The following is a 50,578-nucleotide window of genomic DNA, read 5'->3' as shown; positions in this document are numbered from 1 at the left end:
TACGGAAAAGGTCAAGGAAAGCAAGGTTGGTCATATTTTGAAAGTAGGCAGCTTCACAAGTATTTAAAGTATTTACGGCAAGTAGGCTGGCAGCCGTAAAAGGTTGGTAACGATAATTGTAGATTCTGGCGGAAACACACTACATTAGGTAGGCATTTGGAAACACCAATGAAAGGGGTTTCTTTGTATATGCTAAACACCACCTCATGCCCGACCCTTTACTTTCACCTTCTATAGATTTCGTCTATACCCCTGTTATCAATTTCGCAATGCAGCAAAACCACGTACCGGTGGTTCGCCAGTTGTTACTTAAAAACACCGCTGGCCAAGATCTTGAAAATGTAACGGTAGAAATAACTTCAGAACCCGATTTTGCTGTCGCATGGAACCATAAGATCGGGCTCCTGGTAAAAGATGAAAGCATAGAGGTCACTCCGGTTAATTTGAGGATATCATCAAAATATTTAGCCGGACTTACGGAAAGAGTTGCAGGTACATTTACGTTAAAAATTTCTTCAAATGAACGGGTGATTGCAGAGCAGGTATACGATGTAAGTATTCTTGCTTTTGATCAATGGAATGGAATAACAATACTGCCGGAAATGGTAGCGGCCTTCGTTACTCCAAACCATCCCCAAATAGTCAACGTTATTAAACGTGCTTCAATAATACTTGAAAAATGGACAGGCAGTCCATCCTTTGATTCTTATCAAACACAAAATCCAGATAGAGTAAGAAAACAAATGGCTGCGATATATGAAGCCATTGCTGAACTTGAAATAACTTATGTTACTGTTCCTGCAAGCTTTGAAGCCGCAGGCCAAAGAGTACGTCTTTGTGATGCCATCTTTTCGCATAAAATTGGTAATTGCCTTGATCTCTCATTATTGTATGCTGCTTGCCTTGAAGCAGTGGGAATAAATGCTTTGATTGTTATTATTAAAGGTCATGCTTTTGCCGGTGCCTGGCTTATTGACGATTCATTTGCAGATAGTGCTAATGATGATGTTTCATTAATTACCAAAAGAACGGCAGAAGGTATTTATGAGATTGCAGTTGTAGAAACAACTTGCATGAATGCAGGGCAAAAAGCATCATTCGACGATGCTGTAAGAGCCGCAAATCAACACCTGGTTAAGGTAGAAAATTTTTTACTTTTTGTAGATGTAAAGCGGGCAAGGTTTAGTGGTGTCCGGCCATTGCCACTAAGAATGCCAACGTTACATGGGTGGGAAATAGTTGAACCTGCTTCTGTTACAAGAGATACAGATGCTCCCGAAGAACTGGTGAGTGGGCCTAAATTAGTTGATGTAGATAAGTTGAAAGTTTCGAAGCAATCTATTTGGGAAAGAAAACTCTTAGACCTAAGCCTGAGAAATAACCTGCTTAACCTTCGCATCACTAAGACTACCATTCAACTTATTTCGGTTAATCTAAACAAGCTGGAAGATGCCCTTGCAAGTGGTATTGAGTTCCAGGTACTATCTAAGCCGGCTGATTGGGATAATCCGCTTCGCAGTTCAGGCCTTTATCAATCTTTAAATCAATCTGATCCTATATCAGATCTCATGAAGAACGAGTTTTTGCAAAAGCGACTAAGGGCTTATTTACCCGAAAACGAGCTTACAACAAGTATAACTAATCTCTATCGTTCTGCTCGTTTGTCGCTGGAAGAAAATGGTGCGAATACACTTTATATTGCTTTGGGTTTATTAAAGTGGTATGAAACAAACATTAGCGAACGTCCCCGGTATGCTCCCATCTTATTAATGCCTGTTGATATCATCAAAAAATCCGCTCAAAAGGGTTTTGTTATTCGAAGCAGAGAAGAAGACACCATGATGAATATTACGATGTTGGAGATGATGCGTCAGGATTTTGGTATCAACTTGGGCGGGTTTGAAACTTTGCCAAAAGACGAAAATGGGGTAGACGTAAGGGCAGTGTTTAGCATTATCAGGCAAGGTATTATGTCGCAAAGTCGATGGGATGTTGAAGAACAAGCCTTTCTGGGAACCTTTTCTTTCAGCAAGTTTATTATGTGGAACGACATACATAACAATGCAGATAAATTAAGTAAAAATAAAGTGGTGGCCAGTTTAATGTCGGGCAAAATGGAATGGGATGCCGGAGTTGAAGAACCGATTACACATTTAGACAAACAGTATCATCCTTCTGATATAGCCTTACCTATAAGTACAGATTCATCTCAATTGGAAGCAATAGCTGCATCCGTTAATAACAAAAGTTTTATCCTTCACGGACCGCCTGGAACTGGCAAGTCACAAACTATTACCAATATTATTGCGAATGCTTTGTATAACGGTAAAAAAGTTTTGTTTGTTGCCGAAAAAATGGCTGCATTAAATGTGGTGGAAAAAAGATTAAAAGCAATCGGGCTTGCACCCTTTTGCCTTGAATTGCATTCCAATAAAACAAAGAAATCGTCGGTACTTGAACAGTTAAAGAAGACTTCTGAAGTAACAAAGACAACGCCACCTGAAACATTTGCATTTGAAGCTGAACGATTACAAGCACTACGCAGCGAACTGAACGGTTATGTTGACGCTTTACATCATGTTTATGGTTTTGGCTTTTCTCTATATGATGCATTTACGGGCCATGCACAATTTGCAAATGCGAAAGGAAATATCTCTTTTCAACATGACATTATAGATACGCTTACAAAGCAACAGTTGACACAATGGAATGATCTTGCTGAAGAACTGCAAACAGCAGCGGCTATCATAGGACAACCGCATAATCATGCACTAAAGGAAATGTATATTAGTGATTATACCCCTTCCATAAAAAGTGAAGCACGTGAGGTAATACCAAAATACATCAAAGCTTTAGTCGAATTAAAATCTGCAAGCGTAGAGGTAATCCGCCTTTTGAAAGTAAATGAGCCCCCCACTTCAACGGACAAGCTGAATGTTCTGAAATTAATTGCAACCTTACTATTGCAGTTACCTGACACGTCATCTTCCATGATAGCCGCTGAGAATATGGAGCAAACGTTATCGCAGGTTATTGATGTAACTGTTCACGGTAAAAGAAGGGATACACTAAGAGATGGATTGACGAAAGGTTATCATAAGGCAATTCTTTCATTGGAGGCACAAAGATATTTAGCTGAATGGAATGCAGCGTCAACAAAGTGGTTTTTACCGAAGTGGTTAAAACAAAATTCAATAAAAAAAGCTGTCAATAAATTATCATTATCAGGAAGGGTTGACAACGATCACGTTATTCCGCTATTTGAGAATATAATAAACTACCAGGAAGAACAATCCCATCTGGATTTACAGGAAACATTCCTGGCGCCTCTACTTGGCTTTCTGTGGAAAGCAGGCAATTGTGATTGGACTAATCTTGTTACCATTTCGACTACTTTGTTGCAGATTAATCGACAGGCTATAATGCTATTGGGCAACGCTGTAGAATCCCGGAGATGGAGAATAGAATTTTCACACGAATGTGCAGAAGGAACAAAGTCGCTGTTGGAATACAATTCCCTTGTTTTAAATAAGTATATCGATGCGCATGGTTTTGTGTTGAAAATAGAAAACGACCTAAGTAAACTATTGGGAGTTGATTTGGCAAGCATTAAAGGAAGCGATACAAATAAAGTAGAAACAGCTAAGGTCACTGCCGAAAGATGGCTTGCAAATATCGAAGGCATTAAAGATTGGAGCAACTGGAATACGATTAAACAAAAGGCTATTGATACAGGGTTGTCTCCCATGGTTTCAGCCTTAGAAGAAGGGTATATACAAAGCAATGACGTAGTAAATAATTATAAGAAAGGTTTATATCGTTCTTGCGCTGAATATATTTTTACTAAAAATCAGCAACTTGCTTCCTTTAATGGAAAACAGTTTCAGGAAAAGATCAGGCGTTTTCGTGAAATAAGTGCGGCATTTGAAAAGCTTACTAAAGAAGAGCTGTATGCTAAGCTCGCCTCCAAAATTCCAAACTTCACACAAGAAGCATCTCAAAGTTCTGAAGTAGGAATTTTACAGCGGGCAATAAGAACAAATGGAAGAGGTAATTCAATCAGAAAGCTTTTTGATTCAATTCCCAACCTTTTACCGCGGATGAATCCTTGCATGTTGATGAGCCCTATATCTGTAGCACAATACTTTGATGCAGGCACGGCCAAATTTGATTTGGTTGTATTTGATGAGGCCTCTCAAATGCCCACATGTGATGCTGTAGGAGCCATAGCAAGAGCAAGTAATGTAGTGATCGTAGGTGATCCTAAACAAATGCCTCCCACTAACTTTTTCTCTTCTAATTATATAGATGAAGAGAACTTCGATAAAGAAGACCTCGAAAGTATTTTGGACGATTGCCTTGCGTTATCTATGCCTTCAAAACATTTGCTGTGGCATTATAGAAGCAAGCATGAAAGCCTGATTGCATTCAGCAATAGTAAATATTATGAAAACAAACTCCTCACATTTCCTTCTCCTGATGACATTTCTTCAAAAGTAAAATTTATACCTGTTGAGGGATATTATGATCGCGGCAAGTCAAAGCATAATAAGGCGGAGGCAAAAGCAATAGTGGATGAAATCGTGTTTCGTTTAACCGATCCTGTTTTATCTACACGAAGTATTGGCGTAGTAACATTCAGTTCAATTCAACAAATTTTGATTGATGATATGCTGAACGAAGTGCTGAAAACACGACCAGATCTGGAAGCATTGGTAATGCAAGCTGCCGAACCAATCTTTATTAAAAATTTAGAAAATGTGCAAGGCGATGAAAGAGATGTTATTTTATTCTCGGTAGGATATGGGCCCGATAAAGAAGGAAAAGTTAGCCTAAACTTTGGACCTATTAACAGAAATGGTGGATGGCGCAGATTGAACGTTGCAGTGTCAAGAGCCCGGTATGAAATGAAAGTGTTCTCTACACTCAAAGCTGATCAAATAGATGTTACAAGAACAGCATCAGAAGGTGTGGCAGGCTTAAAGTCTTTCCTTGAGTACGCCGAAAAAGGCAAAGAAGTTTTACATTATAGAAATGTAAACAAGCATCTAAATACTCCTGCTCTTGTTGAAACTATTGCCGAAGAAATAAGAAAGGGTGGTTACGAAGTGCATACTAACATCGGATGCTCAGGTTACCGAATGGACTTAGCTATAGTTGATACAGAAAACACCAAAGAATATATATTGGGAATATTGTGTGACGGACATAACTATAGTGCAGCTAAAACCGCAAGGGACCGGGAAATTGTACAGGTAGATGTATTAAAGTTACTCGGCTGGAACATTCATAAGATCTGGTCAACCGAATGGTGGGAAAATGCAGACAGGCAAATGCAAGGCGTTATTGCAGCTATTAAAGAAGCAGAAGAAAGAAAAAAAATGGTTCCCGTTCAATTAAAAGAACCAGAACCTTTTAAGCCTGTTGTGTCGCTTAAAGAAGAAGACCTTGTATTTAACAAGGCTGTTGTTCTAACGACTAATGAATTTGTAAAACAACCACATAATGACAAATTAAAAAGTTACACCGTAACTCGTTTAGCTTATGTCTCTTCAGCTTCATCCGATGAATTTTTACTTCCGATAAACCAACAAAAGATTTGCGATCAAATAGTAGAAGTTATAGAAACGGAAGCACCTATCAGCCGAAATCTTTTATGTAAACGTGTATTAGCTGCATGGGGAATATCAAGACTTGGAACAAGGTTGTCAACACATTTCAATATCTTATTACCCACACTTAATTTCCAAACCACCGGCGATAGAAGCAACTTATTCTTTTGGAGGCCGGGGCAAATACCTGGAGAATATACGGACTACAGAGTGCCAAAAACAGATGCTGAAAAAAGAGACGCAGAAGATATATGTCCTGAAGAAGTTGCTAATGCAATTAAGCAGGTAACAAAAGAGCAGATTAGTATTTCTAAAGATGAACTAATAAGAGAAACCGCAAAGATTTTTGGATTTGCAAGGATTGGAACTAACGTGGAGCAGGCGATGGTAAGAGGGATAGCTCATGCAATTAGTAGAAGCTATGTGAGTGAGGGGAATGGAAGAATTGTATTTAATGATTAGATTTTTAAAGTAATAATAAGCACTTGTTAATGACTAACAGATTGAACTAGATATGATAAAAATAATACACGCCGGGGGATAACAAAAAGCCGGAAACATTTTATGCTTCCGGCTTTTTCCAGCTTGTGGTAGCAGTTCTGCGATGTTGCTGGTTGTATAAAGATGCATTCGTTCTAATACATCTTTTAGCGGGTTGTATAAATTTATGTTGTGGTACTCCCATGTGGCAAAAAGGGAGTATATCATTGCTGCATCCTGACTCCTGCGAATAAATAGCTTTTTCGGCCAATTGCAACAAGACGAATGGGGTATCCCATTGTCCCTTCACACGTCTCTCATACACGAGTTCATGGTTGGATCTAAGTGAAGGACTTCACCTAGCCTTTTTCTGTTTTGTCTCCAGAGTGAAGTTGCACATTACTCACCTGATTTAATATTACTATCCGTTTTGCAAGCACGTTATATGTTTCAATAACCTTTAATAGTTTATTACATATTTTACGCACTAATCTTTTTTTACGTACACCTTGTTAAAGTAGTTTTCGCTGTCTCAAGCATTAAAGGGCTTGAAAAAAGAGGAAAGAATAACTAAGTTAGGAGTTGTTAAGGTAGAAATATTTCAATGCCGAAAAGAATGCTTTCATTATTGCCAAGTGCTGACCTTCAAGTTGTTATTATAAATTGTTGAATTAGAAAGTATAAATATTTTAAAAAAGAACGGAGAAATGGCGCTTTTTCAGGTTATTACTTTTACCAACCAATACTTAACGCACTAAATATTACTTGTAAAAGTTGAACTAAAAAAGAAACAGGTTATTTTATTTGATATTTCAGGACAGAGCAGGACAGTGTACTCAGCTAGAGTAGATACGTTTGGTCGTAAAAATTAAACGATTGCATATGAATGTAGAATTACTAAAAAAAATGTATAGCAAGTCTTTGTCTTCACAAAGGCTATTCGACCCTTTTAAATTACTTTTCCTGATTACCACCTTTTTTTTTACTACATCTAGTCTTTTTTCACAGAACGTCACGATGAAAGGCTTGGTCAAAGATGAGGCTGATTTGCCTCTTTCTGGCGTAAGTGTTGTGGTACAGGGAGGCTCCTCAGGAACCAGTACAAATGAGGCAGGAGAATTCAGTATTTCAGTACCTTCAAACGGTACACTTGTTTTTAGTAATGTAGGTTTTACGAAAAAAGAAGTACCCGTAAAAGGGGAAATGTTTTTGAATATTATAATGACCCCATCATCTGAATCGCTTGAGCAGGTAGTTGTGGTGGCTTATGGAAGACAGAAGAAAGCTACGTTAACCGGTGCTATTTCAACCATTAGCACCAAAGAGATTAAGCAAAGTCCGGCGGCAAACCTTGCTGTGACTTTGGCTGGTCGGCTTCCGGGGCTTTTTGCTCAACAAACATCAGGTGAGCCAGGTAGGGATGCAACGTTGTTATTTATGCGCGGCAGGGGTACGGTTAATGGATCCTCTCCACTAATACTGGTGGATGGTGTTGAAAGAGAGCTTACTGCCATTGATCCAAATGAAGTAGAGTCTGTATCAATATTAAAGGATGCATCTTCAACAGCCTTATTTGGGGTGAGAGGCGCAAATGGGGTAATCCTGGTTACCACGAAAAGAGGTACTGAAACTATTCCCACAATAGGAATGACTGTTGAAAGAGGTATTCAAGGTTTCACTCGTCGTCCAACAACAGTAAATTCTTTTGAATGGGCGCAATTAAAAAACCAGGCCTGGAAAAATGATTTTCCTAACCCTTCAACAAACAATGCTCCACCTTATTCAGCCTACGCTTTAGACCGTTATAGATTACAGGACCAACCGAATGTGTATCCAAATAATAACTGGGTAGATATGCTGTTGAAGCAATGGGTTCCGCAAACACGGTACAATTTGACGATAAATGGTAAAGGAGCTAATGTTGGCTATTTTGTAAATGTGGGTTATCTCGATCAAAGTGGTCAGTGGAATATAGATCCAAGCGTTACGGCCTATGATCCTTCACAATACATGAAGCGATACAATTTCAGATCAAATATTGATGCTACTTTAAATAAGGCAAAAAGTTTAAAAATGTTTTTAAATGTAGCCGGTAGCCTCGAAAAAGTGAATGGGCCATTTGTAGAGGCACGTTTTAATAACAGTACAGCAACAGGCGAAATTGTAAGCCGAATATTAAATAAATGGCCAACTATTCAACCTGGTCCTTTAACCCCAAATGGCCAGGTATTGGTGGGTGGAGGCAATTATGGAGAATCTCCATGGGGCGAAATGAATAGAACAGGTTATCGAAAGGAAAGCAGAAGTAATCTAACAGCAAGCTGGGGATTAAATCAGGATTTGAACTTCATAACTAAAGGGTTATCAGCGAGGGTTATGCTATCTTTTGATACCCGTACTATACATTTTCTAAATGCTTCACAACAATATCAGTATTGGGTACAAGTTATTGATCCAAACACCAGAACAGCGGATGGAAGAGATTCTGTTACTTATCAAAGAACCCGTACGGATTTCGATAACACTCCGCTTAGTACAAGTATTTCTGCCCAGTTTCAGTCATTTTATAATTCACAGTTTCAGATTAACTACAACCGCACCTTCAATGCAAAACATACATTTACAGGATTAGTACTCGCAACTCAACAAACATTGATTAAACCTAATGATGCATTACCGTTTAATGTAAGAGGTTTGGCAACGAGGGCTACTTACGCCTATGATAACAGGTATATTGCAGAATTTAACGCAGGCTATAATGGTTCTGAACAATTTGCAAAAGGTCGCCGTTACGGCTTCTTCCCATCCGTGTCTGCAGGTTGGAATATTCAAAACGAGGATTTCTTTGAAAAGCTTAAGACTTCCGTGAACCTTCTGAAATTAAGAGGATCTTATGGTTCAGTTGGTGGAGACCTTTTAGGCGACAGGAGGTTTTTGTACCTGGACGAAATTAAACGTGGAGGAGGCAGTTATTCCGCAACGTTAGGAAGAGGCGCAAACATACAGGAGTCTTTTTATGGCAATCCGAATGTACAATGGGAAGTAGCCAGGAAATTGAATGTAGGTTTAGAATTAGGCTTATTTAATAGCCTGACTTTTACCGCTGATTTTTTCAAGGAAAAGCGTGACAACGTACTTATATACAGAGGTTCCATCCCGATGATTATTGGTGTGCCTGCTTCATCACTTGCTCCTTCAAATATCGGCGTAATCGAAAACCAGGGTTATGAATTACAATTAGATTATCAGAAAAGGTTTAGGTCTGGGGTATCGATTTTAACGAAACTTAATTTCAACTATGCCAGTAATGTAATTGTGTTTAATGATGAAGTTCAATTGGCTTCAGACTATGCTTCTCGTTATAGAACTACCGGATATCAAATTGGTCAACAATTCGGTTACCGCTCTTTAGGGTTTTTTAATAGCCAGGAGGAAATTGACAAGTATGGTGTTAAATACCAGGGAAGAGTGCCAAGGCCGGGAGATTTGAAATTTGATGACCTGAATGGCGACAAAATTATTGATGCAAGAGATGCTATGCCAATTGGCGGATCTAGTGTTCCGAGATATACCTGGGGAGCTGCTGCTAACATTAATTATAAAAATATTGATGTTTCATTTTTATTTCAGGCTGCTTTCGACGTAAGCGGACTACTGGGACCATGGGAAATTGATGATTTTAGACAAAGGCATACACAAGCCTGGACGCCGGAAAGAGCAGCATCAGGATATGATATCCGTTACCCTGCGTTAACTCTTACACCAGCTTCGAGCCATGTAAACAGTACATACTTTAATGAGAACAAATCTTACGTAAGGCTTAAAAACCTGGAAATAGGTTATTCTTTTCCTACTTCATTAACGGGTAGATTAGGGATAAAGGGTGTTAGATTATATGTTAACGGGCTTAATTTGATTACATGGGATAAATTGGCTCAGAAGGATTGGGACCCGGAAATAAGCAACATCAACTCATATCCTGTTTACAAGGTCTTCAATGCCGGCTTCAACGTTAACTTTTAATTCCATTTACAATTATATTATGAAATATATTATTTTATCCGTCTTTGCAACCCTATTTATTTTATCGTCTTGTAAAAAAGACCCACTCGATATTACACCTGATGGAAGGATCACCCTTGCTGATGCATTTAGCACGCAGGAGTTAACAGAGGCCTATTTAAATACAACATACGAAAGCATGCGCAAGCATGCAGCGAATTACCACTATTATACATTTTTATCTGCTTTTGGTGATGACTCACACGAGAGTAATTATCCAACCCAGTCATTTATTGTTGCAAACTATATAGAAGGTAATATTAGTGCTGCAGCTAATCCATTTGATAACCAGGGAAGCACTACGCTGGCTTATAATGACACAAAATGGTATGAAAGAAATTGGGTCGGAATCAGAAGGGCTAATGTTTTCCTTGCCAATATAAATGAGAAAAATGTTACAGAAGCAGGTTATAGAGGTAGATTAATTGCAGAAGCGAAACTACTAAGAGCGCTGTTTTACTTAGATCTGTTAGAAAACTATGGTCCAATGCCAATAGTAACGACTGATCTTACTTTAAAACCGGATTTTTCTGATATTAAGAGAAGTACATTTGAAGAAGGTGCTAAGTTTATTGTAAAGGATTGTGACGATGCGATAGCAGAAGCCAACCTGCCATATAGAGTAACTTCTGAAGCTGAAAGGGGAAGAATGACCAAAGCAGTCGCTCATGCAATTAAATCGCAAATTCTTTTGTTTAATGCAAGTCCGCAATGGAACCCGTCCGGTGATGCTTCTAAATGGCAGACTGCCGCCGCCGCTTCAAAGCAGGCGCTAACTGCATTAACAACCAACGGCTTTCGACTTTTCCCTAACTATGAGAATTATTTTATCTCTAAGCCCGACCTGGGACAGAGCCCGAATGATAAAGAAACGCTATTTGAAATCAATGATTGGGGATACGCCGGACAAACGTATCGTAGGTTCGGAAACATTCTGTTCCTGATGCACATGATTCCTGATTTTGGTCCGGAAAAAGCCGGTAATTGTCCTTCGCAGGAGTTAGTAGATGCCTATGAAATGAAGAATGGAGAAATAGCTATTACTGGTTATAGCGATGAAGCTCATTTAAACCCTATTATAAATCCTGTGTCAGGGTACGACGATCAAAAGCCATATCTAAACCGTGATCCACGATTTTATGCGACTGTTTGGTACAACGGCGCTTACTATGGTAATATAAAAGGGGTTGAAACTTATATCGAAGCTTTTAAAGGTGGAAAGCATGGTATTTCGGGCATTAAACAAAGAACACCAACGGGATATTACATGAGAAAGTTTGTGGATCCTAAAGTTAGATCAGCAGCAGAGGGCACTGCCTCTTACAAAACTTTTAGGTTCGCCGAAATATATTTAAATTTTGCAGAAGCTGAAAACGAAGCGAATGGACCAACTTCAGAGGTGTACGACGCAGTAAATACTGTAAGAGCCAGGGCTCAAATGCCTGCTCTACCTGCTGGCTTAAGTAAAGATGCAATGCGTGAAAGACTAAGACGCGAAAGACGGGTTGAATTTGCACTTGAAGAAAACCGCTTTTACGACATGCGTCGCTGGTTGATATTGAAAAATGTTGGTAAAGTAACAACCGGTATGGAATGGGCAAAACAAAGCAACGGCACCTTGACAAACAAGCGAATTGTAACAATAAATAGAAAATCGTGGGAAGATAAATTCTTACTTTTTCCTATTCCATTAAGCGAAATTACTAAAGTGCCTTCTCTGACTCAGAATGCCGGTTGGTAAGCAAAATAGGTAATTCAATAATTGCTGAGAATGGCGATTTTTAATAGAAAAATGCTATTCTCAGCAAACTGAAAAAAGGTAAGCGCATCAGCGAAAATCTAAAAAGTTAGAATGAATCTTAAACAACTAAAAGCGGTACATCTTTTTATAACGGCTTCTTTACTTTTTATCAATAACAAATCATCGTTCGCACAAAAGTTTGTGCTGCCGGTTTTTCCCGACACGCAGGTAGAAGTAAATCAAAAACCCGAAATGTTTTACAGCCAGGTAAATTGGCTCAAACAAAGCAAAGACTCGTTGAACTTCCCCATGGTGTTACACGTAGGAGACATAGTTGATTATAACAATTTTGAGCATTGGGATAAAGCAAGCGAAGGGTTTGATATTCTCGATAGGAGTGGGCTTCCTTATGCTTTAGCATTGGGCAATCATGATACTTATGCTGTAGGCGAACATAGCGGAAGTGCTGCTCCGGGAGATGTAAATGCCAACCTTAGAATTACCACAAAGTTTAACGACTATTTTCCTGTAAGCAGGTTTACGCATCAGCGTGGCCGGTATGAAGAAGGCAAGAGTGACAACGCCTATTATACCTTTAGAGCTGGGGGTTTATATTGGATGGTAGTAAGTCTTGAATTCGAAGCAAGGCAGGGGCCGATTGACTGGGCAAACAAAGTGATTGCTGAACATCCAAGTTATAATGTCATTATCATTACCCATTTTCATCTCACGACAAAAGGAACGATCAATCAAACCAACGCCGGTTATGGTAATCTTACCAACCAGGCGATTTACGATCAATTAATAAAAGTGCAGCCAAACATACTCATGGTTTTAAGCGGCCACGTTGGCACATCTGCCTGGCGCATTGATGAAGGTGTAAAGGGTAATAAAATATACCAGGTATTGCAGGATTACCAGGGCCAGGATGCCGGTGGAGGATATCTCAGGTTGTTGGATATAGATTCAAAAGCCGGTACAATTGGGGCTAAAATGTATTCTCCCTATTATAAAATAACCAAAACAGATTCGTCTCAATTTTCATTTAACGATGTAACTTTTATTACCGGCAAAAATTAATACTATTGGTATAAGGTCAGCGGAAAAATCACCTTTTCTTATCAAACGACCGTAACCTTCTGCTAAGAATGTTTTTAAAACGGCGGTTATTTTTTTGCGGTAACCATCAGTTGTTTTACAATTTGGCAGCCGTTGCGTCGCACTCTTGTACTGTTCATTCTTTTTTCAACAACGCGGGTGCAGAAGGTTTAAAATGTCGTCAAATCATTGGTGAAAAGTTGCTTTAGGTAGATCAGTACAAGGGAGTGACACAACGATGAGGCCATGAAATGCCGAAGCTGGCAATAAAAAAAAACTGGTAACCGATCCAAAGAAAGAGACTTTTAAAGAGGAGTATCAACAATTTTAAAAATGAAAGAAATAGATCACAAAATGGCCAATTCAAATTCTTCAAGGAGGAATTTTTTGCGAAACGGTGGGTTAGTAGGAGCGGGGTTAATGTTTGCTCCCGGTTACATTTTTGGTGAGCAGGGTTTCGGGTTTGCACCTGCAGGAACGTTAGTAAAACCTGCGGTTACCGATAAACTATCCGCAGGTGATCGTGCGGCTATGAAAGATTATGTAGGTAAAAAACTGGATCTGTCTTACGAGAACCGGGTACTGGCGCAAAGCGTGGATGAATTGGTTGAACCTTTTAAGCATAGAACAGAAACACGAATGTGGCAAACCGAGTTTTGGGGAAAATGGTTTACCTCGGCAGTTTTAGCCTATCGTTATCGTCCTGAGCCAAAACTAAAAAAAGTGTTGGATTCAGCGGTTCAGGGATTGTTGTCGACTCAAACAGAAGATGGTTATATCGGAAATTATAAGAAAGAAAACCGGCTGGAGCAGTGGGATATCTGGGGTAGAAAATATTGCCTGCTTGGATTGCTTGACTACTACGACCTGACCAATGATAAGACAAGCTTACGTGCAGCCGTAAAATTAGCAGATCATTTAATAAAAGAAATTAATGATAAAGACGGCATCATTGTAAATAAAGGAAATTATCGTGGTATGGCTGCGTCGTCTGTGCTGGAGCCAATTGTGAGGTTATATAGCAGAACCGGCGATAAAAAATATTTGTCATTCGCAGAAACAATCGTAAAACAATGGGAAACTGAGGCTGGCCCAAAACTGATAAGCAAAGCCGCTGAAAATGTTGGCGAGCGGTTTCCGAAACCTAAGAGTTGGTATAGCTGGGAGCAAGGGCAAAAAGCGTATGAGATGATGTCTTGCTACGAAGGCCTCCTCGAACTATATCGCTTAACGGGAAAGGCGGACTTTAAAGAAGCTGTAGAGAAAACGTGGCAAAATATTAAGGACACCGAAATAAATATTGCAGGTTCAGGCGCATCAGAAGAAATGTGGTTTGGAGGCAAGAAGTTGCAAACCGGGCCTGTCGCCCATTTTCAGGAAACGTGTGTTACTGCTACCTGGATAAAATTGAACCATCAGTTATTGCGTCTCTCAGGCGCTGCTAAATACGCCGACGAAATTGAACGTTCGTATTATAATTCCCTTCTAGGCTCGTTAAGTGCAGATGCGGCTGGCTGGGCAAAATATACACCGTTAGCCGGGCAAAGACTACCGGGCAGCGGACAATGCGGCATGAGTTTAAATTGTTGTGATGCCAGTGGTCCACGAGGCCAGTTTACTTTGCCGCTTACCACGGTGATGTCAATGGATAATGGATTGTCTGTTAATTTTTATGTAGAAGGATCATATGAACTGAAGACGCCAAAAGGTAAAAAAGTAACCCTTATTCAAAATACAAACTACCCGGTTTCAGGAAGTATACATATTACTTTGGCTCTCGGCAGAAGTGAGGAAATGACACTTCGGCTAAGAATTCCGGAGTGGAGTAAGATGAGTAAGGTAACGGTGAATAATAAAGAAGTTTCGGACATAATGCCAGGTAAGTATCTCGAAATTAAAAGGGAATGGACATCGAATGATGTAGTTGCTCTTGAATTGGATATGCGGGGTCGTGTAGAACTGCAGGGTGGTGATCAAAAGTTTGCTGCTATCTCTCGGGGCCCTATTGTTTTGGCGCGTGATTCGCGTCTCAAAGGTCCTCACCTTAGCACTGTAAACAAGCCGGTTACAACAAAAGACGGATACGTTGACCTAAAACGCGTCACCCATGCAAACGACGACAATTTATGGATGACATACTCAGCTATGTTCATTCCGGAGTCTTATGCAGAAGCAGCAGCAAATCCCATTGAAATCACTTTGGTTGATTATGCTTCGGCAGGAAATGGAAAAGAAAAATCAACATTTGCTGTATGGCTTCCACAGCTATATAGTGGAAGAAATATTTAAATTATTAAAGAAAAATTTGATGACATATTTGAGAATTCAGTTAATCATCGGTTGTCTTGCTTTTGTTTTTGCGCCGAAAGTATATGCGCAGGCAACCCCGGAAATGAGAGTGATGACCTACAACATTCGCTATAAAAATACAATTGATAGTATTAATGGTTGGGAGTATCGGAAGGATAATGTGGCTTCATTGATGAAATATCACCAGGCTGATATAGTGGGTTTGCAAGAGGCGGTTGTAGACCAGATCGTTGATTTAAGGGAAAGAATGCCGCAATATAAATGGTATGGCGTTCCCCGGATATCAGGTAAGGGTGGAGAATATACAGCTATATTTTACAGATCAGATAAGTATCAGCTGCTCGATTCCGGTACGTTCTGGTTTTCAGAAACCCCTTACGTAAAAGAAAGTAAAAGTTGGGATGCGATGTATCCAAGAACGGCGTCGTGGTGCAAATTCAAGGATAAAAAATCAGGCGTGCAATTTTTCTTCTTTAATACCCATTTCGATCATATTGGAAACATTGCAAGGCAGAAAAGTTCTGAAATCTTAAACTACCAGATTGATTCAATTGCCAAAAAATCACCGGTAATTCTCACAGGCGATTTCAATTCCACACCATCATCTATTGCCTATAAGACAATAATTGATAACAAGAAATTACAGGATGCAATCCATATTAGTTCAACGCCACACTATGGCCCCGTTAATACTTCAAGTGGCTTTCGTGTCAGCTACCAGCCGCTAAGAGCAAAAATCGATTACATATTCGTCAATAAGAAAGTACAGGTTTTTCAACACGTAACCATAACCGATCAACAGGAGGGAAGGTATTATTCTGATCATTTGCCTGTATTAGCCGTAATAAAAATGACGCGGTAGTTTCCTCTTTATCTACACTAAAAATTGCTTGTTTTGAAATATAAAATCATCTCGTGTTTATCACTGACACATGTAATCGTTTTTCTTTTTTTAGCCGCTAACTACTCTTCTGCACAAACGACTGCTCCAAAAATAGGTGCGTATTATTTTGATGGTTGGAGTGGCAAATCGTTTCACATCACCGACGATCTGAAAACGAACTATCCTGACAGGGAACCCAAATGGGGATGGGTAACAAGCACTCCTAAAATTGTAAATGAGCAGGTAAAATTAGCAGCAGATGTTGGTCTTTCATTCTTTAGTTTTTGTTGGTATTACAGCAAGACAGAGAAGCTTTTACTCAACCAGGCCTTAGACTTTTACAAAGTGTCTAAAAATGTAAAAAAGCTTGAATATTGTTTGTTAGTAGCAAATCATGCAGGGCACGAAGTGGGACCCGAAGATTGGGATAATGCCAAAGAAATGTGGGTAAATGAATTTAAACACCCACAATATCTTAAAACCGGAGGAAAGCCACTATTGATTTTTTTCGAGCATGGGTCGCTGGTAAAAAGATTTGGTTCACCCGAAGCAGTTAAAGCTGCTTTTGAATCGTTAAGACAATATGCAGTTAGTCGTGGACTTCCCGGAGTAACAATCGCTATTTGCGAGGGGTCGCCTGCAGGAATCAAGATCGCTGAAGCTTGTGGAGCTGACCTGATTACAGGCTATAATTACCATAGTCTTGGTTTTGTAGGAAAAGAGCAGGCAATTCCTATAGAAAAAATGCAGGTTAGCGAACAAAAACATTGGGATGTACTGGGTAAGGCAACTTCGCTTAAATATATCCCGGTTTCGACGGTCGGATGGGATCCTCGTCCATGGTCTAATGCAAAAAACATGTATTCAGAAAAGCCCTATTTTACAGGCTTTAACGATGAGTCTGTAAAAAACTCGGTAACAGGATTAGTAGATTGGATGAAAAATAATCCAGGTGTACTTCCGCACGAAAAGATAGGATTGCTATATGCCTGGAATGAAAACGGGGAAGGTGCATGGTTAACACCTGGAAAAACAGGATTAAATCCTTCGTTAGGTGTTAAAAAGGCTTTGAAGAAAAAATAGTCTTTGGGATCATATATCGAAAGACGGCCGAAAATAAAAGAGAGCACATTATTGTAGTTTCTTAAGAAGATTTTGGTTGCCGGCAGTTGCATTTTTATTCAGCATTGTTGTGTCACTCACTTGTACAATTGTTTTTCTATTGGTCCGGATCAGATAGAAATTAGGTCTGCTTAAGAACTTTAAAGTGGTATCGGGATCAGCTTCAGAGCTAAGAAAATTCCTCTGTTGGTTTATTCTATTTCTCCAGCCAAATTTATATTTCCAAAGTATGATAATGATGTCGATAAAGCCAAGGGTAATGATAATTATGTTTCTTCAAATAACATTATTATTTGCTGTAAACAGTACCGTTTTAGGGGAACAAAGAGTTGACAGTAATGCCACTATTAAAAGGGTATTGATATTAGGAAATAGTATTACCCGCCATGCTCCTGCACCAAATATTGGATGGTATGGAGATTGGGGAATGGCAGCTAGTTCTAAAGACAAAGATTTCGTACACATTCTCCAGGCGAAGTTTAGACAGGTATCACCATCTGTAACGGTAGATTTTGAAAATATCGCCTCTTTTGAAAGAACTTTTTGGGAATATGATCTATCTAAATTTGATAGCCTCCTTGCATTACATCCTGATCTGATTATATTAAGAATTGGAGAAAATGTTAAGGCTGAATGGATTGAAAAACACAACTTCAAACTCTGCTACGAAGGTCTGATCGATTACTTTAGAAAGAAGGACAATAAAATTAAGGTTCTCTGTGTCTCGTCTTTTTGGAAAACAGATAAAATCGATCAAATAACTGAATCGGCAAGCAATAGCAGAAATTGCAGCTACCTCAAAATAAGTCAACTTTCAGATGACCCGGCTAACATGGCTTTGGGAAAATTCGAACATGAAGGTGTAGCCAAACATCCTTCGGATAAAGGAATGGCTGCTATAGCTGATTTAATATGGCAAAAGATAAGCTCGTTGCAGGAGTTGAAATGAGTTTGAAATTTCGGTGATCAAACATTTGATAAGAATGGGCCGGTACGTGCTAAGTAATTTTGAGCATTGTAACAGATAGCTATAAGACACTTTCATACTTAAAATGCTTACTGGTCTTCTACAAAGCGAATAGAATAAAGCAACAATAAAAGGAAAGCATCGGAACCAATCTTCAACCTTTGTCTTCTTCAATTTTATTATAAGCCGGGTTTACTATAACAGAAAATTTGTATTTATCGCCCCTGTAGTACGATTTTTCTACTTCAATTACCTGGTCGGGATTACATAATACAACACTGTCTAAAATAAAAACAGGTATTGCAGTACTGCCTTCAAAGTTATTTAACGTCGATTCAGGCGAAAAAATGTCCACACTTAAAGACTGCTTCAAGTCGCTAATTTTAAGCTTATAACTACTTTCATAAGTTTTGAAATAAGAAATTTCTGTTGAAAGGCGGTCTATTTTAGGACACAATGTCAAGGAGATAAACCTGGTTTCATCTTTCATTACTTCATCATCAGCATACCTCAACTGGTGAATTTTTAATACGGGTCCTTGTATTATATAATGTTTTCCGTTAATTTCTGCAGAAATCCCTTCTTTCAAAACAGTCTTTTCAAGAATGATGTTTTTTGGGGTAAAGCCTTCGGCGATCAGGTAATCGTTAAAGCCTCTTCGGGTTGCATCTATTGACCCAATTGTTCTTACCAGTTGATGTTGCGGAGTCTTGTTTAATACAAACGTTCCCTTGCCCTTAATCCTTCTTCCCCAGCCTTTCGTTTCTATTTCCAATAAAATCTTTCTTGCCGTAGTATTACTAATCTTATACTTTTTAATTAGTTCGTTCTCCGAAGGGATTTTATCGCCAGGTAACAATTCTCCTGCTTTGATTTTTTCAATTATATTTTCACTTAACGAGATAAATTTCGATTTCATTTTTAACGTATTCAACCTAGTGCTTATACTGATATTGTACGAACCTAATGCAAATATGGTTTTTTCTTTAAAAAATATTTATTTTTTTGCTTTTTCGACTTCTTTTCTTTACGTTTGATCTCTCTAACCTTAGTGCGTTAAGCTTTATGAATCGAAAATACATTCCTCTTGTTGTATTGGCTTTTTTATTTTCTGCAACAGCATTAAGTTTTTTAGACCGCCAGGTATTGTCAATGACAATAATTAAGATTCAACAGGAATTTAAAGTAACGGATTTTCAATACGGCATTGTTAATACAAGCTTTCTTATAAGCTATGCTTTGATGTTTACAATCGGCGGAAGGCTAATGGACAAGTTTGGTAGTAAAAAGGGGCTAGCGGTTTCTGTTGGCGTGTGGTCTATCGCAAATAGTCTTCATGGTATTATTAGTAACTTCTATCACCTGGTAATCTTTCGTTTTTTATTAGGCGCCGGAGAGGGTGGATGTTTTCCCGGAGCAGCTAAAGCCGTATTTGAATGGTTCAATGAAAAAAACAGGGGATTAGCTAACGGCATCGCTATCGGCGGTGCTGCGATTGGAGCCGTTATTGCCCCGCCCTTAACCATATTTATTTCTTCGAAGCTAGGTTGGCGATCGAGTTTTGTAATCCCTGGTTTAATTGGTATTGTCTGGGTCGTTGGATGGCTTTTGATACCATCTGCTAAGAAGCGGGTTCAAAACCAGAACAATGAAGCTCTTGTAGCAAAAAGCGCCATTCCTTTTTCAACCATTTTAAAAAATAAGCAAGCTCAAACCTTTATTCTTATCCGGTTTCTGCTCGATCCGGTGTTGTACTTCATAATGTTCTGGACGCCGAAGTATTTGAATGAGCAGAGGAACATCTCCTTCGAAAACATAGGAAGCTTGTTTTGGATTCCTTTCCTTGCCTTAGGGGTATCAAATATAGTCGGAGGTTTTTTCTCTGATAAACTTGTAAAAAAGGGTGTGTCAATCAACAGAGCCCGGAAAACAGTAATGGGCATAGCTGCTGCTCTTACGCTCGTTGCTCCAATGATTGCTTTTGTTTCCTCAGCACAGGTTGCAGTTGCTTTAATGGCCGTAATAATGTTTGCACACGGCTTTTGGATTACTAACTATATAACATCAATATCAGACATTTTCGGTGGTATAGGTACATCTACTGTAGTAGGTTTATCAGGTACTGCAGGTGCAATTTCCGGATTGATTATTAATCCTCTAATAGGTTTAGTTATACAAAGCTATTCTTATTCGCCTATTTGGATTGCTTGCGGTTTAATGTATCCTCTGGCTTTCGTGTTATTCATAGTCTTTATTCCCAAAATTCAATTAGTAAGGCTTCAAACAATGTAATGCTTGTTTTGCTATTGAAGTAAATCTCATTTATAAAAATGTTTAAACTAAAAATTTTATGATCAATCAAGTCAACAATATGCCTGCAGTTCACCTGGGCAGCGCAATTAAAAGGAGAAAAGAAACAGTAGCAAGAATAGGTGTTTTTGGAGTTGGATACTTCAAATATTGGGACCAGTTTCCCGGCTTACTGGATCAGTTGAAAGCTAAGCAGGAGGTGTTTATTGAGAAAGTATCAAAGAACGAGGTAGAAGTAATAGATTTTGGTTTAGTTGATAATGTGCAAAGCGCATACGACCTGGTTCCTCAACTAAAAGCCGCAGATCTTGACCTGATCTTTTGCGATATGCTCACTTATGCTACATCAAGTACTTTCGGCATTGTTGTTAAAAGCATAGAGACGCCTATTGTTCTTGTTGCTTTACAACCTGACCAGGCATTGGATTACGAGAATGCTTCAACATATCAACAGTTGTACAACGATGATATATGCGCGCTACCCGAATTTGCAGGAGTAGCGGTAAGAATGGGTAAGAAGGTGCCGGACATGATAGTAGGGACACTGCATAACGATGAGCAAGCTGAATTGGAAATTAATGAATATTGCGGGATAGCAAAGGTGTTACACGATTTAAGGACGGCAAGGATTGGTCACATCGGTCATCCTATTGAAGCAATGCTTGATATGCATTCCGACTCTACCATGATAACGGCGCATTTTGGTGCCCACATCATTCAGTGCGAAGCACACGAAATAGTAGCCCATTATGAAAGGGCAAATGAGGAAAATGTGCACGCTACCAGAAACAGGATACTCGATTTTTTTGATACGCCTGATCCTATTTCGGACCCAATTTCTGAAAAACTAAAAGACACAGACCTTACGACCTCAGCCAGGGTAACAGTAGCGCTTGAGCAATTTGTAGAGCATAAAAAATTAGACGGGTTAGCCTATTATTACGATGGAGAAGAAGGTAGTAATACACGATTAGTAATGTCTAATCTTATTGTAGGAAATTCATTATTAACAGGGGCTGGATTTCCTATGTGCGGAGAGTCTGATCTGAAGACATGCATAGCAATGTTGATAATGGATCGGCTAGGTATAGGGGGAAGTTTTGCCGAGTTTCACCCCGTAGACTTTAAGGAAGGTTTTGTATTGGTAGGACATGACGGACCTCATAATATCGCCATTGCAGAGGGCAGACCGGTATTGAGAAGTTTAAAGAAGTACCATGGAAAACCTGGTTTTGGCGCAGGGGTTGAATTTAAAATTAAAGAGGGTCCTATAACAATACTTAGTATCAGTTCTACCTACAACGGCAAATTTAAATTCGTAATTGCAGAGGGCGAATCAGTTGAAGGACCCATTCCGCCGACCGGTAATACAAACACCCGTGGATATTTTAAACCCGACGTACGCACATTTCTACACAGGTGGGTAAAGGAAGGTCCGACACACCACTTTGCTTTGGGCGTAGGTCATTATGCAGCCACCATAACCAAAATCGCTAATTACCTGAATATAGAATCCGTCACTATCTCTTAAAAAACAACTTGTATAATAAATTTAAAACGACTGCCTTATGAAAGAAAAATTCAACCACGGTTTCCCCTTAAAACTGGGCATCTTTATCGTGATTTTTGTTTTGAAATGTAACCTATTAATAGCGCAGCCTACCGGCACTATGTCCATATCGGGCACTGTTACTTCTACTGAAAATCCAAACGGAATTTCTGGTGTTTCAGTCGTGGCAAAGGGAACTAACAATGGTACCGTTTCTGACAACAGTGGCAATTATAGATTAAGGGTGCCGAATAAAGCTACCCTGGTTTTTAGCAGTACTGGCTTTCAGACCCGAGAAATTACAGTGGGAGACAATCCTGTAATTGATGTTCAAATGGAAGTTGCTTCGACATTATTGAATGAAGTAGTCGTCGTTGGATATGGTACTCAAAAGAAAAGAGACCTCACCGGTTCAATTGTAAACCTGACCGCTAAAGATCTTACCCTTTCTCCTTCGGCAAGTTTTGATCAGATGATGCAGGGAAAAGTGCCGGGGGCTCAAATCGTTCAAACGTCTGGTGCACCAGGAGGTAATGTGAATGTAATAATAAGAGGAATTAGTTCAATTACTGGCGGCAATTCACCATTGTATGTAATTGATGGTTTTGCAATAGGTACCGGTGGTGGCGGCGCTGACTTAACAAGTTTCAATTCATCGTCTTACTCCGCTTCAGGGATAGCGGGCAGTAGCGGCATAAACAGGATAAATCCTTTAAGTACCATTAATCCTGCGGACATAGAATCAATTCAAATATTGAAAGATGCTTCTGCAACTGCTATATATGGATCAAGGGGTGCTAATGGAGTAGTTATTATAACAACTAAAAGAGGTAAGCAAGGTGGTAAAGCAAATATAACCCTTGATGTATCTACAGGGTTACAGGAATTGGCCAGGAAGTTAGATTTACTTTCCCCAGGAGAGTATGCTGAGTTTGTTGCAAATGGCCGGGATAATGCATGGGTATTTGCAGGTGGCAATGCTAATGATCCAAATAACGTAAGAAGTACGGCAACACGGGTGAAGCCCGCTTTCCGCAATCCTGGTTCTATACCGAATGAGGGAACCGACTGGCAGGATGTTATATTTAGAAAGGCAATGGTACAAAACTACCAGTTAGCTGCAAGCGGCGGTTCAAGAGATGTAAAATATTATGTTTCCGGCAACTACTTCAACCAGGAGGGGATCATTATAGGTTCTGATTTTAAGAAGTTTGGATTACGTACTAATATAGATGCCCGTATTTCTGATAGAATAAAATTCGGTGGATCTTTTAATTCCTCTTATTCATACGGAAATTTTGCTCGTGCCGAAGGACATTTACAACACCGTGGATTGATTTCCACAGCCCTGGCCAGTGATCCTACGATTCCTCTCTACGACACAGACGGAAACTTTTATTCCGAATTTTCTCTTCCCGAAGGTATCCCTGTTGAACATCCCTTAATGATTGCCCGCGAATTTCTTGATAAAAGAAATGTAACCAACATCTTTACGAACAATTATATTGATTATGAAATTGCGAAAGGATTAGTTTTTAAAACTTCTTTTGGCGTCAACTATTCCAGTAGTGAAACCAGGTTATGGAAATCATCAAAGGTAGGAATAGCAACCAGTAGAACAGGGGTTGCTACTGCTGGTATATCAAAAGTACGATCGCTCAATTACCTTAACGAGAATACATTAAACTTCAGACGCACGATTAATAATCATGAGATAGATGCATTGGCTGGATTTACAGTTCAAAAAAATTCAGACGATGTGGTGCAGGCAGGTGCATCTGATTTTCCTACTGATGAGGTTGCCTTCTTAGCCGCCGGTAATGTTACATCCGGTACAAATTACATATCTGAGTGGTCAATGATGTCGTGGTTTGCCAGAATGAATTACGTTTTTGCAGGTAAATATCTTGTAACGGGTACAGTTCGCCAGGATGGAAGTTCAAGGTTTGGCGCTAATAATAAGTGGGGAACCTTTCCTTCTATATCATTAGGATATAGAATATCCGATGAAGCGTTTATGAAAAGTGTTAAGTTCATCAGCAACTTAAAGCTTAGAGCCAGTTATGGAATTGCAGGCAATAACCTGATCAGCAACTATGCAAGCCAGGGATTATTAGGAATAACAAGGAACATTAATAATGGACAGGTTATTTCGGGTATCACCCCTTCAAGTTTGTCTAATGCCAACCTAACGTGGGAGCAATCTGTTCAAACAAACTTTGGAGTAGATCTTTCATTATTGAACGACAGGATAAACTTTACTGCAGATATTTACCGGAGTCATAAAAAGAATTTATTACTAAATGTTTCTTTGCCTGCCGCTTCTGGTTTTAGTGGTTCTGTGCAAAATATCGGGGAATTGGAAAACAAGGGTGTTGAGTTTTCGGTAAATACTGAGACTATAAAGAGTAAAGCTTTTAACTGGACTACCAGTTTTAATATAAGTGCAAATAATAATAAAGTACTTGCTCTTAATGGAAATGCTGTAAGAATTACTAATTCTGATTACCAGGTAAGCCAGGTGGGTTTACCAATTTCAAGCTTTTACTTGCTTAATGCCATTGGTGTTTTTCAAACAGCAGAGGAGATTTCTAAAAGCCCTTTACAATCCCCAAGAGTTGTACCCGGCGACCTGAAATTTGAAGATGTAAATAATGATGGAAGGATTACAACAGCCGATAGAAAGATTGTTGGAAATCCATGGCCGGATTTTACATGGGGGTTTGATAACAAGTTCAATTATAAAGCATTCACATTAAGCGTTAGCATTAACGGCTCGCAGGGTAATGAAGTGTATTTTCAGGGAGGTGAAATAAATTTAAATGATGCCGGTGTTCAAAATCAATTAGGCATGATTGCAGATAGATGGAAATCGCCCTCTCAACCAGGTAATGGATTGTTGCCACGGGCAATCAGGAACGATTATGCATTTACATTAAGCTCCAGTTCGAGGTATATGTTTGATGGTTCGTTTGTTAAGATCAGGGACATCAATCTTTCATACCTTTTCTCACCAGGTGTATTGACCAAATTAAAAGTACAATCGCTATCAGTTTTTGCTGATATCACCAATGCTTACATTTTTACCAAATATCCCAGTTACGATCCCGAGGGTAGCATAGGCGGAGATAACCTGGCAAGGAGTGGTATTGATTATTTTGCATATCCTAATCCCCGCGTCTTCACTCTTGGAGCAAGATTGTCATTTTAATTATCTGTCGTTAAAAAATTAGTCATGAAAAAATATATTGTAATCATAATGTTGGCAATGGTTGCTTCAACTTCGTGTAAGAAGTACCTTGAATTAACACCACAATCACAAATCGCCACCGAGAACTTTTATCGTAACAGCAACGATTTTGAGAGTGCCCTTATTGGAATCTATGGAACGTTCCGTGGACTTTATAACTCAAGTAACATGGTATACTTAGGAGAATTGTCAACGGACAATACAGAGATCCAATGGTCTTCTCCTTCAATAAGCGAAATGCAGGTTGACCAGAATGCTGTTACTGCTACCAATGCTTACGTAAGTGCTGCCTGGGGTACTTGTTTGGCAACTATCGCAAGATGTAATGTGATTCTCAACAGGATTGATCTAATCGCTTTTGATGCTAACACTAAAAACAGGATTAAGGGCGAAACAAAGTTCTTAAGAGCCTATAGCTACTTCCATTTGGTAAGGTTATTTGGAAGAGTGCCGATAACCGACCAGGAGTTTAAAAGTCCTGAACAAATATTGTCAGCCGATCTTTCATTGCAGCCAAAAGAGAAAGTGTACGAGGTTATATTAAAAGATCTTACTGATGCAGAAACTTTGTTGCCTGTTACGGTTAATTCTGATAAATCAAGAGCGTCTATTGGTACTATTAAAACATTACTTGCAAAAGTATATTTAACCCAATTAAATTATGATAAAGCTGCTGAGAAGCTAAAAGAAGTAGTAGATGCCAGGCAGTATTCTTTAGTCAATAATTATAAAAGTTTATTCACTACTCCAAATAATAATCTCGCAGAGTCAATACTGGAAATTCAATATTTGTCCGGCAGAACTATGGGTAATAATTATTCTTATGTATTTACTCCCGCTATTACAAGTATGGCTATTTTTCAAAACAACCAACAAGGGGCAGGAAGAATAGTTCCTACATTGGATTTGATGAATGCATACCAGCCAAACGATAATAGAAAAGCCGCTTCTGTAAACGATTCCGTTCTATTAATAAATGGTACAAAAGCCTATAACCGGTATGGTTTAAAGTTTGTTGATTTTAGGGCCGTTGATGTTACAGATGGTAGCGTAACTTTTACTGTTCTGCGCTATGCAGACGTATTACTGATGTATGCTGAAGCGCTAAACGAACAAGGTAAGACAGGCGAAGCATTTCAATATATGAACGCTGTCAGAAACAGGGCTGGTATAACTACAAACCTATCCGGACTTAGTAAAGAAGCCCTGCGGCTGGAAATTGAAAAAGAAAGAAGAGTAGAGTTTTTGTACGAGGGGCATCGTTGGTTTGACCTGGTACGTACAGGAAGGGTACGTGCAGTTTTAAATGCACATTACCAAAGGCAAAATCAGAATTTTTCTGTTGAAGAACATGAGCTTGTATTTCCTATTCCACAGGGGGAGCTTGATTTAAACCCTAAAGTAACTCAAAACCCGGGTTATTAATTGGGGCAACAAGCTTAGGTGCTAAAACGCTTTTTTTGTTGCTGGAAAGGGATAGTAAAGCTGAATAGAAAGTCTATAAGTTGAAGTGAGTGACACAACGATGTTGACTGTTGTTACTTAGCTGGTAAGCAAAAAAATATTCTTATTTAGCTATAACTATTCAGGCGCCGGTTCTATATCAATGTCTTTTATTAAAGCATCTTTTTGTTACCAGCCTTTGTTTTTCAATTGTACATCGTTGTGTCACTCACTTGTACAAACCATTTTCTATTCAGCAAAAAGCGCGGTAAGGCAATAGTGTTCGTGAACTCTTTATTGTTATTTTAAAAGGAAATAAGCATAACCAATGAAAAAATTTTTAGTTGTTTTCTTCTTAGTGCAAATGGCTGTATGGAAGACTACGTCAGCCCAAATAAATGATGTAGCAGTTAAAGGAAAGAACTTTTATAATATCTCCCTTGAATCATCTTTAAAGCCTTTTAAAAAGAATGATAAGGAATACATAAGGAAGGTTGCGGCTGAAATGTTTTTGCAATGGCAATCGTTGCTGAGGCATACCGATACCGTGTCTATTATGCTTTGGACGGCTGATGGTTCTGAGATACTTGATTATAGTGGAAGCCTTAACCAACCATTAGAATGGGCAAAGTATATGGGCAACCCAAATACAAACCATGAAGTAGGCTCAGGTCCCAAAGAACTATCGCTACATGAAAGGGCGTATGAATACCTGGAGAACCCTCCAAAGTTTACTTATGAAGATTTGAAATTTATCGTTCAAACGCTCAAAGAAACTGGAAGTAAGATGACAGGCAAGGTAATAAGGGTAGGTGCAACTTTCGACCCGGGGCCAGAGTTTGCAAAGTCGGATTTTAAGTATAAAAGACACAGGGAAATTTTAGGGGGCAATGCAATGGGAGAGAAGTCTTTTGTAAGTTGTTATTCTGTTTTAAATGCTGATACTCATAAATATGCCGGGTATCCGACAGGCATCCCTGCTAATACGCATTTTGGAACTTTTTTTGGCAGACAGAGCGAGCATTTCTTAAAAGACCTTGGATATGATTATATATGGTTTAGCAATGGTTTTGGATTTGGTGTAGAAGGGTGGAACTCAACAGGAGCCATTTTTACCGGTACAGATTTCATTAAGAATAAAATGTCTGAAACGCGCTTACTCATCGCTGATTTCTGGAAGTTATATCGTAAAGAATGTCCTTCATATGAAATACAAACAAGGGGCACTAACCTTTCAGCAGGTATTGACCTTGCAAGAGATGGAGTTGATTTAAAAAACATTTACGGAGGCAACTTTAATATACTGCCGCCTCCTAATTCTCCGTGGGCTGCGTTAGATGGAGACTTTGGATTGGAAATGGTAGGTTACATGTCTCGTATTTCAGAGATCCCCGACAACCGGTATTTGTTCAGGTATTATACACACGATCCATGGTGGGTAAACAGCCCCTGGTTAGACCGGTACGGAAGTGAACCGCATGATATCTATCTTCCTATGTCGGTGTCAAGAATAAATGACCGTGGTGAAATAACTCCGCCGACACACCTGAACTTTTTAACGATTGATAATACTTATGGCGATATGCCAGCCCAAGTGCCTGATGAAGTAATACCTCATATTTTAAAGGCTCGCTATAATCTTCCAACACAGCCGGGTCCACTTGTTTGGGTGTATCCTTTCGACGAATATCATAACTGGGCGTATACTCAGCAGGAACGTTTACCCGAAATCTATTACGGCGATTGGTTGATCAGGCAAGCCATTAACAACGGCTTTCCTTTAAACACCATTACATCTACAAAGTCGTTTCAAACGTCGCTTAATAATAAGCCGGGTTTATACAATGAGTCTATCCTGTTGTGCATTGTTCCTGATGCAGGTTCAGCGTTCGAAAAGCAATTGATCAACTTTGTTCAGAATGGAGGAAAGTTAATTGTATATGGTCCTGCTGATCATATAGGTGCCGGCTTTGCATCGTTATTAAACCTGCAAAACGTTGAACCACTTGAAGGAGAATTTCAACTGAATTCTACCTTTTCAAACGATATTTTAGAAAAGAAATACCCTGCAAGAATTTTTCATCGTTCACTCTTTTCTGGCGGAGGTGTTAGAACAAAAGTGAAAGAACAAGCAGATAAGTCGACCAAGATTTTATCAACCATGTTACAGAACACCAAGGCAAGAGATGTAGTATGGGTAAGAACCAAACCTGAATGGAAAGGTGGTAAGGTTGGTTATGTGCGGGGTACTAATTCAAGCAGGTTTACAGGAGGTAAATTATTAGCGCCGGACGATCCTGAGAAATGGTTTGCCGGTGGAATGTACCTGCGTTATATTTTAAAAGAGTTTGGTATTGAATATAATATTGATAAACAGGATCCTTCTGTTAAGAACCCGGTACTTACTGTTAGCAGAAGTAATAACGCGTTTTACTTTTCCGGTTATGTTCCCAATACGACGGTTAAGCAACGGTTTAAGTTTCCACAGGGAGCGCCTATATTAAATGGTTTTCAAACAAAATTTGAAAAAGGTTTTTCAACCTATTCATTACCTACTGCCTGGAACAGGGAGTGCAGGATCTTTATCGAGCAGAATGATGGTATCGTTTCTTGTAAGGATATTTATTCGGGGGATAAAGATATCAGGAGAAGACTTGAAATTGATGGTTTAAATAATGCCACTGTAAGGATCTATCCCGAAGACAACATAACTGCCGAACAGTTAAAGGTGTATTTAAACAGTACCTATCCCTGGAAAACCGGTAGTATTTCGTTTAAAGCGGGCGATAAGAAATATGGTAACCATTATGTAATTGAGAAGGTTACGGGCAGAGTGTCTGTAGCCTGGTAATTTTTATTTCTAACGATTACACAGCCTGTTCATGAAAAAGATTTCATTCTTTGCTTCATTGGTCATTGTCTGTTTTTTGTTTTCCTGGAAAACGGGGAAACCTATAAATAATTCAACTACCTATGACTCTTTAAAAAGAGGTTTTATAGATCCTCCTTCTAAAGCCCGACCTAAAGTGTATTGGTGGTGGCTGAACGGCTATGTAGATAAGGGCAGGATACTAGAGGAATTGACTGCAATGAAAAATGCTGGAATTGCAGGTATGGATATTTTCGAAATAGGCGTACCCAAAGGGGATACAATGATACCGGCCGGTCCTGCTTTTATGGGTGATGAGTCTTTGGAAACAATAAGGTATGCAATACAAGAGGCAGGTAAGTTAAAATTAGAGGTTGGATTAAATATGGCCAGTAGCTGGAATGCCGGTGGAAGTTGGACTCTTCCGGTGCATGCGGCCAAGTCGTTGTACTTTTCAACGGTAAAAGTAAAGGGGCCGGCAAAAGAGAAAATTAATTTACCGTTCCCCAAAATTTTTAAGGGTGATGATAAAGGCAATAATTTAATTCCTACAAATGCAAATGGAAAGCCCGCCTACTACGAGGAAGTAGCTGTGTTGGCTATTCCGGCAGGTATTAAGAACAATACGCTTGACACCGGTAAGATTATTAATCTTTCAAGGTATTTTAATTCAAATACTGAAATAGTAGATTATAAGCTTCCGGATGGAGAATGGGAGATCTATAGATATGTTAGCTCCAACTCCGGGGAACAGTTAAAGCTCCCCAGTCCAAATTCAAAAGGGCCGATCATTGATCACTTTGATTCATCTGCTACCCGTGCCCATTTTCTGCATATCATTAATAGGTTAAAAAGTGTATTAGGTAACTTCAATAACACTGCCCTTAAAAGCCTGTACCTGGCAAGCTATGAAGCAACGGGAACTGTCTGGACTTCTACCTTACCTGTTGAATTCCGAAAGAACCATGGCTATGATGTTCATAAACTGATCCCTGCAATGTTTAACAAGGAGTTGTTTGATACAGAAACAACAGACAGGTTTCAGGCTGATCTGAAAAAAACGTTGTCTGAGTTAATGATTAATAATTTTTACAGAAAGGCTAAGCAAGTATCGAACAGTTTTGGGCTGAAGATTAATTCAGAAGCTGGCGGACCCGGCCAACCACTGCATAATGTTCCTGCCGAGCCGCTAAAAGCACTCGGTTCATTAGATATACCGAGAGGTGAATTTTGGAACAAGCATCATATTTATAATAAAGACAGTGTGGATGTTTTGCAGGTTGTAAAAGAAGTGGCTGCTGCCTCTCATATTTACAATCGGGGTATTGTTGAAGAAGAATCATTTACGAGTTTCGAACATTGGCAGGAAGGACCGTTTGAATTAAAGCCTTTAGCAGATAGGGCGTTTTGCGAGGGGATGAACAAAGTAGTTGTTCACGGTTTTAGCCATAATCCTAAAGGTGCCGGCTTCCCGGGGTTCGTTTATCATGCCGGAACCCACTTCAATGATAAAAGAGTTTGGTGGACTAAAGTGAGACCGTTTAATGATTACCTGGCAAGAGTATCATACGTTTTGCAGGAAACGAAATTTGTAGCAGACGTAGTTTATTACTACGGAGATAAGGTACCTAATTCTGTAACAGCTAAAAACACGTCTTTTAAAGTTGGTACTGGCTACGATTATGAAGTAATTAATACCGATGTCTTGTTGCACCAACTGTTAGTAAAAGACGGATTATTGGTTTTGCCAAACGGCGCGAAGTTTAGGATACTGTCACTAGCAGGAATGGATGAAGTGAACCCGCAGGTGTTAAAAAAAATACAGAAGCTTGCAGCAGCAGGAGCAATTATTACCGGAACGAAACCTGCGAAGGCAGTGGGCTTGATCCATCAATTAAAAGGGGATGAAGCAGTTAAAAATACTGCCAATCAGTTGTGGACTAACACCCGCAGTACTTTTAAGAAAGAGTTGATTGGTAAAGGCAAAGTATTTACCAATTTGTCACCTTTGAAAATTCTTCAAGGTCTCGGTGTAGTGCCAGATTTGGATTATAGTGGAAGTGATAAGCCGGTTATTGATTACATACATACAACCAAAGGCGACGTTGATGTTTATTACATTAGAAATACCACCGGTAAACCTATCTCGAGGTTATGCGCTTTCAGGCAACAAAACAAAGTACCCGAAATATGGGATCCTGTAACTGGGGAAGTAGTAGCAATAAACATTTACGACGCTGGCAAACAACAAACTAAAATTCCGATTTCATTACCTGCTTACGGATCTTATTTTATTGTATTTAAAAATGGACGACCTGTACCTCATTATATTTCTTTAAGTCTAAACGAAAGTGATCCTCCTTTTATAAAATATACCAAGAACGGAATTCAGCTACTGGGAGATGGGGTATACCGCCTGGGGGAAGCAAAAAAAATACAAAACAAGGTTAAAATAGCATCGATTGAAGGCGCATGGAAAGTAGGTTTCACAAAGGGGTGGGGTGCACCTGATTCTGCAACTTTTCCTACACTAATGTCATGGACCGAATCGGGGGACAAAGGGATAAAATATTACGCCGGCACTGCTACTTATCAAAAAACTTTCAGCTATTATAATAATCCAACCGTTCATAAAGGGGATCAATTATATCTCGATCTCGGTAACATTTCTAAAGTTGCAGAAGTTTGGTTGAATGGAGAACGGTTAGGCATTACCTGGGCACAACCCTATAACTTTAATGTAACCGGCCTGGTAAGGAATGGAGAAAACGAATTGAAAGTTGAAGTAGCAAATGTTTGGTCGAACAGGTTAACGGGGGATGCCATTACCGGCGAAAAATTTACGAATACCAATATTGCCATTAGTTCAAGAGGAGTGAAGTGGGCTGTTAGTCCATTAGTAGTATCAGGATTGTTGGGACCTGTAACAATTCAATTAATAAAGACGGTTAAATAATTTATCTAGAACTTATAACTATCCTTATGAAACAGTTATTTCTTTTGAACCTGCTCGTGCTATTTATGAACGCTACATCAACTGCGCAAAGCAATAAGATTGCAGATACTACTGAATATCTGTCTTCCATCAAACATGAATTAACTGTTCAATGGCCAAAAAACCGAACTATTAACTTAGTGTTTCATGGTCACTCTGTTCCTGCAGGGTATTGGCACAACCACGAAGTTCATACATTGGAGTCTTATCCTTATTTGTTATTTAAGAAGATAAAAGAACAATACCCTTATGCTGTTGTAAATATGATTGTTACAGCTATCGGCGGAGAAAATTCTGACAAAGGGCAAGCGAGATTTGACGATGTTTTGGCGGTAAAGCCCGATGTTTTGTTTATTGACTACGCTTTAAATGATCGCGGTATTGGCTTAGCGAAGGCAAAAGAATCATGGGAAAAAATGATACATGAAGCGATAGATAGAAAAATAAAGGTCATCCTTCTGACTCCCTCACCTGATCAGAGGGCCGATATGCTCGCGAAAGGAAACGAGCTTGAAGCGCACGCTGGCCAGGTTAGAGAATTAGCTATGAAATACCATATTGGACTTACTGATTCATTTTCTCTGTTCCAAAAAATAAAAAAGGAAGAAGGAGATATATCTGGTTACATGTCTCATATTAACCATCCAAATAAAAAAGGGCATCAATTAATAGCAGATGCTTTGTTTAGCTGGTTCCGTAATTAATTTCTTTTTATAAAACGTACTAGGATCTAATGTAGAAGGAGAATTAGCAAACTTGAAAAATGGAAATGAAGTCATATTTACACGCTGTGCTGAGCAAAGAAGAAGTTGATGTTTGCGAGAAAGAGGTTGAAAAAAGTGGGTGGAAGAATTTTTAATGCAGTGGATTGGAAATAGATATTATGGGTATGCTTTTTTCGGACCGCATTGGCACAAAACCATTTGTTGCATCCGGTTTTATCCCATGATTAGCAGCAAGACTTGATTATCATTTTGCAACTTGCTTAAATTGTCGCGCAAGGTTTGAAGGGCTTCAAGTGTCTACTTTGCTGTTTCTTCATCTCCTTCCTACGAAAAGTTTTGAAGGTGGTATGACCCAAAAAGTTGCCTAAAGATTTACCTGTACAAGAGAGTGACACAACGATGTAGCCATAAAAAACTAAAGCTGGTCCCCAAAAACGGGTGCGACAATTTCGAATGCACCCGCTACTACAGCCGTTGTCGCCGTTTATTTTTCAAACATTAATTTTGCCTGATAAGTTTTGCCTTCTATTATAATCCTTACCAGGTAAATCCCGTTGGCTGCTGATGCAGGTATATTGACAGACTGGTTCAGCACACCGGCATTCATATGGGCCTTTTGCGTGTATATGATTTTGCCGGCCACATCCTGCAATTGTATTTGTGCCATTGCATTTAGTTGTCCTTCCACTTGCAGGTCTATTGTAAATCTACCCTTTGTTGGGTTCGGCGCAACAACAAACACCTCGTTCCTGTTTACCTGCAATGTTTTTACAGCGCTGTATACAATGCTGCCATCTTTTTCCAGCAGCTTTAACCGGTAGTATTGCAGGCCCGTTTGCAGGGATTGGTCTATAGCCTGGTAGTTGGTGGTGCCAGCTTTGCCTGCCACTGTTCCCAGGGGGGTAAAGCGATTGCCATCATAACTTTTCTCCACCACGAAGCTGTTTACCTGGTGCCCGACAATCACCTGCCAGTTGATGATTCCACTATTGCCAGCTTTTACAACTCCAAATAATAACAGGTCTTTAATGGACAAAGGGGTGTTTCCATTATTGCCGGCAAAGAACCCGCCAAAGCCCGTAGTAGCAAAGCTGGCTTTCCAATAGCGGTTTACATCGTCCCAAACCAGCGTAATGGCCGGCACTGTAATAAGTACACCTGGCTGCGCGTAGGTACCGGGCAAACCGGTACCATCGCGGCTAATGCCGCTGTATTGGTAAATGGCAAAATGCTGCTTGCCGGCTTCATCATCCGGTGCTGTTGGCAGACCGCCATTGAAGGGAGATGCGTTCAATTCATCAAAGTCGGCCTGGGTATAATACAGGGTAATGACGCCTGTGGCGTTGCCCGCATTATTTTGAGGAGTTATCTCGTAATGACGTTTTAGGTAAGGACGTCCGTTTAGCGATGGCATGGTGGGCTCTAACCATACTTTACCGGTTACCGCCCCGCTCACCGCCAATGCGCCGCCTGTTGGCTGCAGCGAAGCTATTAATTCGCAATCCTTTTCAAAAATGGTACTTGCTCCAACAACCACGTTTTTAGAAACCGTGCGATTTGCTGATGCAATCACCATGCTGCCGGTTGACTGTTGTAGTTCAAAAATCCCCAGATTGATTGTATCTGATACGGAACATCCAAATTCGTTCGTGGCTGTTAATACATATTTTCCTGGTTTGCTTACATCTAAAGTATCTGCGGTACTGCCGTCAGACCATTTGTATTTATCCGTGTTGGCGATACCAATTGACACCGCATCAATTGATTTTTGTGCAGGCACATCTACTGAATTTATTGCAATGCGAATAGTTGACACTGCATAAGCTGTTAATGGGAATGTGATCCTGTTGATGAGTGGTTTGCTATACAATTCCGCCGTTCCACTATACACAACTTCAAAGCCATTGGTTGCAGGATTTTTTACATACACTGTATCGATGGTTCCACTGTTGAGGGTTTCGTAAATATCAATGAAATTGATCGGCTGCGGGTTATCGAATGTGAGCTCAATAAATTCCGGACGTAATTGATCGTCTTTAGTAGACCAGGCCGTAGCATAATCACCATAATTGGGGTAAGTATTTGGTGCGCCTAAAACTTGTCGGTTCACATTTTGTGTGAGTTCGGAACTGAAACTATTTACGCCGGTTGCATATTTTGTATAAGCTTGATTTGCGTTGTGCAATACAAGGCCTTTTCCCTGGCATATATCGGCCGCCCTATTCATGGCGTTAATTTTTGCCATTGGAAAATTTGCAATAGTCAAATCTAAATGAACAATTGAATCACAACCATTTTTACTTATTCCATACCAAACGGGCGCTTTTGTAGAAGCAGTATAAGTGGAATCGTGCCAGCGATAGGTCCCACACACCGTTACCGTATCCGTACGTTCAACAGTATTAGTAATAGTCAGCTGTAACGTAACCACAGAGTCACAGCCTGATGCATTTACAGTATGCCAGGTAGCATTGGTTACAGATTTTGTATAGGTGTTACCATGCCAAATAAAATAATTACAAGCAACGGCCGTTTCAGTGGAAGCAGATGGTGTACCAATGTTGAGGTTCAACGTTACAACAGAATCACAACCAGCTGCATTCTGTGTGGTCCATTTGGCTGTACTGTTTGAACTGGTGTAGGTTACTCCATGCCAGGTATAAGGGCCACAAGCCTTTACAACTTCTGTAAATGTACTGGGTGTTGACGCCACTGCTTTTCCGGATACTGCAGCGCTGCATCCATTCACATCCGTAACCATTACATTGTAAAGTGTGCCTGGATTAACTGCAGTAATCACAGGTGATGTCAAACCACCTGTCCAGGTGTATGATTGGTAGACCATGGGTGCAGTTGAGATGCTGTGCTTGGCATTGCCAACAATCGTTGCTGTAGTTGCACCATTGGCAGTATTCACCGGCAACTCGCTATCCCCTTCATCAAATTTATAGTAGGCCACCAAGCCGTTACTGCCAGGCTTCACAGATAAATTCATGTTGCCCGAGAGCCCAACTTGCGATAAAGCCACATTCCACACCCTGATCTCATCTACTGCGCCAACCATAGGCTTTGATAAACTTTGATTATTGCCTATCATGAAATTGTTCAACTTTCCGGCAACAGGTACTATTGCGACACCGCTGGCGCTGGAAACGCCATCAATATAGATAGATATAGTTTTGTTGTTGTACACAAAAGCCACATGATGCCAGCTTTTAGCGGTTAAGGTTGTAGTCGTACTAATGGTACTTGTACTAACCCCATTGCCTACTGCAAAACTTACGGTGCCATTTGCATTGAGCCCGGCATCAAATGGAAGAGGCGTGCTGCCGATGGTTTGGCTGATGATACTTTGCGGGGTACCAATGCTTGAGAAATTCACCCAGCCTTCCAGCGTAAATCCAGTTGATGGGGCAACCCCCATGGCGTCTGCTACAACCCGGCTGTTTCCATCTAACAGCAATTGCTTTCCGGATGCCCGTGAGGTAATTTGGAGCGGATTACCCGAACAATTGGCTTCCCCATTGGCAGACACGATTCCTGATGCAGGCAATGGGTTGATGCGAAGGTCTAACGTTACCAATGAATCACAACCTGCTGCATTTACCCCAACCCATGTTGCTGTATTGTTAGAGCTAATATAGTTGGTGCCATGCCAGGTATAACTACCGCAGGCACTAATCTTTTCTGTAAAAGAAGTCGGCACACTTACCACGACCGTCTTTGATACGGTAGCCTGGCATCCATTGGCATTTGTTACCTTAAGTGTATAAGTACTGGTAGTATTCGGCTGTACGGTTATGGAAGCCGTTGTTTCACCGTTTGGCAACCATACATAGGAGGTGAAGCCAGCGGCAGATAGCGTTGCCGTACTTCCTATGCAAATTTTATTTGCCCCGGTAATTACCGGCGCTGGAAGCGAATTCAGCGTAAGGTGGAGGGTTACAATAGAGTCGCATCCAAATTGATTCTGCCCTTTCCAGGTAGGCGTACTGGTAGAGGCCGTGTAGGTGGTACCATGCCAATTATAGGAACTGGCGCATACACGGATTGTTTCTATGGTATTGCTTGCAAGAGGGGACACCATCAAGCTACCGGATCCTGCAGTTCCTTTATAGTCTGTTACCGTTAAAGTATAAAGGGTGTTGCTTGCCTGATTGACTACAATAGATTTTGTAGTAGCACTGCCGGGCATCCATTTATAGGAGGTGAAATTGATAGGTGCCTTTGATGGAGATACGCTAGTGGCAGGTTTTATGAACCTGGCATCCCGGTGCGATGAGGAAATATCGGCGGCAATATCACTCAAATCTCCATCAAACCTATAATACAAATGCAATCCAGAACTCATGGGAGCTACCGAAGTATTTAGGGTTGCCTGAATGGCAGTTGCATTTCTTACTGTATTCCAAACCCGTAATTCATCCATCTCCCCGTCAAACCCAAATTGACCACCTAATCCACCAAGGAAAAAGTCTGGATAAAGATTACTGTTAGTACCTGGATCATAACCTATAGCAGCAAAATTCGAATTAGGTGTTTGGAGCGCACCTTCTAACTGCCCATTGATAAAAACATGTAGTGCAGAATCATAATAAGAGGCTGCCAAATGTGTCCATACATTCGGTAATATAGTACTGTTAGAGATAAGTTTATAAGGCGCTAATACCGGATTTGACTGCGTAAATTCATACACAAATTTTCCATTTTGAATAGACAATCCAATAAAAGTACCGATAGACTGATTCGTTCCTCTGGTGAAGAAATATTGTGTTCCACTAACGGAAGTTGGCTTTACCCAAACTTCGTAAGCTGAGCTGGGATTAATTCCGTAACCACCACTCGGTTTAATGTAGGGATTGGTATAAAAAAAAGGAATACCAATGCCATACCTCAAATTTGTAATAGTAGCCCTATTGGTTCCGTCAAAACTAATGGCATTTTTAGCTGCATTATTTGCGGAAAGGGTAATTCCACCCCCCGCACAATTGCCTGTTACTGTAATGCCGGGCTCTGGAGGCCCTTCATACACTAAATGTAAATGGTACAACGTATCATTTGCCCCTGTTTTGTTCGTAGCAAAATAATTAGCGGTATCAGTTGGCGCATTAAACGACCTGCCTCTCCATAAAAAAGGAAATCTTGTCGTTACAAAGTTCTCTGGAATATTTGTAATGGTCTTGTTGGTTATTACCATATTAAAGTTGCTGACGCCATAATGGTTGGCCGCTACAATAGAATATCCTGTGGATCTATTGTCTGCATAAATATTGCCATTTATAATTTGATTTGCCCTGGGTGTACCCACAATGGCACCGGTACTATCCAGGCGTATTCTTTGGTCAAAACTGTTGAAGTCTATTTTGGGACCATTGTAAGGCAATTCTTTCCCGCCATAATTATCCATAAATGGAAGGGAACCAACGCCGTAAACATGCGCATTGTAAAGTATACCGCTTAAATTTTTAACGATAGCTACTTGCCCGCTGTCAGCGCTAATTATCTGGTCATCGTTTTGGGTAAACCAACGGCCGGTAACTGCATTCACATTTTCCGATGTATCTACTCTCAGGAGTTGACCGAATGCCATAAGATACAAATTATCATTACTAAGATCTATCGCCATACGGGATACCCAGGGTAAAAACGCATCTGGTCCATTTCCCGCTTTGAAATAATTATAAGCTGAAGACCGTTGCCCAATACTTGACGTTTGTCCGTTGGGCCTAATTTTCACAATATTGCTACCCGAATTAGGAAGTATATAAATGTTTCCTTTTGTATCCGTCTTCATGTCTAATTCACCCCCGTTAAAATAAGGGGTGTAGTCCATATCCATTTTCAGAAACTGATTGGTCGAAAAGTTGAACTTTGTAATTCTTCGCTGACTTTGAACAATTACATTATTATTAGCATCAACTGACAAAGCATTTGGAGCATACATATCTGCAAACGCAATATTTGGGTCTGTACCTAATACCCGTGGCGATGTGTTTATTGTGCTGACTAACCCATCAGGTGTAATTTTTCTAAGTCTACCATCCATGTAAGTAGCTACAAATAGATTTCCATTAGAATCAAAACCCAACCCTCTTGGTAGTCCAAATTGCGCTGTCGCTTTCGGGCCATCAACTGATCCGCCACCTCCAGTTCCTGCAAAAACAGTCCAACCCCTTGATTTACTTAAAATAAAAATTTGATTGCTGTTATCTGCTGTGGCGTAATAATTTCCATCGGGGCCTTTTACGATATGACGTATATAGCCATTGATTGCCAATGGAGAAAATTTAACCAGGGTATCCCTTTCTGCTATTTTTGTGGCGGGTACGGGTGTGCCGGTATTGGTCATAGCAATAGGCACTTCAATTCTTTTTTCCCAATACAAAATAGTATCCTTTACAGCATAAGTAATATTAGGAAGCAGATTCGATATCCTGACTGTCATTGAAAGTATACTGTCACATCCTACACTGTTTTGCAAAACAATGGATTGGGTACCTGGAACTGTAAAAATTTTCCCTCTCCAAGTATAGGGCAATTGTAACGGATTGATGTCTACAAACAGGTTATTGGTAGAGATTGCTTTGATGGTCAGGTTAAGATAAATAGTGCTGTCACAACCAACGGCATTGGGGTACATCTTGGTATATACACCTGTCTTATCATAAGTTACTCCTTTCCAAACATAGCTTTCACACGCTGTAGCGGTGGTGGTAGGGCCTGTAGAACCTTTTCTTATAATAAGATGCAGCGTAACAACACTATCACAACCTCCCTTATTTTTTAAATAACGGGTATGGGTTGTGCTGCTGCGGTAGGTGCTATCATTCCATACATAATGGTCGCATGTATCTAGTGTAAGGGATGTAGCCACCGGATTACAAACAGCAAGTACCATTTTGATACTATCTGCGCCTGCTTTATTATAACCATGAATGGTATAAGTAACAGGTTGTAGCAGGGTATCTGTAGGCGTACCACTGATAATACCCGTGGCGTGATCAAACAGAAGGCCTTTGACCAATGAAGGCCGAATGGTATAGTTGACGGCATTTATTTGCCTGATGGCCGCATTAGCCTTATCGGCCACATATACCTGGCCGTGTGAGTCTGTTGTAATGCCGATGGGCGAATTAAATTTAGCTTGCGGGCCGGCGCCATCCAGGTAGCCGGCAGTAGTACCTGCCAGTGTACTCACCATTCCTGCCGTATCTATCTTTCTGATTTTTGATGAGCCATTGTCTACCACATATTTATTGCCCTGGTTATCTGCTGCAATATCACCAGGCGCATTAAAACCAGCATTGCTAGTTATGCCATCCACCGAAGTAGCAGCACCATTACCTGCAAAGCTTGTAACATCGCCTGTAGCTGTAATTTTTCTTATTCTGTTATTCAGCAGATCTGCCACATATACATTGCCCGCTTTATCTACACTTAACCCCGATGGCGTATTAAATTTTGCTGCTGTTCCATTGCCATTAGCATATCCCGCCGTTGGGCCACCCGCCAGTGTGGAAACAGTTCCGGTGCCGCTTATTTTTCTAATGCGATGATAGCGGCCTTCGCTAAAATATACATTGCCGGCACTATCTATTGCAATGCCACCGGGCGAACTGGCAGTTGCCAATACAGTAACAATACCTGCACTATCTTTCTTTACAATACGATTGCTGAGCCGGTCTGCAGCATACATATTTCCTGCCTTATCTATTGCCAGCAATGCCTGGGTAGTACCAAAACCATCAACTGTAGATACAATGCCTCTGCGATTGATTTTATAAATTACCCCATGCAGCTCGTCGCTCACATAGCTATTATACTGTGCATCCAATGCAATGGAAACAGGCGACAAATAATTGGTTTTGATAAGCGTGGAAACATTGCCAATAACTGATGGAATGGGGCCTCCTGTATTTTGTGGAGCAATGGGCACAATGGGTTTATTTGCCAGCAAAACCGTGGGCGATTGATATAACACTTTTGGCCCCACCACTACATTAACCGTTACAGCACTATCGCAGCCTGCAGCATTTACCAGGTAAATGGTTTTATCGCCCTCTTTTGTTATGTTAATTCCGTTCCAGGTGAGGGGCAATTCGGACTGATTTACAAATAAGCGGGTAATAGTAGCAGATGGGTTTCTAATGGACAGTATTAGGGTAGCGGTGCTATCAAACCCATACTGGTTTACAAACCTAGAGGTTAGAGTAGTTGCCTTGTCATATACAACCCCATTCCAGGTGTAAGGTCCACAATTGTTGATAGTAGTGGTAGATGCCGAAGGTACCCCTACTGACAGTTTAAAAGTGGAAGGTTTTGCACCATCCTGCGATAGTGTGACGGTATAAGTTTGCAAGGGACTTAGTTGTGTAGGCGTTCCGCTAATAACCCCGGTAATGCGATTTAACTGCAACCCATTTGGTAGGGCTGGTGAAATATTGTATCCATCAGAAGAATTATACCCCGGATAATTGCCTTCTATCTGCGGGCTTACGGCCTGCATCGGCTTATTGATTTCTAAAATATTGATAGCAGGATAATAAATATTGTAGAGTACCCGTAGCACCAATGTAGCCGTACTATCGCACCCTTCTGCATTGGTAAGCCTGGCAGATTTGGTGCCAGCAGTTGTAAATGTTACACCGTTCCAGGTATATGGCAGTTGATTGGGTAATATTTCAACATTGATTACCGAAGCAGTGAACTTCTGACGGAATCTAAAAATGATGGCGCTATCACAACCTACGGTATTCATAACATGAACGACGTAATCGCCGGACTCCGTATACACCTGCCCCTGGTAGGTGTAGGGCCCGCAGTTTGCCACAGCTATTACAGATGAAGTGGCTTGTTTAACCGTGAGGATTAATGTAGCTGCACTATCTGCGCCATATATGTTGATCAGATGAGCCGTTTGTGTACCCGCCTGCAAAAAGGTTAGCCCATTCCAGGTATAAGGAAGCTCAGTTGAACAGATGGTTGCATTGCTGGAAGAGGTGCTGGGTTTGTTGACAGCCATCTTTATACCGGACTGGGCAGAGCCAACCTTATTGCTGCCTGTAATAACATACAATTGCGTTAAGGGGTTTTGTATTTCAATATTATAATCTTCAAATTCACCGTAGTCTAACCAATTACTGTGAAATATTTGCTCTGGAAGTAGAGCCTGTATATTATTTAGAAATGGATAAAATGATAATGCTTGCTCTGTCGTTCTACGTATGCTATATGGCTTACCATTAGCATCATAAAAAACGTAGGAGGCAGGTGCCGTGGCACCTTCTACGCAATAGATGCGCATTTTAGTTACACCTGATGTTGCCGTAACTGGAATGTTTAAATTAAAAACTTCGGCATGGGCATCTCTTTGCGGGGCTGCAGAAATATATACCCGCTCACCCGAATCCTCAAAATCTCCATCCCTGTTATAATCGATATACACGGCATAGGAGTTCATAAAATTCAACAACCCCATATTTGTATGTAAGCTATATGTATTCTGCGAGGAGAGGGTGTTGGACAACCGGACAGAATAGTGGGTATTGGAAAACATTTTGATAGCACCCAATCCACTAAAATCGGTATAGGCACCTTTTGTTCCGGTGCCTAGGCCGCCACTGCCCTGCAAGCTTTGAAACGCAGTGTTGTTTTCAAAAATGGCTTTCTGATTACTATCCGATATTTTAACCTGGGTAAGATCCGCACCTTTATCTGCTTTAAGTGACCAGGGGGCAGGATATTGGTTCGCCGTTTTTGGCCCTATTGCCGGCAGAAGCTGGCTGGTAGCATAGGCAAGCGGCGTGCCGCTAATCTCTCCCGTTTGAGCATTTAAGGCAAGACCAGCAGGAAGTGCAGGGCTAATGGAAAATGTGTCAATTTTTGAACCTGCTGTGGTAGGTACAATGGGGTTTATTTGTTGTCCAAGGCTAAAAATGTAGGGTTCGCTGTTATAATTAAATTCGGGCTTCAGCAATAAGTTCAGCTTTACCAAACTATCGCACCCATCCAAACTTTGAAGGGTCGCAGTGGCGGTTCCCGCACCTTTCAATACTTGTCCATTCCAGGTAAAAGGTAGTTGGTTGAGTGAGATGGTTCTATTATCTATAATCGTATCTGGTACCTCTGGACAATCCACCACTTCAAACGTAATAACTCCACTGGGAACTATACCTAATAAACTGTTAGCTACCACATGATTGGTTACCGAAATGGTGTAGGTGGTAGGTTCCCATGGCACTATAGGTATTCCAAAGAAAGATCCATTGTTTTTGTTCATTGAAATGCCGAGCGGTAATACAGGAAGCCCAGCCACATTTGCTTTTGGGTCACCAAAAGCAGCGGTAATCCTAAAAATTGTTTCGGAGGTATTTACATACTTAATATAATTCTCGTCACTTACATACAAACCCAATCCGGAAGGGTCAATCGCAATACCAGTTGGATTGTCAAATTTTGCCTCATCAGGATCCATATTCAACTTGGCCAGAATGTAATAGAAATTATTGGCAAAACCCTTTGGATCAGCAATCGGGTTTGCGGAGCCGGCGTTTCCGGCAAGTGTAGAAACCGCTCTGTCATCATTTATTTCCCGAATTAAATTGTTCTTAGCATCAACAACATAAAGTGTTTTAGTAATTTCATTGTATGCCAGCGCAGTGGGACCATTAAACTTTGCATCCTCCCAATCCTTATCATCAACATTACCTGCCTTGCCTTCTTTATTACCCGCATAGGTAGTTACTTCACCATCATCGTCAATTTTTCTGATCACATTGTTGCCGGCATCTCCCACATATATATTGCCATCTTCGTCTACGCAAATACCACCGGGCTTATTAAACCGGGCATCTTCGCCATCCCCATCATTCACAAATCCGGGCGTACCAAACTTTCCTGCAATAGTTTTCCAGCTCTTCGACTTGCCATTATTATCAAATTCAGCTTTTACAATTACATGATTTCTTGGATCAGCAATGTATAAATTACCATCATGGTCTACTGTCAGGGCACCCCAAACACCGTACGGCAACGGCCTTATTAACACCCATTTTCCATCAGCATTTTTCCTGGCTAAACTTACCACCGATGGCGCCAGCGGATTTCGCAAACTGGCATAAATAATCTTTTCATTATTTGGGTCCACTGCAAAATAAGCGACCTCTGTTTCCTCATTATTGATCATATTCTCCCCTGAATATAGTTTGGCTGGACTTTGATTAAACTTAGTATTGGAAGTGGAATTATATATCGGTAGTCTTTCGGGGGTTGAATTAAAGGAGAAAATGCCGCTGCGTGCATTACGAAAATCGAAATCGACACCTGGGAAGATAGTACTGGAGCTGGTAAAAATCGTTCCGGATTTTGAAACGGCCACACCTTTTGCCCCGCTTCTAAAATATAAGCTATCGGTTTTTTGGCGAAAGTATCTTGCATACTTATCAGTCATCCCTGCAACGCCTTTAACGAGTCCTTTTATTTCAGGAGAACCTCCACCCAAAAAATTGGGAGCTGCAATGCCGGGAACCTGGTCTATATTAAAGCCGGGTATAGCATTAACGGCCGAGGTGGGTGGAAATGGAATAGGTTTGTATCGGTGTAACGGCTTCCCGGCTATCAGTGGGCAAGTATTACATGCTGCCTGTGAAATACTGGCGTAATTGTTTATGAGATATTTTATAATGGGTCGCGAATCCGCTGGCTGTGCCTTTAAGCTTGATATGCTTACAAAAATAAGGACGGTAAAAACCAACCTAAACTTCAATTTTCTCTTGCAGCTGTTTTTCATTTCCGGGTAATTTATAGGAGTGGGCTATTGCTTAAACAATTTGGATCTAACTAAAAAAAACAATTAACGCATACGAGTCGATTTAAAGCGCAGGCAGAAATCGCTCGATAAAATCGACCGGATACGAATAATGGTTACAATATTTTCGGAGTTAAAAACCGAATTGCAACGTAATTCTAGAGTTAAAAAACCAAGCAGAAGAATATATGGGATGAAGCAGGCAAAATATGTGATAAACAGCCTTTTACAAGCGCAGGGATACGAACATTCATTAAAAAAACAAACCGTACTGCTTTCTGGTTTAGACCATTTCGAAAGTTATTTTGACCTAAACTGAGTTACTACTATGTAACATCGTTGTGTCACTCACTTGTACTTTTTGTTCTTTATTTAGCCACGAAACACCGTTGAGTTTGGTACCCTTTCTATTTGCAAAAAGTATTGAACCAAATCAGGTATGCAGCTTTGCAAGCAATTCTTTTTTTGAGGCAGGAGTAATCTTAAACGTAAAGGATAAAAGTTCAATACTGTCGAATGCTATTTTTTTCACGTATCTATGATTGACTATAATACCTCTTCTGATTTGAGTGAAATGTTGAGATGGAAGTATCTTTTGCATTTCGGTTAAGGTCGAGCGGGTAATAACCGTCCTTTCGTTTTCAATATGAATTTTAAGGTAGTTGGTTTCGCTTTCGATGAAAGTAATTTTACTCCATTCAACCGAAACAAAATCATGTCCATTTTTAAAAAGAATGGTGAGGCTTTGATTGATTTCCGGCTGCTTGTTATCCTTAAAATTATTTATGGCAATTTCAATAGAAGTGTACAAATCTTCTTTGTTAAAAGGCTTTACCAGGTAGGCATTGGGCTTTGCTATCTTAGCCCTTTGTATGGTTTCTTTGTCGCTGTTGGCGGTAAGAAAGATGATGGGCAGCGAACAATTTTCTCTTGCATACATAGCCACATCTATACCATCCTTTTGTCCACCCAGGTTAATATCGAGCAATAATAAATCCGGCTGCGCAGTATCAATCATCTCTATCGCTTCCTTATAATTTGCGGCGGGTTCTATTACTTTATATTGTAAGGCCAGTAAAGTGCTAACGATAGATTTAGCTATTATCATTTCGTCCTCTACCACACCAATTTTATACTGCACTCCTCACAGGTTTGTGCATGGTGGCATATTGTACAAAAGGTATAAGAGTGCGACGCAACGAGGTGGAATAGTAGCAATGCAGTTTGGCTCCAATAATTTCCATGTTCAAATTTATGCGACAGTAAGTATTGTTTTATTATCCAGATGTATTTTATTTTTCCATGGTTATCAGTTCCTTCTTACAATCGGGGCATTGGTAATGCATAATAGTTGTGCTTCTGCCCATTAATAAACGGACCAGGCGGTCTTTTAAACTGATTTCTGCCGGCTTCATTTCTGCTTTACACACACTGCACCTTACAACCCCATCATCTGCGTCAAAAGTCTTCATCATCTCTATATTTATTAGTGGCATAATTCAAATAAAAAGAATTTTACCAGTATAAATAACTATTTGGGATGAAACAACCATAATCAGGGATTAACAGGCTATTTTATTTTTCAGGCATTTTTTCGTGTTAAACTATCCTTGAAAGATATAGTAAACTCGCCACCTTCCTTATATTGATAACTGGCTTTCCCATGTAATTGTTTGGCCAGGCCCCTGATCAATTCCATGCCAAGCGTATGAGCATTACTAAAACGCAATTCCTCAGAAAGACCGGGGCCACTATCATGAAATATTAAATTATACTCCCCTTTACTTATTTCCTGCATGGAAACAGTGACTTTAATATTGGAGGTATTTTTGAATGCATGTTTATACGTATTAGAGAACAGCTCATTTAGAATTAAGCCTAGCGGCACTGCAGTATCAATATCAATGCAGGTATTTACAATATGGGTTTCCAAAAGAATTTCGCGATGTAGTTCTTTATAAAAATCGTCGAGCTGTTTGCCCAGGTTAATCACAAACTCATCGAACCGGATGCCATCGAGTTGACCATGTTGGTATAAATTCTGGTGAATTAATGCAATGCTGCCAATCCTTGATTGACTTTCAAGGATAGATAACTTCATGGTATCATCAGTAATCTTGTCATTTTGAAGATTCAATAAACTGATAATAACCTGGAGGTTATTTTTAACCCGGTGATGCACTTCCTTTATTAATAGATCTTTATCATGCAGGGCCCTTGATAAACTATTCGTTCTGGTTTGTACCAATGACTCCAGCCTTATTTTACTTCGTAATAGCTTATTTGTTTTCGAGGTGATATACCACCGGGTAAGGGCAGCTAACGCAATGATGCATAAAATAATAAACCAGGGCTTAAAATAATACGGCTTCAATACAACAATGGCAATTTCAATCTCAACCGGGTTCCACTGGCCATTGGCCAGCCGGGCTTGTATTCTTAAATTAAATTCACCGTAAGACAGGCTATTAATATTAAGCGTGTTACCCTCCCCCAATTTCCATTTGCCTGGTAAACCCTGAATATTATACTGATACACCTGCGGCCGCTCCTGGAAATCCAACAATGAAAATTCAACAGTTAATAATCCTTCGCCGGGATGAATGACTATTTTATTATTACTTCTATACTCATTTATGCAGGGCTCAAAATCATTTTTAGCAGCCGAATATTTATTGATCATGGTTACCTCGAAAGGAACAGAGTCTATTATAACACTCTTTAAAACTTCCACAGGGTAGAAGGCTGTTAATCCATTGATAGTACCAAAATACATTCTGCCATCCGGACCTTTAAAAGAAGACGCCCGATCAAACTCATTATTGATAATACCATCAGCTTTGCTGAAACTATAAACCTGTCTATTTTTTTTATTAAAACTAAACAGGCCATTGTATGTGCTAACCCATAAGTTATTATTATCATCTTCTTCTATCCTGCATAAAATATTAGAAGGCAACCCGGCTTGCAAGCTAAAGTTTTCCAATGCGCCTTTTTTATCTGCCGCAGCCCAGTTCCAGCGATATAGGCCGTTTCCTTTGGATGCGATCCAGCAAATACCCTCCTTGTCCTCGTACATGTCATAAATATCATCAATGGGCAACTTATGATCAGCACCTAATGCACCTGGACCATAATAGTCAACAATCGTGTTGTTCTTTATTTGAAACAATCCATTTTGGGCAACGACAATTAAGCCATGTTTCCGGGTTTGCACAAACCGATATACAATGGAGGTTAATGGGAAACTGTAATGGGATGCTTTTAGTTGTTCAGACTTACGAGTACTGTCGTTGTATAAAAAAATGCCCACGTTTGTGCCAACATAAATAGTATGAGGTGAGGCCGGGTGCAGCGCCCATATTTCTCCGCCAAAGGTCTTAGCCTCTCCCTCAAACGCTAGCTTTTCCAAATCAAGTACAAGTAGTACAGACCCTCCAACATAAAATTTTTCCGACGTTTTTAGCAGCGAGTAAACGAAGCAGTCTTTAATCGTTACAGTTTCAACCTTATTATTTTTTTGAATTAAAAACTTATTTCCCATGCAGGCATAAATTCTTTTATCCGATTTGTCATTTTCGTTTTTAAAATCAGCTTCCGTATATATATTCCTTACCTGCTTATTAAAAGGTTTTGTAGGCTGGTTGCTGTTAAAATAATTATCGAATAAATTTTTCTTGCACCTGATTTCAAAAACACCAAAATTGGAGCAAAGCCAGTTGTTTCCATATTGATCAAAGTAGTTTCCCGAGAAAACAAGTGTTGGTAGATTTGATAGTTCTTCTTTCGAATAAATCTCAATTCTTTTATTTTCCAGGTATAAGGCAATGCTGTTTTCCTGGTATTTTAAATTACTGTTTTCATTTGTTTTCCAATTCAACAGTGGTTTTAAAACGGCAAAGTTACTTGTGCTTTTTGCAGTGCTAATAGTATAAGTTCTTAAATCCATGAGGTTTGCCTGGGCAAGAAAAGTCACCATATCAACCGAAACAATCACCAGCCGGTTGGAGTCATCCAACGACAATTGTATTATCTTATCTCCTGATAAACCGTTTTTTTCCTTTGAATAGTTGGTGAAATTTTTACCATTATACCTGCTCAATCCCTTTTCTGTTCCAAACCACATAAAGCCGTCCTTATCCTGGATAGCGCAAGTCACTGAATTAGCAGGCAAACCGTTTTCTACTGTCAGTATCCTTTTGGTAATAATATAGTCGCTGTTACGATCTACAAATGGCCTTTGCCCAAAGTTTATTTTGCAAAAAAGTAAAAGGGGTGCTAATAAGAAGAAGCTATGTAATTTATAAAGCAAGAATAGAAGTGAGAGGGTGAAGCTAAATTAAAAAAGTTAACAATTATTACGTGAGTTTTTATGCGTCCGCAATTATCGCTGATATATTTCGCTTCCATAAATCAACTCCAGGTTCTTAGTTGTAGCCGGAACAATTTGTAATGTTAAAGGCAGAACATCTGCCGGACAATGCAGAAATATTGCGAAAAGTTGAGACAGGAATAGATGCACTACAAAATCAGGTAAACAAAATATCTTTTCTTGAAAAAGAGGTGCGGGAGTTATCTCAAAGACTGGAAGCAACCTCTATCTTATTGAAACAACCGATGAAACAAGAAAACTTTTCAGCGGCGGCATGTACAAAATTAGTTGGATAACTGGAGGCGGCCTCTGTGATATTGCTATCTACGGACAGGAAAGTAACCCTACTACTTTTTGACTTGAAAAAATGAACCTTGCCATTCGTGGTATTGATACAACATCAGAATTGGGTGATACCTTTTTTACACGATCGCCACAAAGACTTGAAAGCTGATTTTATTATGGCTAAACCCCCTTTTAATATCAGTGATTGAAGTGGCGAGCAATTGCGGGAAGATATTCGCCGGAAATATGGCGCCCCGCCTGTCAGATGGAGAACATATCATAGATACAGACACAGAGCCAGAAATGGAGCGATGCTCAAGAGCATGTTGCACAAAGAAAACCTGCTTGACATTATCCGTCATTTTATTGTTTTTGAAAAAGGGAAGGATAAAACCATCAAAAAGATAGCAGGCTATTATCAATACTAAATGAAACGTTTGAGCCAGCAGTTATAGTTAGCACAAAAAGAACAAACAACACAGTAGAAATAGTAGTAAAAGACAATGGAAATGGGATCCCTCAAAAAGTTGTAGATAAGATCTTTCAGCCATTCTTTACATTTAAGCCAACAGGGCATGGAATAGGGTCTGGTTTCAGTTTAAGCTACGATATTATTAAAGCACATAATTGAGAAATAAAGGTTGGAAGTAAAGACGGTGACGAGTCTTTATCGTATAACTTTAGATCATCTACTAACCA

Annotated in this window: 23 protein-coding genes; 17 read left to right on the top strand and 6 right to left on the bottom strand. The window is 40.0% G+C overall.

The features are described 5' to 3' along the window. Window positions 1-206 precede the first annotated feature (206 nt). Window positions 207-6,074: a DUF3320 domain-containing protein gene (locus tag JWR87_RS05670; protein WP_297816691.1), complete on the top strand. Its 5,868-nt coding sequence runs from the start codon at window positions 207-209 to the stop codon at window positions 6,072-6,074. A gap of 100 nt (window positions 6,075-6,174) precedes the next feature. Here JWR87_RS05670 and JWR87_RS05665 read toward each other — a convergent pair whose 3' ends face one another. Beyond that, on the bottom strand, window positions 6,175-6,417 hold the full coding sequence (locus JWR87_RS05665) for a hypothetical protein (protein ID WP_297816687.1): 243 nt from the start codon (window positions 6,415-6,417) through the stop codon (window positions 6,175-6,177). 557 nt (window positions 6,418-6,974) lie between these two features. Between JWR87_RS05665 and JWR87_RS05660 the strand changes: the two genes are divergently transcribed. The 7 genes from JWR87_RS05660 (at window position 6,975) to JWR87_RS05630 (ending at window position 18,257) form a co-directional block, all read left to right on the top strand. Then, window positions 6,975-10,115, top strand: coding sequence for a TonB-dependent receptor (locus JWR87_RS05660; RefSeq protein WP_297816684.1), 3,141 nt, complete (start codon window positions 6,975-6,977; stop codon window positions 10,113-10,115). 19 nt (window positions 10,116-10,134) lie between these two features. After that, window positions 10,135-11,895, top strand: coding sequence for a RagB/SusD family nutrient uptake outer membrane protein (locus JWR87_RS05655; RefSeq protein ID WP_297816682.1), 1,761 nt, complete (start codon window positions 10,135-10,137; stop codon window positions 11,893-11,895). 111 nt (window positions 11,896-12,006) lie between these two features. Next, on the top strand, window positions 12,007-12,975 hold the full coding sequence (locus JWR87_RS05650) for a metallophosphoesterase (protein ID WP_297816679.1): 969 nt from the start codon (window positions 12,007-12,009) through the stop codon (window positions 12,973-12,975). 351 nt (window positions 12,976-13,326) lie between these two features. Further along, window positions 13,327-15,282 (top strand): beta-L-arabinofuranosidase domain-containing protein, encoded by a 1,956-nt coding sequence (locus tag JWR87_RS05645; protein ID WP_297816675.1) that lies wholly within the window; start codon window positions 13,327-13,329, stop codon window positions 15,280-15,282. A gap of 19 nt (window positions 15,283-15,301) precedes the next feature. Further along, a complete protein-coding gene (locus JWR87_RS05640) occupies window positions 15,302-16,165 on the top strand; it encodes an endonuclease/exonuclease/phosphatase family protein (protein WP_297816672.1) in 864 nt (287 codons plus the stop codon). 33 nt (window positions 16,166-16,198) lie between these two features. Next, on the top strand, window positions 16,199-17,269 hold the full coding sequence (locus JWR87_RS05635) for a glycoside hydrolase family 99-like domain-containing protein (protein ID WP_297816669.1): 1,071 nt from the start codon (window positions 16,199-16,201) through the stop codon (window positions 17,267-17,269). 274 nt (window positions 17,270-17,543) lie between these two features. After that, complete coding sequence (locus JWR87_RS05630; protein WP_297816666.1) at window positions 17,544-18,257, top strand: SGNH/GDSL hydrolase family protein; 714 nt, start codon at window positions 17,544-17,546, stop codon at window positions 18,255-18,257. Between the two features lie 172 nt (window positions 18,258-18,429). Here JWR87_RS05630 and JWR87_RS05625 read toward each other — a convergent pair whose 3' ends face one another. Beyond that, entirely contained in the window at window positions 18,430-19,194 is a 765-nt protein-coding gene (locus JWR87_RS05625) for a GntR family transcriptional regulator (RefSeq protein WP_297816663.1), read from the bottom strand. Window positions 19,195-19,340: 146 nt separating this feature from the next. On the opposite strand from JWR87_RS05625, the gene JWR87_RS05620 reads away from it, so the two are divergent. The 7 genes from JWR87_RS05620 to JWR87_RS05590 all read left to right on the top strand — a co-directional run bounded on the left by JWR87_RS05620 (window position 19,341) and on the right by JWR87_RS05590 (window position 33,395). Then, window positions 19,341-20,567 carry an MFS transporter gene (locus JWR87_RS05620; RefSeq protein WP_297816660.1) on the top strand — a complete coding sequence of 409 codons (1,227 nt, stop codon included), beginning with the start codon at window positions 19,341-19,343 and terminating at the stop codon, window positions 20,565-20,567. A gap of 58 nt (window positions 20,568-20,625) precedes the next feature. Next, on the top strand, window positions 20,626-22,116 hold the full coding sequence (locus JWR87_RS05615; RefSeq protein ID WP_297816657.1) for an L-fucose/L-arabinose isomerase family protein: 1,491 nt from the start codon (window positions 20,626-20,628) through the stop codon (window positions 22,114-22,116). A gap of 37 nt (window positions 22,117-22,153) precedes the next feature. Then, window positions 22,154-25,345, top strand: a complete 3,192-nt coding sequence (locus JWR87_RS05610) for a TonB-dependent receptor (protein ID WP_297816654.1) — start codon at window positions 22,154-22,156, stop codon at window positions 25,343-25,345. 24 nt (window positions 25,346-25,369) lie between these two features. After that, window positions 25,370-26,809, top strand: coding sequence for a RagB/SusD family nutrient uptake outer membrane protein (locus JWR87_RS05605; protein ID WP_297816651.1), 1,440 nt, complete (start codon window positions 25,370-25,372; stop codon window positions 26,807-26,809). Window positions 26,810-27,155: 346 nt separating this feature from the next. Continuing rightward, the gene (locus JWR87_RS05600) at window positions 27,156-29,678 is read left to right on the top strand and encodes a hypothetical protein (RefSeq protein WP_297816648.1); all 2,523 of its coding nucleotides are present in this window, start codon (window positions 27,156-27,158) and stop codon (window positions 29,676-29,678) included. 31 nt (window positions 29,679-29,709) lie between these two features. Further along, window positions 29,710-32,652, top strand: coding sequence for a glycosyl hydrolase (locus tag JWR87_RS05595; protein WP_297816645.1), 2,943 nt, complete (start codon window positions 29,710-29,712; stop codon window positions 32,650-32,652). A gap of 26 nt (window positions 32,653-32,678) precedes the next feature. Beyond that, window positions 32,679-33,395: an SGNH/GDSL hydrolase family protein gene (locus JWR87_RS05590; protein WP_297816642.1), complete on the top strand. Its 717-nt coding sequence runs from the start codon at window positions 32,679-32,681 to the stop codon at window positions 33,393-33,395. 505 nt (window positions 33,396-33,900) lie between these two features. Here the strand turns inward: JWR87_RS05590 and JWR87_RS05585 are convergent. From JWR87_RS05585 to JWR87_RS05570, 4 genes are all read right to left on the bottom strand, one after another. Continuing rightward, a complete protein-coding gene (locus JWR87_RS05585; protein WP_297816640.1) occupies window positions 33,901-45,204 on the bottom strand; it encodes a LamG-like jellyroll fold domain-containing protein in 11,304 nt (3,767 codons plus the stop codon). A gap of 451 nt (window positions 45,205-45,655) precedes the next feature. After that, the gene (locus JWR87_RS05580; RefSeq protein WP_297816637.1) at window positions 45,656-46,363 is read right to left on the bottom strand and encodes a response regulator; all 708 of its coding nucleotides are present in this window, start codon (window positions 46,361-46,363) and stop codon (window positions 45,656-45,658) included. 151 nt (window positions 46,364-46,514) lie between these two features. Then, window positions 46,515-46,718 carry a hypothetical protein gene (locus tag JWR87_RS05575; protein ID WP_297816634.1) on the bottom strand — a complete coding sequence of 68 codons (204 nt, stop codon included), beginning with the start codon at window positions 46,716-46,718 and terminating at the stop codon, window positions 46,515-46,517. An 86-nt stretch (window positions 46,719-46,804) separates the two neighbouring features. Then, window positions 46,805-49,396, bottom strand: a complete 2,592-nt coding sequence (locus tag JWR87_RS05570; RefSeq protein ID WP_297816631.1) for a histidine kinase dimerization/phosphoacceptor domain -containing protein — start codon at window positions 49,394-49,396, stop codon at window positions 46,805-46,807. A gap of 278 nt (window positions 49,397-49,674) precedes the next feature. Here JWR87_RS05570 and JWR87_RS05565 point away from each other — a divergent pair, with 278 nt between their 5' ends. Both JWR87_RS05565 and JWR87_RS05560 read left to right on the top strand, forming a co-directional pair. Beyond that, on the top strand, window positions 49,675-49,890 hold the full coding sequence (locus JWR87_RS05565; protein WP_297816628.1) for a hypothetical protein: 216 nt from the start codon (window positions 49,675-49,677) through the stop codon (window positions 49,888-49,890). A gap of 410 nt (window positions 49,891-50,300) precedes the next feature. Next, entirely contained in the window at window positions 50,301-50,510 is a 210-nt protein-coding gene (locus tag JWR87_RS05560; protein ID WP_366090203.1) for an ATP-binding protein, read from the top strand. Window positions 50,511-50,578: the final 68 nt, after the last annotated feature.

The sequence above is a fragment of the Segetibacter sp. genome, assembly GCF_025963695.1.
In the GTDB taxonomy this organism is placed as follows: domain Bacteria; phylum Bacteroidota; class Bacteroidia; order Chitinophagales; family Chitinophagaceae; genus Segetibacter.
This window is presented reverse-complemented; position numbering and strand designations above follow the sequence as displayed.

Coding starts and splice junctions, on each gene's coding strand:
- JWR87_RS05650 (WP_297816679.1), top strand. CDS start 12,007: ATGAATCTTAAACAACTAAAAGCGGTACATCTTTTTATAACGGCTTCT.
- JWR87_RS05590 (WP_297816642.1), top strand. CDS start 32,679: ATGAAACAGTTATTTCTTTTGAACCTGCTCGTGCTATTTATGAACGCT.
- JWR87_RS05605 (WP_297816651.1), top strand. CDS start 25,370: ATGAAAAAATATATTGTAATCATAATGTTGGCAATGGTTGCTTCAACT.
- JWR87_RS05655 (WP_297816682.1), top strand. CDS start 10,135: ATGAAATATATTATTTTATCCGTCTTTGCAACCCTATTTATTTTATCG.
- JWR87_RS05595 (WP_297816645.1), top strand. CDS start 29,710: ATGAAAAAGATTTCATTCTTTGCTTCATTGGTCATTGTCTGTTTTTTG.
- JWR87_RS05585 (WP_297816640.1), bottom strand. CDS start 45,204: ATGAAAAACAGCTGCAAGAGAAAATTGAAGTTTAGGTTGGTTTTTACC.
- JWR87_RS05610 (WP_297816654.1), top strand. CDS start 22,154: ATGAAAGAAAAATTCAACCACGGTTTCCCCTTAAAACTGGGCATCTTT.
- JWR87_RS05565 (WP_297816628.1), top strand. CDS start 49,675: ATGTTAAAGGCAGAACATCTGCCGGACAATGCAGAAATATTGCGAAAA.
- JWR87_RS05575 (WP_297816634.1), bottom strand. CDS start 46,718: ATGCCACTAATAAATATAGAGATGATGAAGACTTTTGACGCAGATGAT.
- JWR87_RS05670 (WP_297816691.1), top strand. CDS start 207: ATGCCCGACCCTTTACTTTCACCTTCTATAGATTTCGTCTATACCCCT.
- JWR87_RS05660 (WP_297816684.1), top strand. CDS start 6,975: ATGAATGTAGAATTACTAAAAAAAATGTATAGCAAGTCTTTGTCTTCA.
- JWR87_RS05600 (WP_297816648.1), top strand. CDS start 27,156: ATGAAAAAATTTTTAGTTGTTTTCTTCTTAGTGCAAATGGCTGTATGG.
- JWR87_RS05640 (WP_297816672.1), top strand. CDS start 15,302: ATGACATATTTGAGAATTCAGTTAATCATCGGTTGTCTTGCTTTTGTT.
- JWR87_RS05615 (WP_297816657.1), top strand. CDS start 20,626: ATGATCAATCAAGTCAACAATATGCCTGCAGTTCACCTGGGCAGCGCA.
- JWR87_RS05620 (WP_297816660.1), top strand. CDS start 19,341: ATGAATCGAAAATACATTCCTCTTGTTGTATTGGCTTTTTTATTTTCT.
- JWR87_RS05625 (WP_297816663.1), bottom strand. CDS start 19,194: ATGAAATCGAAATTTATCTCGTTAAGTGAAAATATAATTGAAAAAATC.
- JWR87_RS05630 (WP_297816666.1), top strand. CDS start 17,544: ATGATGTCGATAAAGCCAAGGGTAATGATAATTATGTTTCTTCAAATA.
- JWR87_RS05645 (WP_297816675.1), top strand. CDS start 13,327: ATGAAAGAAATAGATCACAAAATGGCCAATTCAAATTCTTCAAGGAGG.